Here is a 53,001-nt window from a genome sequence, read left to right on the forward strand (position 1 = left end):
CGAAACTGTTGAAGCTCGTCCGGCGCGCACTGCGCGATCAGGCCGGTTTCCCACGCGAGATAGGCGCGCGCCGCATCGAGATTGCCTTCGTGGCGGTCATGCACGAAGAACAGATAGTCGATGCGCTCGCTATCCGCCGGCGCTTGCGGTGATGCCTCGATCGCATAGCCAGCTTGCCTGAACGTATCGATACCGTCTTTCGCAATCGATACCTGACCGATGCCCGCCTCACGCAGGTCGAGCGCCGCCAGCGCGGCTAGCGACCGCGACTCCGCCAGCAACACGATCCGCTGCGACGGAGCCACCTCCGCGAGCGCCGCAAGCAATCGCGGACGGATCGACCACTGCGCCCGCTCGGGATGCCCACTGCGATAGGCGGCGCTCGAGCGCAGGTCGAGCACATGCACACCTTCGGCGCCGCGCAACTTGCGCAGTCCGTCCGCATCGATCAGTTGTTCTTCAACGGCGCCATGCGCGGCGGCTTGCGGCGCGAGACGCCGCAATGCGTGCGCATCACGGGCCGCGACCAGCGCGGTTTCAAGGCCCAGTTGCACCAGCCAGGCCGCAATGACGGGCGCGCGTGTGCCGTCGTAGTCGACCAGCAGCACGCGTGCACGGCGTACGCCGATGGTCTGGTCCGTCGCCTGAAGCAGTTGACCGCCGGGCGCGTGCACGGCGGCCGGCACGCCGTCATGCGCGAACTCGGCGGCGCTGCGGATGTCGAGCAGATAGGTGGTGCGCTCGACCGCGTCGAGCCATGCCTGCGCTGCCTGCACGTCGAGCGTGGTCACGGCGAAACGTGCGGCGAGTGCCGTTGCACGCTCACGCGCTTCGCTCGATACAGCTTCTTCGATCGTATCCGGATAGCGCCGCGTGCTGCCATGTTCGAGTTGCAGACCTGCCAGCGCCCAGCCTTGCGTGCCGTTTTCGAGCGCGACGACCGGATTCGGCACGCCCAGACTGCGCAACACCTGCGCGCCGATGATGCTGCGCGTACGGCCCGCGCAATGGATCACGACCGGCGTGCGAGCGTCTGCCGCCAACGCACCGAAGCGATAGGCCAATTCGCCGTTGGGGCAGCTCACCGCGCCCGGTATCGTCATCTTCGTGTGCTCTTCGACGGTGCGTCCGTCGAGCAGAATCAGCGGCGCGCGTTCCGCCTGCAATCGGGCGAGCTCGGCGGCCGAAATGTGCGGCGTCCCGTACGCATGCTCGACGAGTTCGCCAAAGGTCTTCGACGGCACGTTCACGCCCTTGAACAGCGTGTAACCGGCCGCGGCCCAACCGCGCGCACCGTCCTTCAGAACGGACAACCGCGTGTAGCCCAATGCATGAAGCCGCCGTGCCGCGCGCCGTGCTATTGCTTGGTCGTCCGTGCCGGCATCGAGCAGGACGATGCGTACATCACGCCGTGGCGCGAGTCGGCCGATATCGAGTTCAAGCCGGCTATACGGCAGCGGAACCGCGAAGAACGGATGGCCCTCGCCGAACTCGCCGGCTTCTCGCACGTCGAAAAGCGCGATCTCGTCGTTATCGTTCAACCATTCGCGCACGGTGGTCGCGGGGATCAGCGAAAAAATGTCTGCCATTGGAAGTCGAAGAGCACGAAGTTGAGAAGGGACGGCGCTTATTGAAGGACGTGCCGAAACGCTTGCCGCAAATCACCTATCAGGTCGACCGGATCTTCAAGTCCGACATGCAGGCGTACGACCGGCTCGCTGCCGCGCCAGTAGCTGTGCTCGCGCAAGCGCGACTGCGGCGCGACGAGCGCGAGGCTCTCATAGCCGCCCCACGAAGCACCGATGCCGAACAGCCGCAGGGCGTCGACGAATGCGCTCGCCTGCTCGCGGCTCGCTTGCCGCAAAGCAAACGATACGAGTCCATTCGCGCCCTTGAAGTCGCGACGCCACAATGCGTGTCCCGGATCTTCGGGCAGCGCCGGATAGAACACCCGCGCAACCGCACTGCACTCGCTCTGTAGATAGCGCGCGACTTCGAGCGCATTGCGCCCATGCTGGGCGAGACGCACAGCCAGCGTGCGGATGCCGCGCAGCGCGAGGGAGGCGCCGTCGGCGCCCACGCTCAGGCCGAGGGCGTCGTGTGTGTCGCGCAACGTGCGAGCGAGTTGCGGGTTCGAAGTCGACACCGCCCCTTGCATCAGATCCGAATGACCGCCCAGATATTTGGTGGTCGCCTGGACGGCAATATCGGCGCCGAGCGCGAGCGGCTGGTAGAGCAATCCCGCGCCCCATGTGTTGTCCGCCGCCAGCAGCACCGAATGCTCGCGCGCAAACGCCGCAAGCGCGGGCAGATCGATCACTTCATACAAGAACGACGATGGCGATTCCGCGTAGATCAGGCGCGTTTCAGCACGCAGGAGCGCTGCGGGCACACCGTCGCTCGCGCTGAAATAGCTGAACGACACGCCAAGCCGTGTGAGCAGAGGTTCCACGCGCTCGCGCACCGGGCCGTAGACGCCGTCCTGCACGAGCACGTGATCGCCCGGCGACAGCAGCGCGATGAAAACGAGCGAGATGGCCGACAGACCCGAAGGCGCCAGCAATACGTCGCTCGCCCCCTCCAGTTCACCGATGGCGGCCTCCAGCGCACGATGCGTCGCCATGCCATGACGCCCATACATGCTGACGGGCTCGCCCGCTTCGCGCCGGTGGTGCAGGCTCGCGCGAACCGCCTCACTCGCGAAGCGCACCGTGCTGGTACGCACGACCGGAACGTTCACGGGCGCGACGCCGTCCTCGAATGGCGGCGAGCCCGCGTGCACCACGCGCGTGTGCAGTCGATCGCCAGGCGACGCCATCAGCCGACCGCCTGGGTGGCGCGCTGCATGTGCTTCGCGTTGTAGCGCACCACGAGGCCAGTATCGGTTTCGAAGCCGAGGCGGCCCGTCAGCGTTTCGAGCGGACGGCCATAGAGATGGAAGTGAAGCGTCGGCTCCGCGCCGCCGACATGAATGCTGTGGATGTCGTCAGGGAGAAAGGCAATCGGTACACCCGGCCGCACCACCACTTCGTGCGACAGTTCGAGCGTGGCGCGCGCCGGATCACGGCCGTCGTCGGTACGTCGATAGATACGGTTCAGCTCCGCGCCGTCGATAGCCGCAATCACGGCCCATGTGTCGTGGTTGTGCGGGATCGTCGTCTTGCCGGGCAGCAGCGAGTTGAGGTACAAGGCGAGCCCATCTTCGCCGGGATTGAGCCGGTAGCGGGTCGAGGTGTCGCCACTGTCGGCCCGCGGCGGCGGAAAATCGGTGGCGTCGAACAGTGCGCGCCGCGTCGCGAGTTCGAGCAGCAGCCCGCTGATCGCATTCAGCGCTTCGCGCGTGACGCCCTTTTCAGCGATGATCCGGCGGACGTCGGCAAGCAGATCCTGCACTGCTTCGCGGCGCTGTGCGGCAATTGGGCTGCTCGCTTCGTTCGTGGTTGTCGTCATGGTCGTGTCATGGGTTGTCGTGGGGTAACGTCGCCGCGCGGCTCGCACGGTCTTCGCCGCGGGCGCGTTGCAAAAAGAGTCGAGTTCTGTCGTGGACGGGGTTGCCGAACAGCTGCTGCGCACTGCCATGTTCGACGATCACGCCGCCTTCCGTGAAAAACACTTCGTCGCTGATGTCTTCGGCAAAGCGCATTTCGTGCGTGACGAGCACGCAGGTCTGCCCTTCGTCGGCCAGTTCGCCGATCACGTTCAGCACTTCGCCCACCGTCTCGGGGTCGAGCGCCGAGGTGACTTCGTCGAACAGGATCAGATCGGGCCGCATCGCCAGCGTGCGCGCAATCGCGACCCGCTGCTGCTGCCCGCCGGACAGCGCGCCCGGATAAGCCTTTGCCTTGTCGGCGAGACGCACCTTGGCTAGCAACGCGTGAGCGTCGCTTTCCGCCTGGGCACGGCTGCGGCCCAGCACCCGCACCGGCGCGATGGTCAGATTCTCGAGCACGCTCAGATGCGGAAACAGGTTGTATTGCTGAAACACGAAACCGATCCGCTTGCGCAGCGCAACACGCTGCGCATCCGTCTTTTGCGCGCGCACGTCGATGCCGTCGACGGTGATCTCGCCGCTTTGCGGCGCGAGCAAGCCGTTGATGCAACGCAGAATCGTCGACTTGCCCGAGCCAGAAGGGCCGATGATCGAAACGGCCTGGCCACGCCTGACCGACAGATCGATGCCGTTGAGTACGGCTGTGCTGCCGTACGAAAGCCGCACGTCGCGCAATGACAGCAGTGCATCGCCAGGCGAACCGGTGGCTGCGCTTGTCTCGTTGCTCGCGCGCACCGTGGCACCCTCAGTGGATGCGAGACCGATACGTGCCGCACGAACCGAGAAAATCAATTCAGTCATTGGGTGTCCTGTCGTCAAAGCGGAGCTGCGGGCACAAAAGCACACTTCGCACTCTTCCCGCTTTACAACCAGGCATTCTAGGAATCAGCCCGCCAATTACGAACCAACGAATAAGCGAAAAGATATTCGGCGATCTGCAATGTAACCGATAACCTCGCAATGGCATGCGAGCACACGCTTTAACATCCGTGTGCTTTGCTTAGCAGATTCATTTGGTTTGCCGCGCATCGGCTTTGGCATAGGGTATGCGTCGCAGTGGCATTTTCGTCGACGCGAGACACACATCTCCCTCCTCCTATCCCATCGCTCATGAAATCAGGCAAAGCGGCATATACCAAACGACTGTCATCCTTCTCCCTGCTCACCTCGATTGCCGCCGGTGTTGGCGTCGCGGCCTTCTCACCGGCGTATGCAGACCAGACCCTCGACAAGATCAATTCACGCCATGAAATCGCGGTCGGCGTGCTGATCGGCGGCAGTCCGTTCGGGTCGCTCGATCCGCAAACCCAGCAGCCGCGCGGCATGAACGTCGACCTCGCGAACGACATCGGCAAGCGTCTCGGCGTGAAGGTTCAACTGGTGTCGGTCCAGCCGTCCACGCGCGTGCAGTTCCTGCAGCAGGGCAAGGTCGACATCCTGATCGCGAACATGGAGTACAACGCGCAGCGCGGCGAGATTCTCGACCATGTGCCGACGCCTTACTATCGCGTCGGCGGGACCGCCATTACGCCGAAATCGAGCGGCATCACGAAGTGGGAAGACCTGCGCGGCAAGCCCGTCTGCATTTCGCAAGGCAGCAGCTATATCCGGCCCGTCGTGGAGAAGTACGGCGCCGTGCCGCGCGCATTCCCGGGCGCGTCGCAATCGCTCCTGGCGCTGCGCGGCGGCAGTTGCGTCGCGGCCGTTCACGACGCCGCACCGCTGCTTTATCCGCTCCAACAGCATGATCCCGAATGGCGCGACTACCGCACGCTGCAGCCGGAGCTCGAACCGGCGCCGTCGGTGATCTGGGTACGGCAAGGCGAAAAGGACACGGCCGCGAAGCTCGATGCGATCGTGCGCGACTGGCATCGCACCGGCTGGCTGATCGATGACGAGGCGAAAAATGGCCTGACGCCGCCGTCTCCGGCGCTAGCCGAGTGGCACCGGCAATTGCCCGCGCTGCAATGAGCATGGCCGCCTCGTTCCATGCGCTGATCGACGCGGCCGCGCACGCCGGGCTCGACTATCGCTTTCTGCTCGATGCCTACGAACGCGTGCCCTTCGTACAAGGCATCGCGGTCAGCGTCGAACTGGTCGTCGCGACGATGCTCGGCAGCGCGCTCGCCGGCCTCTTGCTGCTGCTCGCGCTGCGTCACCGCAATGCGTGGATTGCCGGCGCGGCGCGCGCGTTCATTGAGCTGACACGCAATACCCCAACAATCGTGCAGCTTTACTGCGCGTTTCTCGTGCTGAACATGCTCATTACGCAATGGCTGCGCGAGACCCACCTCGACAATCCGTTCAAGCCGTTCTTCTGGGTCGTGCTGGTCCTGTCGCTGCACAAGGGCGCATTCCACGCGGAAGCGTTACGCGCGGGCTTCGACGCATTGCCCGTGCAAACGCTCGAAGGCGCGGCGTCGCTCGGCTTCGATCGTGCGACGCGCTTCTGGCGCATCGAATTGCCGCTCGCGTTTCGCACGGCCCTGCCGGCACTCGTCAACAACTTCGTCGAACTGGTGAAGGCGACCGCGCTTGCGTCCGCAATCGCGGTGGGCGACCTCACCTACCAGTCGATCATGATCTGGACGCAGCGCGACAACGTGCTTGCGCTGATGGTACTGATTCTGCTGTTCTTTGGCGTGCTGACATGGCTAGTCAGCCGTGCAGGTCGATGGCTCGAAAAACGTTTGTGGATTCCCGGCTATGGCGTATAGATCGCTCGACCCGGCTGCCTCCAAGGCTGCCTCCAACCTCGATCGTCTTCGCGACGACCCCGCTCGCACAAAAGCGCTCACGCCCGGCATAGCCGCCGCGCTTGGCGTGCTGATCGCCGGTGCACTGTTGTGGGTGTTTTCGCCCGACTCAGGCTCGCGTGGCGAAACGCTCGCGCGCTTCGTCGAGTGGACGCCCGCGCTCGCCTACGGCTTCGCGTTGAATGTCCTCATCAGCCTTGGTGCGATCGTGGCGGGCTCCGTCCTCGGTCTGCTGATTGGCGCGCTCGCACTTGCAGCTTCGTGGCCGGGACGCCTCGCGAGGATCTGGGTTCAGGTCTTTCGCAACGCGCCGTGGCTGGTTCTCGTCTATTTCACCACTTACGTCTTTCCCTTCGAATTCAGCGTATTCGGCACGACATTGCCGTTTCCCGACTGGATGAAGGTGACGCTCGCGTTGGCACTTCCGGCCAGCGCGAACATTGCCGAAGTGTTTCGCGGCGCGGTGGCATCGATTCCTACTACGCAGTGGGAGGCAGCGGGCTCACTGGCGTTTTCGCGCGCGCAGATTCTGCTGCACATCGTGCTGCCGCAGTGCGTGCGCCGCATGCTGCCGCCGTGGATGAACGTCTACGCGATCATCACGATGGGGACGGCGTTGTCGTCGCTGGTCGGCGTTCACGATCTGATCGACACCGCGCAGATCGCGAGCAGCACGGTCGCCAGGTCCAGCTTCACGGTTCTCACTTACCTGGCGACACTGTCGATCTTCTTCGCCTACTGCTATCCGATCTCGCTGGTCACGCGCTGGCTCGAACGACGGTTCGTCAACGTCTAGCGCCAGCGGTTCGGCGCGCGGGATCGCAGCGGCGGGTCAGTCTTTCGACGGGATCGGCCAGATCGCTTTCTGCGCCGCATTGAAGCGCGGATCGTATTCGACGTCGACCTTCACCTTCTTGCGGATCGCGTGTCCGTCGTAGAGGATGTCGGCGATGTTCTGTTCCTCACCGAGCAGGCCCTTGTCGAACTTGACGAAGCTGCCGCTGCGCACCTGGTACTCGAACGCGGCGCGTTCGTCGGAGATCTTCAGCGTGTCCTTGAGAATGCCGATCACCTCATCCTTGTGCGCATCGTGCCAGGACCAGTAACCCGACATGCGGGAGAAGAAATCCTGCAGCGCCGCTACCTTGACGGGGTCTTTCAGATCGGCCGACGTGGTCGTCCAGACGTTGAGCGCCGGAATCTGCGTGTCGCGGTCGCTCAGCAGAACGTGGCCCGCGCCCGACCTGATTGTCGGCAGGACCGGGCCAAGCGCGCCCGCATAAACGTCAACCTGCCCCGCGTTGAAGCCCGCCGCGGACGTCGCACCGTCCGCGAACTTGATCGGCTGCACGTCTTTCTCGTTCAAGCCGGCCTTGACCAGCGTCGCCAGATATTGCGCATGGTTGTAGCCACCGTAGTTGTAGCCGAACTTGTGTCCCTTGATGGCCTGAACGCTCGTGATGCCCGCGCTCGTGCGCAGCGCGGTGATCTCCGGCGGATAGTCCTTCGAATACGCGTTGCGCCAGCCTGCGACGATGCGCAGCGGCGTCGAGTCCTTGGTCCAATCGGTGCGCGCGTTGGCCTGCTCGATCGTGAGCGAGGTGTCACCCATATGACCGAGGTCGATCCGGCCCGCGTACAGCGCCGACAGATTGGCGGCCGGCCCGGTCAGCAGCACCCATTCGATCTGGTAAGGGGTGCCGTCGACCACGCCCGACTTGCGGATCAACGCGGGAAACGCAGGGTCCTGGTAGGCAATCACGAGCTTGGTGTTCTTCACATCGACCTGCTGATTTTGGGCTTGAGCCGTGCCCGAGGTGGCGAGCGTGAAGCTGGCGAGCAATGCGGCAACGCCTGCGTAGAGCGATTTTTTAAACGACATGGCAATCCTGGGTGATGAATGGAAAAAGTCAGGCGACACTGAGCGAGAACTGTCGGAGCAGGTCGCGCTTCAGCGCATTGAATTCGGGCGAGGTCACGTCACGCTCGCGCGGCAAATCGACCCGCGTCTCGTGGCAGATCCTGCCTTTCGAGAGAATCACGATCCGGTCGGCGAGAATCAACGCCTCGTCGAGGTCGTGCGTCACGATCACGACGCCGAACCGGTAGTGGTCCCACAGCTTCAGCACGAGGCTCTGGATGCTTCGCCGCGTGAAGGCGTCGAGCGCACTGAACGGCTCGTCGAGCAGCATCAGGTCGGGCCGCCGATACAGCGCGCGGGCCACGGCCACGCGCTGAGCCTGGCCGCCCGAGAGGCTGACGGGCCAGCTCGACAGCTTGTCTTCGAGACCAACGTCCTGCAGCGCGGCGCGCGCCCGTGCCGTCGCATCGGGCTTGTGCGCGTCGTCGAGCAGCACGTTCGCCCACACCCGCAGCGCACCGATCAGGCGTGGTTCCTGGAACACGACCGAGGTATTCGCCGACACTTCCGTGCGGCCGCTCGTCGCCGATTCGAGTCCCGCGAGTAGCCGCAGCAGCGTGGTCTTGCCGGTGCCGGACGGTCCGACGAGCGCGACTACCTCGCCCTTGCGCACCGTGAAGTCGACCTGATCGAGCACGCTGTTCTCGCCGTAGCGCTTGCCGACGCGCGACAGGCTCGCGACGACGGGCGCGGTGTCCTGTTCCGTTTCGTATGCGAGCTCAGACATGTGCACCTCGCCAGGCGAGCGCCTTTCGCTCGATATAGCGCAGCAGCGCGTCGACGCCGATACCCAGCGCCGCATAGACGAGGATGCCCGCGATGATGATGTCGGTGCGCTGGAACTGGTTGGCGTTGTTCAGGATGTAGCCGATCCCGGCGCTGGCGTTGATCTGCTCCGCCGCCACCAGCGCCAGCAGCGAGATGGCCGCCGCGTAGCGAACACCGACGAGTATGCCGGGCAATGACATCGGCAGGATGATGAGGCGAATCTGATGCGCACGCGTCAGGCGAAACGTGCGGCCAAGTTCCAGCAGCTTGGGGTCGATGCCGCGTATCGCGTGCCAGGTGCTCAGATACATCGGCGAAATGGCCGCTCCGACGATCAGCGCGACCTTCGACACTTCGCCGATGCCGAACCACACGACGAAGATCGGCACGAGCGCGATGAACGGTATGGTACGCAGCATCTGCAGCACGCTGTCGAAGCCGCGTTCGGCGGACTTGCTCAAGCCGGAGGCCACGCCCAGCAGCAGCCCCGCGCCCCCGCCGATCAGGAGGCCCAGCGCCGCACGCGCGAGCGAAATCTTCAGCGCATCCTGCAGATCGCCCGATTGCCAGAGCTCGCGATAGGCGGCGAGCACGGACGCGGGCGACGGCAGCACGAATTCGCTTGCTACACCGAGCGACGAGGCCAGTTGCCACAGCACGATCAGCAGCACCGGCACGATAGAACGCAGCAGCGGTTCGCGCAGCGTCAGGCGTCGCAGCGGCGTCGCGCCGGCAGCCGGCGCGGGGGCCACCGCAAAAGTGGATTCACGTGTAGACATACTCACTCCTTCAAGAGACCGCATCGGCCACGGCCGCGCCGATGCCCGCTTGCGCATCGGCGTAGCGGCTCGGCGGCCGTGGCAGACCATAGTGTTCACGCAGCGTCGTGCCTTCGTACTCGCGGCGGAAGATGCCCTTGCGCTGCAACAGCGGCACGACCTGATCGACGAAATCCGCGAGCCCCGACGGAAACACATCCGCATTCAGGTTGAAGCCATCCGCCGCGCGGCCGTTGAACCAGCGCTCGATGTCGTCCGCGATGGTCTCCGGCGTACCCACCAGCATCCGGTGCGCGCCGGGATTGCGATCGAGCAGATCGCGCACCGTCAGGTTCTCGCTGCGGGCGAGCAGCAAGGTCGAGCGGATGAAGCCGCCGGAGACGTCGGAACGCGCACCGCTGTCGATCAGCTCATACGGCAGCGGTTCATCGAGACGCAGGTCGGCGGGCTCGACACCGAGCGCGCCGGCGAACTTCGCGAGCTCGGCACTGCGCTCGAGCAGCGCGTCCATCTCGGCCTTGCGTTGGCGCGCTTCGGCGAGCGTGCCGCCGATCACCGGATAGAGGCCGGGCAGGACCAGCAGATGAGCCGGATCGCGGCCGTGCGCTGCGGCGCGTGCCTTGATGTCGCGGTAGAACGCCTGTGCGCCCTCGAAAGTGGTCTGCGCGGTGAACACCGCATCGGCATCGCGCGCGGCGAGCGCGACGCCCGCGTCCGAGCCGCCGGCCTGCACCAGCACCGGCCGGCCTTGCGGGCTGCGCGGCAGGTTCAGCGGCCCGCGCACCTGGAAGTGCGGGCCGTGGTGCGCGATCGCATGCACGCGGGCCGGGTCCGCATAGAGCCCGCTCGCGCGATCGGCGACGAGCGCATCGTCTTCCCAGCTATCCCACAGCTTCAGCACGACATCGACGAATTCCGCCGCGCGCGCGTACCGCGCCGGCTTGTCCGGCGCTTCGCCAAAGCTGAAATTGGCGGCCGCCTGCGGGTCGTACGTCGTCACCGCGTTCCATGCGACCCGGCCGGCGCTCAGATGGTCCACCGACGCGAAGCGGCGCGCGAGGTTGAACGGATCGTTGAACGTCGTCGACGCAGTGCCGATCAGCCCGACGTGCTGCGTGACACCCGCGAGCGCGGTGAGCAGCACCGTCGGTTCGAGCGACTGCGCGGGACCGTTTGCGTGGCCACGCAACGCCAGCGCGTCGGACAGAAACACGGCATCGAGCTTACCGCGCTCGGCGATCTGCGCGATCGCGGTGAAGAAGCCGAGGTCGATGATCGACTTCGGGTTGTCGAGCGTGCGCCAGCCCGCGGGATGACGGCCCGTGCCGGTAACGTTCGTGTTCAGATGCAGTTTGCGAGCCGCACTCATGTTCCTATCCCCTGCAACGATGAATCACGGGGCGCGCTCATACCGTGCTGCTCTGCAACGTCGCCAGCCATTCGGCGCTGCGCGCGCGGTTGGCGGTGTCGAAATCGATCACGTCGATCGACGCGATGCCGTCGCGCTCGAGCTGCGCCACCAGTTGCAGCTCCCAGGCGAGGTACGACTCCATCTGCTGCGCGGCCTGGCCTGGCGGGTACTGATACGGGCTGTACCACGCATCGTCGTCGCCGGTCAGGTTGCCGTCGTCGCCTGCGGCCTGCGGCAGGCCGAGCGCGAGCCAGCGCGCGGTGCCGCCGAGCAGCGCCGCGACGTTCGCGTGCCGACCACAAGGTCCTCGCCGGCGTCCTGCAGACGCTTGAGCGTCGGCGCATCGATATTGGGGGTGTGGAGGCGCTGCTCGATCACCTCGCCGAACGTCTTGCCGGGCACGTTGGTCCCGCTGAACACCTCGAAGCCCGCCGCCTCCCAGCCCGCGACACCGCCTTCGAGAATCGACACGTTCGTATAGCCGAAGCGCGCCAGCAACGCCGCGGCGCGCGACGTGTATTCGCCGGCTTCGTCGACGAGCACGATCGGCGTCGTGCGGCGCGGCACGAGCTGCCCGACCACGAGGCCGAGCCGACCGACCGGCGCGACGGACGAATAGAACAGCCGGCGGCGTGCGGATACGCCTTCTTCGCGCACATCGAGGATCGCCAGTTCGTTGCGAGCGGCAAGCGCCGCGCGCAACCCGGCAGGAGCAATAAGCGGTACGTTGGATTGACTCATCGTCAGGTCTCAGGGAAGTAACGGATCTCGGAACTCGTTTGTGGTCGCACGGGCCGCAAGCGGTGCTGCAATCGCTCAGAAGAAGGCGGCGCTCGGCAGCGGCACGCCGTTCAGCGCGTGGTTGCCGAGCACTCGCGCCTTGTAGAGCCCCGGGTTATGCGACGCAATCGTGCGGATGTTGCGCCAGTGGCGATCGAGTTGCGCCGCCTGCTTCGCGGCGGACGCGCCGCCCACGTCGAAGATGCGCGTCGCGCCATGCAGCGCGAGCTGATCGATCACGACCTTCGCTTTGGCGCTGCGCAGTGCCGCTTCCACGAACAGCGCATCCTCGGGCTGGCCGGCGATCGCGCTGTCGAACGCCTCGCCGAGCACGGCCGCCGCGTTCAGCACCGCGGCCTCGGCGACATACGCCGCGCTCTGCAACTCGCCGACCGTCTCCTGCAGCAGCGGATCGTCGGCCGGGCGCGGCGCGACCGCATGGTAGTAGTTGCGCTCGCGCTGCCGCACCAGTTCCACCGCATCCTTCGCGATGCGGCGCAGGATGCCCGCGATGATCGTCGTCAGGTAGAGCTGCGCGAAGGTGGCCTGGTGCGGCAGCTTCACTTCGTCGGCACAGACGAGCACGTCTTCGGCCGCGACCTCGACGTTGCTGAAGACGGTGGTGCCGCTCGCGGTCTGGCGCTGGCCGATGCCGTCCCAGTCCTCGCGCACGTCGACGCCCGGCTGCCGCACCGACACGCGCGCACCGACGAAACGTCCATCCGGAGTCTTCGCATTGACGATGATGTGATCGAAGTACAGGTTGCCGGTGCTGTAGTACTTGGTGCCCGTGAGCCGGTAGCCGCCGCCCGCCGGCTCGAGGCGCGTATTGCCGTCGCCGTCGCCGATGTTCTGCGTGCCGAGTTCGCTCGCGCCGAGACCGAATAGCTCGCCCGCGCGCACGCGTTGGATCCAGCGCTGGTATTGCGGCAGTTGACGCGCACGCAGCGCCTTTTCGACGAACGCGAAATGGTTGCGCAGGATGTGCGGGATATTCGAGTCGGCTTCCGCCAGATCGAGCACGAGCTCGAAGAGCTGCGGCAACGTGGCGCCCGCGCCGCCTTCGTGCTTCGGCAAGCGGAAGACGCCGAGACGTGCGGCGCGCACCCGCGCGATCGCGTCGCGCGCATCGCCTTCCCCGCGCTCGCGTGCGGCAGCACCGGCCGCGATCGCCGCGACGAGCTCGCGCAGCGCGTCGGATTGCGGCTGCGCGACGGCGAGACCGGGATCAGCGGCCAGATTCGAATCGATCGTTCCCATCAGCAAGACTCCGTGTGAATCAGATTCAGATGAACCCGTTTGTATTGGTTGTACCTGCGATGCCGTTACGCCTCGGACTGCACACGCACCCGCAGACCGGCCTGTTCCAGCAGCGGCAGCACCGCTTCGCCGAAGTACGCGAGATCGGGCTCGAAATCGTAGAAAGTCAGTTGCACGCCATCGATGCCTGCCGCTTTCAGGCGCAGCAGATCGTCGACCACATGCTCAGGTGAACCGATGATCTGAATGTTTCCGCCGAGCACCCGCTGCTCGCGCTGATGGCCCTTCCAGGCCTGGGCGTCGCTGCGGCGTCCGGTGAAGCCATCGACCGCGCCGAAGTCGGCATGCGAGAGGATCGCGTCGTGATACGCGCGCGCCTCGCTCTCGGTCGGCCGACAAACGATGGTCGGATTGATCAGCGTACGCACCTGCCGGCCATGCGACTGCGCCGCCGCCCGCACCTGGGCCGTGTGCGCCGGCAGCACGTCGAGCGCCGCGTCGATCTGCGCACCGGCCGAACTCGTGATGAAGATCAGGTCCGAGTGTCTCGCCGCATAGTCGATGCCGGCCGGCGAACTCGTCGCGTTCACGAGCACGGGGCGGCCATAACGCGGCTTCGGCGACACGAACGCGTTGCGCGTGCGGTACCACTTGCCGTCGAACGTCAGGTTGTCGTCGAGCGACCAGAGCCGCTCCATCAGCTCGACGAACTCGCTCGCCATCTCGTAGCGCTGGTCGTGCTCGAAATGGCCTTCGCGACCGAACATCTCGGCCTCGTCGATCGAATGGCCGGTCACCATGTTCAAGCCCCAGCGGCCGCCCGAAATATGGTCGAGCGTCGCGCCGAATTTCGCGAGATGCAGCGGATGCCAGTTGCCGTACAGGATGTGCAGCGTCGAGACCAGCAGGATGCGATGCGTGATCGACGCGAGCGACGCAATCGCCATGAACGAATCGAGCGATTCGCGGCGGTAGCGCAGCGTGCCTCCGTGGCCATCCTTGCCGAGCCATTGCGCTAGGCCGAACACGAGATCGAAGCCGAGGTCCTCGGCCTTGCGCGTGAGGCGCGCGTTGTAATCGAAACTCCAGTCGGTGGTGCGCGGCAGCGTCGACATCGACCAGCCGCCGCTCTGGATCGGCAGGAACAGGCCGAGCATCAACGGCTGGGCTAGCGCTCGGGAAAGCGGGCTGTCGGGGAATTGAGCGGGAGACGGAAGCGACATGAGATACGCGAAAGAAAATGAATGGAGCGCCGTCAGGCAGCTATCCTCATCAATGGATACAAGAGAGGGTTCGAAACAGCGGGTGGCCCCCACAGGTGGCCTGAGCACGCTGCGCCTCTCGATGCCGGGGCTATTTCACTAACTGCGGTGCCGGTACAACCATATTTCGTAAGCAAAAATCCGCTTTATTGTATGGACCGCCCCGGGGCTCACCAACCAAGCAATACATATATGCAATTCTGTCCAAGCCCCGCGCCCTTTCCCGGACGTACGGAATTCACCATCCGCGTGCGGCTCGTCTTCCTCGGGTCGTGACCGGGTGCCGGGCCTATCCACCCGGCGCGCTATGCAATCGACAATCCATTACTAGCGTTTTCGCGGCAGGCTTCGCATACTCGCTGGCGACCCCACTGCGGAGTTCGTCCGTCATGTCGCTTTCGCTCGACCACATCGTGATCCGCGTACAGGATCTCGAACAGACCATCGCCGATTTCACTACGCTAGGCTTTACCGTGCAACGCGGGGGCACGCACGCCGATGGCGCCACGCACAACGCGCTGATCGGCTTCGCGGACGGCAGCTATGTCGAGCTGATCGCTTTTCTGCGCGAGGCGCCGGAGCATCGTTGGTGGGATGCAAGTCATGGCATCGGTGATGGGTTCGTCGATTTCGCGCTTCTACCGCAATCGGTTGCAAGTACCATCGCCGCGGCTCGCGAACGAGGTCTCTCTTACGACGGTCCTTTCGCCGGTGGACGCGTGCGCCCCGACGGCGAGCGCCTCGAATGGCAGATCGGCAAACCGTCGAGCGCGGATCTGCCGTTCCTGTGCGGCGATCTGACGCCGCGCCGTCTGCGCGTGGCCGAAGGTGACGTACGCCATCACGCGAACGGTGCGCGCGGCGTTGGGAACATCACGCTGGCGGTGAACGACCTGAATGCGAGCCTCGCACGATATCGCGCTCTGCTCGGAGAACCCGGCGTGCAGCGTGCGCCGCTCCCCGGTTACGAAATAGAGTTGGCCATCCTGGCGCTCGGTACGACGACGCTCACGCTCGCCAGTCCCACCCGCCACACTCGCGAGCCGGCCGTTGGCCTTGCGGCCGACCTTCGGCGCCGCCTCGCCGCGCGCGGCGAAGGCGTTTTCGCGGTCGCGCTGGAGACGAACGTGGATAACGCAGCGCGCTCCCTGGATCGCGCACTCGCGCATGATTCCATCATCGAACTGATAGCAGGCTCGTCGACCGGCCGCGCACAATAACTTCACGCGCGGTCGGTGCAACGCGAAGCGCGACGGCATCTCTCACGACGCAGTCTGCGCCGCCAGCGATCCGCCGAGATAAGCGTCACGGATTCGCTGGTCGCCGAGCAGTTCGCTCGCGGTACCGGACAGCACCACGCGCCCCGTCTGCAACACGTAGCCGCGATGCGAGATCCGCAGCGCGAGGCTCGCGTTCTGCTCGACCATGAAAAACGTGATGCCCTGCTGGTTGATGGTCTGGATCAGCTCGAGCACCTTGTCGACGTAGAGCGGCGACAGGCCCATCGTCGGCTCGTCCATGCAGACTAGCGCGGGACGGCTCATCAACGCGCGCGCCATCGCCAGCATCTGCTGCTCACCGCCTGAAAGCGTGCCGGCCCGCTGACTCAACCGCTCTTTCACGCGCGGGAAAAGTTCGAGCATGCGTTCGTAGTCCTCGCTGATGCCTGCGCGGTCTTTGCGCGTGAACGCGCCCATCAGCAGGTTTTCGCGCACCGTCATGTCGCCGAAAAGCCGCCGAGCTTCCGGCACCGAAGCGATGCCTCGCCGCACGATCTGCGAGGTCGGCAGGCCGTTCAACGGTTTGCCGTCGAAGCTGATCGTGCCCGATCGCGGTTTGTGCAGGCCAAGAATCACCTTCATCGCCGTCGATTTGCCGCTGGCGTTGCCGCCCAACAGACTCACGATCTCGCCGCGCTTGATGCTCAGATTCACGCCGAAGTGCACCTGGATCTGTCCATAGAACGTGTCGATCTGGTCGAGTTTCAGCAACGGCTCGGTCATGGCGGCTTGTGCGGAGGGTGATGGGTTCGGCGCAACCAGATGCAGACTGGACCTGGTCATGCGGCCGCCGTTTCGTTGCGGCCATTCGCTACGCCGGCCGCGCCGACCTGACGATGTCCAAGGTACGCCTCGATCACGGCGGGATCGTCGCGCACTTCGGCAGGCAGCCCCGATGCAATCTTGCGGCCGTCTTCGAGCACGAGCACGCGGTCGGAAAGCTGCATCACGAGATCGAGCTTGTGCTCGATCAGCAGGATGGTGAGGCCGTCCCGTTTGAGTTCGAGAATGAGTTCGAGCATTTCGGCGGTCTCGGATTCGTTCATGCCGGCGGTCGGTTCGTCGAGCAGCAGAATGCGCGGACGCAGTGCCAGCGCGCGCGCAATCTCGACGCGCCGGCGGTTCGCATAGGACAGGCTGTGCGCCGGCTGATCGAGACGCGGCGAGAGGCGCGTGCCGAAGCGCGCCAACAGCGCCGTCACCTCCTCGCGCAGCGCGGCGTCTTCGCGCCGTACCGATGCGGGCCCGGCCAGCGCGCGCAGCACTTCCGCGAACGCCCCGACCACGGGCCAGCCCCGACGCGTCATCGCGAGCCGGGCATGCGCGCCGATCAGCACGTTATCGAGCACGCTCAGATTGCCGAACACCCGTCCATGCTGGAACGTGCGAGCGACGCCGCGCGCGGCCAGCTGCTCCGGCGCCATGCCAGTCACTTCTTCACCGGCGAACTTCACCACGCCGGCGTCGGGCGTGTCGATGCCGGTCAGAAGATTGAACAGCGTGGACTTGCCGGCACCGTTCGGCCCGATCACGCTCACGCATTCGCCGCGCGCGACCGACAGGTTCACTTCGTCGACAGCCACCAGACCGCCGAAACGGCGTGTGACGCGCCGCACGTCGAACAGGATTTCCGTGCCGGGTGGCAAAGAAGATGTCATGGTCGTCTCCGTCATACCGATCCGAACAGGCCTTGTGGCCGGAAGCGCACCAGCAGCAGCAACATCACGCCGTAGATCAGCATCCGGTAGTCGGCGGCAAAACGGAACAGCTCGGGCAGGCTGATCAGCGCCACCGCACCGGCCATCGCGCCGATCACGCTGCCGAGACCGCCGAGAATCACCATCGTCAGCGCGAGAATCGACACTTGCGAGTCGAAGGTCTGATAGTTGATATAGCTGTACAGATGCGCCGCGATGCCGCCGCCGATGCCGGCCGCGAGACCACCGCAGGCGAACGCGATCGCCTTGTAGCGATTGGGGCGGATGCCATACGCGCGCGCCGCCACGTCGTCCTCGCGGATCGCGCGCCACGTGCGGCCCAGGTGCGAGTTCAGGAGCCGCGCCTGCAGCAGTGCGAGCAGCATGAGCACCGCGAGTGTGAACCAGTAGACGGCGCGCACGCCCGTCAACTGCCACCCGAACAGCGACAGCGGGGCAATGCCGGTGATGCCGACCGGACCGCGCGTCAGGCTGTCCCAGTTCAGGATGACGAGACCGATGATTTCACCGATGCCGAGTGTTGCAATCGACACGTAGTGGCCGCGCAGTCTGAACGACGGATAAATCAGCACCGTGCCGATCGCCGCGGTAATGAGGCCGGCGAGCGGAATGGTCAGCGCCGGCGACCAACCCAGGTTGACGGACAGCAGCGCCGACGCATACGCGCCGATCAGGAGCAGTGCCGCATGCCCCAGCGAAATCTGCCCGACCGTGCCCGCGACGAGCGTGAGGCTCAACGCGAGCAGCCCATAGATCCAGCCGTTGGTCAGCGTCTGTAGCACGTAAGACGACGGCACGACGAACGGCAGCGCGAATGCGAGCGCAACCATCGCAACGATCGTGCGAGGTGGAATGCGCAGCGCGCGGCGGTTCGACAGAAACGTGCCGGTCAGCGGCTCGGGCGGCAACCTGCGGCTCGCGCTGAAGAGACCATTGGGCCGCCACACCAGAAACACCAGCAGCAGGACGAACGCGAACAGGTCGCGATAGCTGGTGCCGAATAGCGCCACCCCGTAGCTCTCGACGAGGCCGAGCAGCAGGCTGCCGGCAATCGCGCCCGGCACGTTCCCCAGCCCGCCGATCAGCAAGGCGACGACGCCTTTCAACGTAGCCTGAAAGCCCATCGCCGGATCGATGCTGTTGTAGTACATGCCGACCAGCAAGCCGCTTAAGCCTCCGAGTCCGCAGGCAATCGCAAACACGGCCTGATTCACGGCGTTCACGTTGACGCCCATCTGCTGCGCGGCATCGCGATCCTGCGCAGTCGCGCGCACGGCCCAGCCGAGCCGCGTGAAGCGCAGGAACACGTACAGCACGCCCGCCGCGCCGACCCCAATGGCCGCGATCAGCAGATCGAGCGAGCCGATGGTGGCCCCGCCGATCGACAGCGTCCACTCGGGCAGCGAACTCGGCACAGGACGTGGATCGGGTCCGAACACGATCTGCGCGAGCTGGTCGAGCACGAAACTGATACCGATGGTAGCGAGCAGCGGCGCGATACGGGCCGCGCCCTGCAACGGCCGCAGGCCGATTCGCTCGATCAGGATGCCGAGCAGCGCGCAGCCCGTGACGGTCGCGACGAGCGCCACGGGCAGCGGCAAGCCGAGCCGCGTCAGACAAAGCCAGCCGATGAAGCCGCCCACCATATACACGGAGCCGTGAGCGAAATTGATCAGATGCGACACGCCGAAGATCAGCGCGAGGCCGACAGCGAGCAGCGCATAGATATTTCCGACGATCAGTCCGTTGATCGTGTAGTCGAACCAGGCGGTCATGGTGTGTGCACGGCGCTCGCCCCATCCCACAGAGCGAATTTGCCGTCCTTCACGACGAGGTCGAGATTCTTCGCGCCTGCCACGCGGCGCGTCTGCGGATCGAATTTGAACTTGCCGAAGATCACGCTCGGCACGTCGTTGATTTTCGTAAAGCCGTCATGCACGGCCGCGCGATCCGCGCCGTAGCGGCGAATCAGTTCGCCCGACAGAATCATAGCGTCGTATGCGCGTGCGGCGAAGGTGTCCGGATCAGCGCCGTATCTGGCGCGGTAGCGCTGCACGAAGCTTTGTACTTCAGGACGCGGATCGCCGGGGAAGAAGTTCGATTCGGTGTAGACGCCATTCACCGCAGGGCCGCCAAGATCGAGAAACTTCGGTGAATACACCGAGCCGACCGCCGCGATTGGCGTGCTCACACCGGCCGCTCGCGCCTGGCGAACGATCTGGGCACCGTCGGAATAGTACGAGATCAGCACGATCGAATCCGGCTGTTCGCTTCGCACGCGCGTGAGCGTCGCGCGAAAATCCTTTTCGTTCGGTTGATACGCTTCCGCCGCGACGACCTGCGCGCCGTCCGCGGTCGCGGCCTTCGCGAAGATGTCCTTGCTGGTGCGGCCCCAGTCCGTGTTCAGATAGAGCACGGCGATTTTCCTGAAGCCGAGTCCTTTGGTCACATAGTGCGCGAGCAGCGGCTGTTCTTCGGCCTGGCTGATCGCCGTGCTCCACATATAGTCGCCACCCTTCGTGAAGTCAGGATGCGAGTTCGTGAAACCGAACTGCACGAGACCCGCGCGCTGGTACACCGGCGACGCGGCCATCGAGGCACCGCTCGACAGATCTCCCAATTCCAGCAGGATGCGTTTGTCGTCGGCGAACTTCTGTGCGATCGCGACGGCCTGACGCGGATCGCTACGGCTGTCCTCGAAGTCATAGCTGAGCGGATGGCCGTCGATCCCGCCATTGCCGTTGATCTGTTCGAGCGCGAGATCGAAGCCACGCTTCCATTGCTCGCCGTATTGCGCATCCTGGCCGCTGAGCGGTCCGGTCACGCCGACCCAGTACGGATCGGCCGCGTGCGCCACGGGCATCACGCCGCAGGTTGCGAGCGCCAGCGCGCCGGCGAGGTGACGCAGTGTGCTGGCCGCACCGCGCTTGTTGTTCCGCAGAATCGACATACAGGTCTCACGCCTTGGAATTGAGTGAGGCCATGTAACCATGTTGCGCGGACGCGGGCCAACGAAGATGCGCGACGAAGCTTATTCCATTGCATTTGCAAAGCTTGTGAAGGTGAATGCTGATGTTCTTTACGAGAGCGTGTTCGAGATGGCCGACTGCTGCGAAAACCCCTCATTTAAAGCACTTTTTCGCGAATCACTTTCGTAGCGAGCAGATCGCCCCGAAGCGCGCAAGCAGCCGCTCACGGTAACTTTCGTCAATTGCATAGCGGAATTTATTATAAGAATTGCGCATTCAGGCGCTCCTAAAATGCACCCATCACATGGATGAGGCATCGCATGGAGCTGCATCAACTCGAAGCATTCTCGGCGGTTATGTCGACGGGCAGCATGACCGGCGCCGCGCGCCTGCTCGGCCGCTCGCAACCCGGCGTCACGAGAACCATCCAGGATCTCGAACATGAGATCGGCTACGCCCTGTTCGAACGCAAAGGACCTCGTGTCACACCGACGAGCCGTGCGTTCCGGCTGTACGGCGAAGTCGAGCGCTCGTTGATCGGCCTCGCCGCTATCGAGGCCAGCGCGCGGGCAATCGGCCGCGACGAGGTCATGCCATTGCGCGTCGTCGCAACGCCCGCACTCGCTGCGGCACTGGCGCCACGCGCAATGGCGAAGCTCGCGCAAGCAGGCGCGCGCTTCGACACGCAGCTGCGCAGCGCGTCCGCCGAGCAGGTCGCGGAGGCGTTGCTGTCACGTTCGGCCGACATCGGCATCGCGACTTTGCCGCTCGACCATGCTGCGCTCGACGTGCACTACATCATCGAGGCGCCATGCGTCGCGGTGCTGCATCCGAACGACCCGCTCGCGCAAGATGCCGTGCTACGGCTCGCGCACCTCGCCGCCCAGCCTGTCGCCACGCTGGCAAACCGCTATCGTCTGCGCAGCCGGATCGATCGCGCATTCGACGAGGCTGGCGTCGCGCCTAACGTCGCGCTCGAAACGAATGCATCGCTGAACGCGATGATGGGCGCGCAACAACAACTGGGAGTCGCAATCGTCGATCCGGTGACTGCCTTCGGCATGCGCCTCCCGGACGTCGAAGTCCGACCGCTCGATGTGGCGATTCCGTTCCTCTATGGCGTCGTCACACTGTCCGGCCTGCCTCGCAGCGTTGAAGTGAACGCGATGATCGAATCGCTCGCGGAGGTCTCGCGGATGCTTCTGCCTGGGTCCGTGCGTCACGCGGCGTCACGGCATGGCGCACTGGTTGCTCACGATCGCACGGATAGCGCGGCCCCTACCCTGCATTCCAGTTCCTTCACTTACCGCGACATCGGAGCCCCGGCATGAGCGCAACGACTCCTCCCCACGCGGCTCCAGGACTCGCCGCGCTTGAAGCGCGGCTTCGCGAGGACCTCGGCTGGCTCGAGCTGCCCGCGCCTTCCTGGGTTCCCGCACGGACCTCCGACGGGCAGCGCGTGCTCGATGTCGCCATCATCGGCGCCGGCATGGCTGGGCTCGCGGCGAGCGCCGAATTGCGCCTGCTCGGCATCGACAATCAGCGGCTCTTCGATCAGGCGCCGGCCGGCCAGGAAGGCCCGTGGGTCACCTACGCCCGGATGCAGACACTGCGCTCTCCCAAACAACTGACCGGACCCGCGCTGCGCTTGCCCGCATTAACGTTCCGCGCCTGGTACGAAGCCCAGTTCGGCCGCGAGCAATGGAGCGCGCTCTACAAGATTCCGCGTGCGCAATGGATGGACTATCTGCGCTGGTATCGGCGCGTGCTCGATCTGCCGGTACGCAATGACACGCGCGTCGAGAAACTGCGCACGCGCAGCGATGGTCTGATCGAGCTTGCGCTGTTGCATGGCCCGGCCAACGACAGCGGCGCAGCACAGCGCGAAACCGTGCTCGCTCGCCATGTCGTGCTAGCAACCGGCCGTGAGGGCCTCGGCGGCCCGTACGTTCCCGAGGTTGCCCGCGACGTTCCGCGTCATCTGCGCGCACACTCGTCGGATCCGATCGACTTTGCCGCGTTGCGCGGCAAACGTGTCGGCGTGATCGGCGCAAGCGCAAGCGCGTTCGATAACGCCGCTAGCGCTCTCGAGGCGGGGGCTGGACGAGTCGACCTGTTCGTGCGTCGCGCGGCGCTCCCGCGCATCAACAAGCTGACCGGCATCGGCAGTCCTGGCCTCGTTCATGGCTTCGCGAATCTGCCCGACGCGTGGAAATGGCGCTTCCTGCACTATTCGACGCAAACGCAGGCCCCACCGCCGCGCGACAGCGTGCTGCGGGTCGCCGCTCACGCGCAGGCTCATCTGCACCTGGCGAGTCCGCTGACGGGTTTGCGCCACGAAGGCGACACGATCGTCGTCGACACGCCCCGAGGGCAATACACCCTCGACTACCTGATCTTCGCGACCGGCTTTCACTCGGAAATCGACACGCGCGACGAATTTGCGCCCATCGCGCCGCACGTGCGCCGCTGGCGCGACCGCTTTACACCGGCGGCGGAATTGTCGAACGAAGAACTCGCTAGCTCGCCGGACCTCGACCGCAACTTCGCCTTCCAGGAACGCGTTCCCGGGGCCTGCCCGGCGCTCGCGCGCATTCACTGCTTCAATCACGCAGCCAGTCTGACGCACGGCAAGGTCGCCGGCGACATCCCCGCGATCAGCGACGGCGCGCAGCGGCTCGCGCGCGCGATCGCCGCAATGCTGTTCGACGCCGACCGCGATACGCACTACGCGGCGCTGCGAGCTTTCGACACCGCGGAACTCGCGGGAGACGAATGGGACGACGCCGATGCCGCTGCCGGCACCGTGCCCGCCGACACCCCTGCCCTTTAATGGACCCACACCTGATGTCTTCATCCGCTGATTCTGTATCGGCCGCCGCGACCGACGACTTCGTCGCGCAACTCGCGGGACTGTCACCCGACGGTGCGACTGCGGCGCTGCGCGCGTTCCGCGGCGACGCGACGCGTTATACGCAAGGCAGTCACGATGCGCTGTTCTCGACCGAGGTCACCGATCTGACTCTTCGCGAGCGGCTCTACGCGGCCTGGGATGCCGCGTTGCTATCGAACGCTGAGCAGATGGCGCTCGCGTATCGCGAGCGGCTGCTGGCACTGGCGAGCGCTGCTGACGCACAGACCGAAACGACGAACTCGCGACTCGATGCGATCGCCGGGCAACGCGCCGTTGCGCTCGCGTCGATCGCGAAGACCGACCAGCGGCTCGCCGCGATCCTGCTTCACACGGAAGCCCTGACGCTGCGCCCCGCCGCGACCGGCAAACCGGCGCTCTCGACGTTACAAGCGGCTGGCCTCACGACACGCGCCATCGTCGCGCTTTCGCAACTCGTCGCGTTCGTGACGTACCAGGTGCGGGTCGTCGCCGCGTTGCGCGCATTGGAGGCACGAGCATGAGTTCGGATCACGGCTTTACGACGCAAACCCTCGGCTGGTCCGCATGGCTCGATACGGTCGCGCTCGAACAGGCATCGCCCGAGCAGACTGCGGTACTCGAAGCGAGCCACCCGCAAGCGAAGACTTCCGATTACTACCTGTTGCTGGTTCACGAAGCGGAAGTCCTGCGGCAACGATCAGGCGCGTTCAATAGCATCATGTATGCGCCGGGCGGATTGTCGCGAGCGGAGCGCGAGCTCGCGAGCACGGTGGTCTCGCGTGTCAACGGATGCGTGTATTGCGCGTCGGTGCATGCGCAGCGTTTCCAGCAACTTGCGAAGCGCGAGGACGTCATCCAGCAGATCTTCGTCGCTCCTGAAACGGCGGGTACGACCGAACGGGAGCGCGCGATCGTTCGATACGCGATCAATCTCACACTGCATCCGCAGGCGGTCACAGCCGAATCGCTCGATGCGTTGCGCCGCGCGGGACTCGACGATACGCAGATTCTCGATCTCAGTCACGCGATTGCGATCTTCGCCTGGGCCAACCGTTTGATGCTGACGTTGGGCGAACCAGTGTTTCCGGCCTGACCGGGGCCGCCGCGGCATCGACTTCGCAACAGTGCGGTGCCCAGCGAATGGATATGACAATCGCTTCGTTGCCGCACGATGCGATGCATTAGAGACTTGCAGTCCCACTCACTTCGAGAGAATCTGTCATGTACGCCTCGCGTTTCTCCGCGCTGCACCGGCGACTTTTCACGCTCGCCGGCGCGGTAATCGCTTTCTCTCTTTCCGCCGTTTCGTCCGCGGCACCTGCCAGCGGCGAGCCGGTTTTCTTCGGCGTCAGTGGACCGCTGACCGGTCCCAACGCGCAATACGGCGCGCAATGGAAAGCCGGCTTCGACCTCGCGCTCGACGAAATCAACCGCGACGGAGGCATCAACGGCCATCCGCTGCAGTACGTGTTTGAAGACAGTCAGAGTGATCCGCGCCAGGCGGTCGCGATCGCGCAGAAGTTCGTTGACGACAAGCGCATCCTGATCGAACTCGGCGACTTCTCGAGCCCCGCTTCGATGGCGGCCTCGCCGATCTATCAGCGCGCGGGCCTGGTCCAGCTGGGCTTCACCAACTCCCATCCGGACTTCACGAAGGGCGGCGACTTCATCTGGAGCCCGTCGGTCAGCCAGGCGGACGCGCAGCCGCTGCTCGCGGATCTGGCCGTCAAACAGGGCTTCAGGCGCGTCGCCGTGCTGTTCCAGAACACCGACTGGGGTCGCGCCAGCAAGGACGTCTTCGTGAAGGCGGCAGCCGCGCGCGGCGCGCAGGTCATCGCGGCCGAAGGCTACCAGCCCACCGACAAGGATTTTCGCGCGACGCTGCTGCGTGTGCGCGATACCAAGCCCGACGCGCTCGTGCTGATTTCGTACTACTCGGACGGCGCGCAGATCGTGCGTCAGGCGCGCACGAGCGGCATCACCCTGCCGATCGTGGCGGCGAGTTCGGTGTACTCGCCAAAATTCATGGAACTCGGCGGTGACGCCGTGAACGGCGTGACCACCAACACGAGCTTTTTCCCCGGCGACCGCAGCCCTGAAGTCCAGCGCTTCGTTCGCGACTTCGAAGCGAAGTACCATCACGAGCCCGACGCCTTCAATGCGTTCGCCTACGACGCCACGATCATTGCCGCTTATGCGTTGCGCACGGGCGGACCAGATCGACGCGGCGTGCGTGATGCGCTGCCGAAGCTGCATGACGTGCCGAGCGTCGTGTTCGGCAAGGCGACGTTCGACCCGGCGACGCGACGCGTGATCGGCGTGAAGAGCGTCAACCTCGTCGTCGAGAATGGGCAGTGGGCGCTGCTTGGCAGCAAGCCCGCGCTGGCGGCCAGGTAGCGGCCGACATATTCGCGCGGGCCGCCTGCCGATGCGGCTGCGCGCGAGCCGCCTCACGCGGAAAAGAACCGGTTTTCAGGCCTTGGCAGCCCAAGATTCTCGCGCAGCGTCTTGCCTTCGTACTCGCGCCGGAACAGCCCCCGTCTCTGCAGCTCGGGAATGACTTTGTCGACGAAATCGTCGAGGCCCGCCGGAAGATGCGAGAACATCACATTGAATCCGTCCGAACCCTCTTCCAGCAGCCACTGCTCCATCTGATCAGCAATCATCCCGGCAGTGCCGACCATCTCCAGCCCGGAGTATCCGCCGATGCGCTGCGCGAGCTGACGGATCGTCAAGCCATCGCGCTGAGCCCATTCCACCACGCGTTGCCGCGCGGTACGGCTTGCGTTGGTCTCGGGAATTTCCGGGAGTGGCCCGTCCAGATCGAGACCGGACACATCGTGTCCCAACGCGATCGACAATGAAGCGATGCCGCTCTCGTAATGCACGAAAGTATCGAGCCGCTCGCGCGTTTCGCGCGCCTCGTCGAGCGTCTCGCCCACCACGACGAAGGCCGCCGGCAGAATCTTCATGTGATCGCGGGAGCGGCCGAGTTTCTCCATGCGGCTTTTTACGTCGGCGTAGAAACGCTTTCCATCGGCCAGCGTGGTTTGCGCGGTGAACACGACTTCGGCCGTTTCCGCGGCGATCTGCCGTCCAGCTTCAGATGAACCGGCCTGCACGATCACGGGCCAGCCCTGAATCGGCCGAGCAATATTCAACGGTCCTCGCACCGAGAAGTTCGCGCTTTTGTAGTTCAGCACATGCAGCTTTTGCGGGTCGAAGAATGTTCCGCTCGCCGTGTCGCGGATAAACGCGTCATCGGCCCAGCTATCCCACAGACCCGTGACCACATCGAAGAATTCGCGGGCGCGCCGGTAGCGCTCGTCGTGTTCGACGTGCTCGTCGAGGCCGAAATTGAGCGCCGCGTCCGGATTCGATGTCGTCACGAGATTCCAGCCGGCGCGGCCACCGCTGATATGGTCGAGCGACGCGAACCGCCTCGCCACGTGATACGGCGCGTCGAAGGTCGTGGACGCGGTCGCGACGAGACCTAGCCGCTCGGTGACCGCCGCTAGCGCGGGCAACAGCGTGAGCGGCTCGAACGAGGTCACCGTGTGGCTGCGCCTGAGCGCGTCTAGCGGCATGTTGAGCACCGCGAGGTGGTCGGCCATGAAGAACGCGTCGAAGCGGCCGCGCTCGAGCGTCTGCGCAAAACGTTTGAGATGTCCGAAATTGAAGTTGGCATCGGGGTAGGCGCCAGGGTAGCGCCATGCGCCGGTGTGGATGGTCGTGGGGCGCATGAAGGCGCCAAGGCGAAGCTGACGTGACATGAACCGGTATCCATCGAGAACAGGGTCGCGCCAGTGTAATGCGGTTGCGCTGAGGCTGCCTGGCGACAGCTCGATTTCAAATTGCAGCCCGACAGCAGCGACGTTCGAAGCCCGCCGTACGCAGGCGCTTTATGCCTGATGCGCTGCGTACGGACGAATCGATTTCCTTCCTCGCGTGCTTTTCATATGCGCAAACATTGGTTGGATTTGCACCGGCGCCGACTTAACTTCCTGAGTCTGGCGCCGTGGAGCGCAATGCCAATAGCAACCTGTGAGGAAGGAAACAACAGATGAGCCTACGCCCTTTACATGATCGCGTGATCGTCAAGCGTCTTGATCAGGAGACCCGCACGGCGTCGGGAATCGTGATCCCCGACAGCGCCGCGGAAAAGCCCGACCAAGGCGAGATCCTCGCCGTCGGCCCCGGCCGCCGCGGTAACGACGGCAAGCGCGTCGAACCGGATCTGGAGGTCGGCGATCGCGTGCTGTTCGGCAAGTACGCGGGCCAGGCGGTGAAGGTCGACGGCAACGAACTGCTGGTACTGCGCGAGGAAGATATCGTCGCAGTCGTTCAAATCTGAGGAGAAAGCAAACATGGCAGCCAAAGAAGTCGCTTTCAGCGACATCGCGCGTACCAAACTGGTTGAAGGCGTTAACCTGCTCGCCAATGCGGTGAAAGTGACGCTTGGGCCGAAGGGCCGCAACGTCGTGCTCGAACGCAGTTTCGGCAGCCCTGTCGTGACGAAGGACGGTGTGTCCGTCGCGAAGGAGATCGAACTGGCCGACAAGCTGCAGAACATCGGCGCGCAGCTCGTCAAGGAAGTGGCGTCGAAGACCAGCGACGCGGCGGGCGACGGCACGACAACCGCGACCGTGCTCGCGCAGGCGATCGTCCGCGAGGGCCAGAAATACGTTGCGGCGGGCCTCAATCCGCTCGATCTGAAGCGTGGCATCGACAAGGCCGTCATCGCGGCCGTCGAGGAGCTCAGGAAGATCAGCAAGCCCACGACCACCAGCAAGGAAATCGCTCAGGTCGCGACGATCTCCGCGAACGGCGAAGAATCGATCGGCCAGCGCATCGCCGAAGCGATCGACCGGGTCGGCAAGGAAGGCGTGATCACCGTCGAAGACGGCAAGTCGCTCGCAGACGAGCTCGACGTCGTGGAAGGTCTGCAGTTCGACCGCGGGTATCTGTCGCCCTATTTCATCAACGACCAGGACCGGCAGCTCGCCGCACTCGAACAACCATTCGTGCTGTTGCACGACAAGAAGATCTCGAACATCCGCGATCTGCTGCCGATCCTCGAACAGGTCGCAAAGTCCGGCCGGCCGCTGCTGATCATCGCCGAAGACGTCGAAGGCGAAGCGCTCGCGACGCTCGTCGTCAACAATATTCGCGGCATTCTGAAGACGGTCGCGGTCAAGGCGCCCGGCTTCGGCGACCGCCGCAAGGCGCTGCTCGAAGACATCGCGATCCTCACCGGCGGCCAGGTCATCGCAGAAGAAACCGGCTTGACGCTCGAAAAAGCGACGCTCGCCGAACTCGGTCAGGCCAAACGCATCGAGGTGGGCAAAGAAAACACCACCGTTATCGACGGCGCCGGAGAGAAGGTCAGCATCGAGGCTCGCGTCAAGCAGATTCGCGCGCAGATTGCGGAAGCCACCTCGGACTACGACCGTGAAAAGCTGCAGGAACGCGTCGCCAAGCTCGCGGGCGGTGTCGCCGTGATCAAGGTGGGCGGCGCGACGGAGATCGAGGTGAAGGAGAAGAAAGACCGCGTCGACGATGCGCTGCACGCGACGCGCGCCGCTGTCGAAGAGGGTATCGTTCCGGGCGGCGGTGTCGCGCTGATTCGCGTGAAACAGGCGATCGCCGCGCTGCAAGGCGCGAATGCGGATCAGAACGCCGGCATCAACATCGTGCGTCGCGCGCTCGAAGAACCGTTGCGCCAGATCGTCGCCAATGCGGGCGAGGAAGCGAGCGTGATCGTCGCCAGGGTGGCCGAAGGCAGCGGCAACTATGGCTACAACGCGGCCACGGGCGAATACGGCGACCTCGTCGAAACCGGGGTGGTCGATCCGACCAAAGTCACGCGCACGGCCCTGCAGAATGCCGCCTCCGTGGCGAGCCTGCTGTTGACGACCGACGCCACCGTGCACGAAGCCCCGAAACATGCGGCACCGGCTGCGTCGCCGGCGGGGCCGGGAGCCGGCGGTCCCGGCTTTGACTACTAATCGAACTGCTCGAGCCTGCTGACGCCGCGAGGCGTCGGCGCAACGCGCCGCGCATCGCGACCGTCGATGCGCGGCGCGTTGTTTTGAGGGGCCAAGCCGCAACCGCTTCGTGCGCCCTGCCCCGATCCTGATTCAATCCGTCACGGCCTCACGCTGGTAGCGCGACACCGGCTGGCGTAAGCCGAGATGCTCGCGCAGCGTGCGGCCTTCGTATTCGTGGCGAAACAGACCTCTGCGCCGCAATTCCGGCAACACGAGCCGGATGAAGTCGTCGAGACTGTTGGGAAGCAACGCTGGCATCACGTTGTAGCCGTCGGCGCCGTAGTTGACGAAACGCTCCTCGAGCGCATCGGCGATCTGCTGCGGCGTACCGACCAGTTGCCAGTGCCCGCGTGCGCCAGCCACGCGCAGATAAAGCTCGCGGATCGTCAGGTTCTCGCGCCGCGCCAGTTCGAGGGTCAGCGACTGGCGGCTCTTGCTCGCGTTCGTTTCGGGTAGTTCGGGAATCGGCCCGTCGAGCGGATAGCCCGACAGATCGAAACCGCCGGTCAGCGTCGATACCAGCGAGAGACCGACCGCAGGGTCGATCAGTGCCTGCAGCGCATCGAACTTTTCGCGCGCCTCGCGCTCGGTCTCGCCGACGATCGGCATCACGCCCGGCATGATCTTCAGGTCGTCGGGCTCGCGACCGTATTGCGCGAGGCGGCCCTTGACGTCCGCGTAGAACGCGACCGCATCGTCGAGCGTCTGTTGCGCGGTAAAGATGACTTCCGCGGTGCGCGCCGCGAGCGCCTTTCCCGCTTCCGACGACCCGGCCTGCACGACGACCGGCCGGCCCTGTGGCGAGCGTTCGACGTTCAGCGGTCCTCGCACGTTGAAGAACTCGCCGCGATGATCGAGCACATGGCGTTTCGCCGGTTCGAAGTAGCGGCCCGCGGCCTTGTCGCGCACGAACGCGTCCTCGTCCCAGCTGTCCCACAGGCCGTCGACCACCTCCGCGAATTCGACCGCGCGCTCGTAGCGCCGCGCGTGCGCGAGATGTTCGTCGAAGCCGAAGTTCTTCGCCTCGTGCGCGCTCGACGACGTGACGAGATTCCATCCAGCTCGCCCTGCGCTGATGTGATCGAGCGACGCAAACTTGCGCGCGATGTGATACGGCTCGTTGAAGGTCGTCGAAGCGGTGCCAACGAGGCCGATACGTTCGGTCAACGCGGCCAGTGCCGAAAGCAGCGTGATCGGCTCGAACTGGGCCACATAGCTATGCGCGGTGCGGCTCAGGAAATCGACATTGTCGCCGCGCGTGCCCGAGCCGTCGGCGAGAAAGACCAGATCGAACTTCGCGGCTTCCGCAGCCTTGGCGAGCTGCACGTAGTGGCGGAAGTCGCGGCCGGCATCCGCATGCGCGTCCGCATGACGCCACGCGGCGATGTGATGTCCGGTCGGATAGAGAAAAGCGCCGAGGCGCAGATGTCCTTTACGTTGGCTCATGGTCTGTACAAGTCGTTGATCAGGCGGCGAGGCGGCGCAACTCTATGCGCTGGCGCGCCAGCGTTGCGGATTGTGTGGACGGCTCAGTCCGAGGTGCTCGCGCAGCGTCGTGCCTTCGTATTCGCTGCGGAAAATGCCGCGCTGCTGCAAGATCGGCACGACGCCATCGACGAAATCGCGCAATCCGCCGGGCAGCGCGTCGGGCATCAGGTTGAAACCATCGGCGGCACCGCCCTCGAACCAGCGCTGGATGTCGTCGGCGATCTGCTCGGGCGTGCCGACCATCACCCGGTGGCCGGTGCCGCCCGCCAGCGAGCGGATCAGCTCGCGCACGGTGCGGCCGTGACGGCGCGCCTCGGCGAGCGTCGCGTGAAAGAAGGTGTAGTAGTTGCCGTTGCCGGCGCCGGGCAGCGCGAGATTCGAAGTGACGGCCACGATGCGCGATCGGATGCACTTTCGACACGTCGACGAAGCGGCCACCGGACTTGTTGCCGACGAACGCGTCGTCTTCCCAGCTATCCCACAGCGCCTTCACCACTTCGGTGAATTCGGCGGCCCGCTCGTAACGCTCGGCATGGTTCGGTACCGCGTCGCGGCCGAAGTTGCGCGCCGACGGCAGATCGGCGGTGGTCACGACGTTCCAGCCGGCCCGGCCGTTGCTGACGTGATCGAGCGTCGCAAAGCGCCGGGCAATGTTGTACGGCTCGTTGTAGCTGGTCGAGGCGGTGCCGATCACGCCGATGTGAGTCGTCGCCGCGGCGATGCAGGCGAGTAGCACTGTCGGTTCGAGTGCGGTGATCGGGCGGAAGTCGATCTGATCGACGATCGCCGCGTTGTCGGCGAGGAATACCGCGTCGAGCTTGCCCGCCTCGGCGATCCGCGCGACGTGAACGTAGTGGTCCACATCGATGAACGCTCGCGGATCGGCCTCTTCGAGCCGCCACGCCGATGGCACGAAACCCGAGTGCAGGATGTTGACGTTCAGATGCAGACGGCGCGGTGCAGCGCGTGCCGGAAGCTGACTCATAGGCGATTTCCCTCGCTTTGGCTCAGTGGACTTTAGGAAAGCCGTGCCGCTCGGCGAGCAGATCGAGGATGCGGTGCGGATCGGTGATGAAGCGCCGCTCACCGAGCGACTCGGCATCGGCAGGCGCGGGCAGCTCGTCGCCAAATACGAGCGTTGGCAGCCCCTGATGCGCTTCATCGAGCGCTTCGATCACGGCCTTGCGTGGCCGCTCGAACGGCACGCGCAGCAGGTCGAGCCGCGCGACGCGCGCGGGGTCGCTCGCGAGCAGCCCCTCGATCGGCGCGCCATGCGGACATATGAAACGCTCACCCGGATGGCGGGGATCGGTGAAGCCCGGTTCCAGCAGGATCAGAAGGTCTCGACTCATTTTGTAGGTTTCCTTGCGAATTCGATCGCGAGCTTGTTGGAAGACTGGCGGCGCTATCTCGTCGCCGCAAAGATTGCGGATGGATCTGCCTGCCTCACGGCTCGTGCTAGAAAACACGCCCTTCCGTCAGGTGGGTCGTCACGCCGTTCAATTCATAGTCGCCGATCACGCGCGCCTTGTGCTGCAGCGGGTTGTGATTGAAGATCGTGCGCAGATTGCGCCAGTGCCGGTCGAAGTTGTGTACGCGCGACGTGACCGACGCGCCGCCCGCCTCGAACATCCGTTCGGCCGCGTAGAGCGCGAGCTTGCTGACGACGAGCTGCGTGCGGGCAGTCGCCATCGAGCTCTCCAGCACGAGCGCGTCGGCGTCGGCGGCGCCCTCGCGGATCGCCCGCGCCGAGCGGTCGAGCACGCGTGCGTTATCGCGCACGAGCGCGTCGATCGTATGGCTGTGCGCTGCCAGGTCGCCGATCGCCTGCTGGATGAAGGCATCCTCGTGCGCGGACGGCGCGGGGCTGTGCAGCACGGGACGGCCATGCTGCAATACGTAATGCTTCGCATCGGCGACGACGTTGCGTACGATGCCCGCCGCCACCGCCACCAGATGCAGTTGCCGCAACGCGCCGCCATGACGCCCAACCAGCGCCGTCTGCACACGTGGTGTCACTTCGTCGTCGCGAACCAGTAACTCATCGAATTCGAGGCTGCCGCTCGCCGTCATGCGTTGCCCCATGCCGTCCCAGTCGTCTAGCACGCGCAGGCCTTCGCGCTTCACCGGTACGATCGCGAGCACCGGGTCGCCGTTCTCGTCCTGCAGGTTCAGGCGCGCGAAGTCGGAGAACGCCGTTCCGGTCGCGTAGTACTTACGGCCGCTCAGGCGGTAGTGCGCACCGTCGCGGCGCAGCCGGGTCGTGATTTCGCCGGGGCGCGCGGTGCCCAGTTCCGTCGAGGCGCCGCCGAAAATCGCACCATCGGCGATGCGTTGTATCTGGGTTTCGTTGAATGGTGTGCGTGGCGACAGCATCAATGCTTCGACCTGATCGAAGTGGATGCGTAGCGCGTGTGCGAGATTGCTGTCCGCGGCCGCAAGCGTCGCGATGACCGCGAACTCGTCTTCGAGCGAACCACCGAGGCCACCCCATTCGAACGGCAGGCGCAGGCGTGCGAGACCGGAGCGGCGCAACGATGCGAAACCGTCGAACGGTAATTCGCGCCGCGCTTCCCGCGACGCGGCGTTCTCTCCGATGGTGCTCGCTAGCGCGGGCAGCGACGCGAGCGCGGCGTGAAGTCGCTCGTCAGCAGCGGTGTTCCGCTGATCGGATGCAGGCATTCGTCGTTCCTCATGCTGGACAGGCAGACCGGCAAACGTGTGCCAGACGTCGACGTTCATCGACAGGACAGCGTGCCAGTATAGGGACGCGGGTTGCCGCAGATAACAACCGATTTGCGCTTACGTTATTCGCGTGTCTGCAATGAAAATGCACTGTGCCTTCTGTGTGCGGCGCGCACCACGCGAATCTGCACAAACCCCGTGGGCAACTGAGGATACAGCGATGGCCATGTCTGCCATAACGGCCGCAAGCATGCTGACGCAGGATGCAAGCCGTGCAGGAAAACCGGCGCACTTAAAGAATCAGAAATGCCTGCCCTGCCCGCGTCGCGGGCGGCGGGAAATAAGAGTAGGCCCGACGATCGTCGGGCGAAACGGGGATGAAGTTCGAGACCGCTTCCATGTCGCTTCAGGAGGCGCGAGGCACGACGCCAGTCGGCGCCATGCCTCGCGTAAGAGAACGACTGATGCCGTGCAGAACCGTTCAGGCCCGCCGTGCGGACAGATGGCGAATCACCGACACCATCGCGTCCACTTCATCGCACGTGTTGTAGAACGCCAGCGAAGGACGCACCGTCGCTTCCAGTCCAAAACGACGCAGGATCGGTTGCGCGCAGTGATGTCCCGAGCGCACCGCGATACCTTCTTGCGACAGCGCACGCCCAACCTCTTCGGTTTCGTATCCCTTCAGCACGAAAGACAGCACGCTCGCCTTATCGCGCGCGGTACCGACGAGCCGCACCCCCGGGACGGGCGCGAGCGCATGCGTCGCGTACTCCAGCAGATCGTGCTCATAGCGCGCGATATTCTCGATGCCGACGCGCTCAACGTAGTCGAGCGCGGCGCCGAGTCCCACCGCGTCGGCAATATTGCCGGTGCCTGCCTCGAAGCGGTTCGGCGGCGGCTGGAACACCGTGCGCTCGAACGTCACGTCGGCGATCATGTTGCCGCCGCCCTGCCAGGGCGGCATGTCGTCGAGAATCGCGCGCTTGCCGTAGACCACGCCGATGCCCGTCGGACCGAAGATCTTGTGACCCGAGAACACGAAGAAGTCGGCGTCGAGCGCCTGCACGTCGACGCGCATGTGCGAGACCGACTGCGCGCCGTCCACGAGCGCCTTCGCCCCAGCCCGGTGCGCGAGTTCGACGATCTCGCGCACCGGCACCACCGTTCCGAGCGCATTGGATACCTGGGTAACCGAAACGATCTTCGTGCGGTCGTTCAGCAGCTTGCGGTATTCATCGAGCAGCACCTGCCCCGAATCGTCGACGGGAATCACGCGCAGCTTCGCGCCCGTTTGCGCCGCGAGTTGCTGCCACGGCACGATATTGGCGTGATGTTCGAGATGCGACACGACGATCTCATCGCCGGCGCCGACGTTCTGCACGCCCCACGACTTGGCGATCAGATTGATCGCCTCGGTCGTGCCGCGCACGAACACGATCTCGTCCGGCGACGACGCGCCGATGAAGCGCTGCACCGTGCTGCGGGCGTTTTCGTAGGCATCCGTCGCACGGCCCGCGAGCGTATGCGCGGCGCGATGGATGTTCGAGTTTTCGTGCGCGTAGAAATACGCGAGCCGGTCGATCACGGACTGCGGTTTTTGCGTCGTCGCCGCGTTATCGAACCAGATCAGCTGCCTGCCGTTCACGCGCTCCTGAAGAATCGGAAAATCACGGCGAATCGCGTTGACGTCGAACGGCGGGCGGCCTGCCGGTGTGCCTGCCGCGAGCGCGCGTGAATCGGCGTTGCCCTGCGTGCCCTCGACGAAGTACGGCGCGCCGCCACGCGGCAAGCCAAGCGGATCGTCAACCGGCGCGAAGCGATGAATCGACAGCAACTCGCGCAACTCGTCCTCGCGAGGAAGTCCGAATGAACCGGGTGCGGCAGCGCCGCTCGCTGGCAACGCGATCTGCTGATCGGGACGCGACCAGCCATGCGCCGGCGCCTGCATGAAATAGTAGGGCGAGGCGGACGCCACGCGATCTTGCGCGGGTGGCCGTGATGACGCGGACGGCTGCTGCGCACTGCCCGCAGCGCCTGGCGCCCCGTCCAGCACCGGCGGCACGCCGAGCGCGGTTCCGCCGGCGCGCGGCTCGAGCGCGGGCGCAATCGTCGCGACATTGTCGGGCAGGCCGTTCTGCGCGGTCGCATGCGGCACCAGTGCCGGAGCGCGGTTGACGAGCGACAGCACATGCGTGGGCGCCGAAGGCAGCAAATTCGCACCCGGCACCTTGCCTTGCGGCAATGACAGGCCTGGCACACCCGTGCCGGTGCCACCGGGACCGGCGAGCGGCGAACCCGCCGGAGCCGGATTGCCGAGCGACGACAGAATCGGCGCGGCCGCCGGCAACGCCGATGCGACTCCGCCAACCGCGCCGCTACCTGCCGACACGTCCGGTGCGGGCGCGCCGCCCGGCAACGCGCTGAAGAACTCGGTCGCGAGGAGTGCGAGCAGCGCCGGATCAGGCAGTCCCGCCGGCAACACGGACGGCGGCACCGCTGACGATGCCCCCGCGCTGAGCGGACTACCGGTAGGTGTCTGGATAGTCATGGTATTTGCCGATCTCTACGTCGTCGAGCACTGCGAGCGCATCGGGTGAATGAACGGCGAGCGAGCAATACAGCGAGATCAGATACGATGCGATCGCCTGGTTGTTGATGCCCATGAAACGCACCGACAGCCCCGGCCCCTGCTCGCCGGCGACGCCCGGCTGATAGAGACCGACCACACCCTGACGCTTGTCGCCGACACGCAGCAGCAAAATCTTCGTCTTGCCATCGGCGACCGGCACCTTGTCCGACGGAATCAGCGGAATGCCGCGCCACGTGATGAACTGCGAGCCGAACAGGCTGACCGTCGGCGGCGGTACGCCACGGCGCGTGCACTCGCGGCCGAACGCCGCGATCGCGAGCGGATGCGTGAGAAAAAACGCCGGCTCCTTCCAGACTCTCGTCAGCAGCTCGTCGAGATCGTCCGGTGTCGGTGCGCCCGTCAGCGGAAATACGCGCTGTTCTTCATCGACGTTCGCAAGCAGACCGTAGTCCGGATTGTTGATGAGCTGGCTTTCCTGTACTTCCTTGATCGTCTCGATCGTCAGACGCAGTTGTTCCTTGATCTGATCATGCGGGCTGCTGTAGAGATCGGAGATCCGCGTGTGCACGTCGAGAACCGTGCTGACCGCATTGAGGAAGTACTCGCGTGGGTTTTCCTCGTAAGGAACGTACGTCGTGGGCAGCGTGCTTTCGTCTTCGCGCGCGGTGCAGGCGGCCTGAACGGCTTCCGGATCCTTCACTCGGTTCAGACGATAGATGCCCGCCTCGACGGGCACCCATTGCAGCAGATGGGTCAGCCAGCGTGGCGTGATGGTGGAAAGCTGCGGGACTGTTTTAGTGGCGTTGGCTAATTGCCGTGCTGCGTTATCGCCGAGCGCGGTCTGGCCGCTCGCTGACGTCGACATACGAAGGCTCCAGGGTTTATAGAAGAAAAACGGGAATGCTTATGACGGCAGGGAATTATCAGGAGACTCAAATACTGGCTCAACATGCTATAGCCATCATCACGCGTGCAACGGGCCCTGCTTCCCGTCGCGACGCGGCTTACCTGTGCCCGTGAAGCACTGCGGATTCAATCCTGGAGCGCAACGATCAGGCGGGAAGCCGGGATGACGCGGCGCCCTGCTCGTACGCGGACGCCTCGGCCGTCGGCGGCGCGCACAGCAGCGTCGCGATCGGCACGTTGAGCGCGCGCGCCAGCTTGTCGGCCGTAACGATCGACGCGATCGCACTACCCCGTTCGATCTCGCCGACATACGACCGGTTTAGCCCCGCAAACTCGGCAAGCTGCTCCTGCGACCACGACAGCGCTTCGCGCAAGGACCGCACCGTCGCCCCGAAGTCGCGCACAAGTGCTGTCATCCCGGTACCTCCGCCGATATCGCGTTGGCGGCCGGCGCCGCCGCTCGCGCCGACTCACTGCGCAGTACCGCCTGGCTGACGTGCGAGCCCGGCGCGACATCGTGCGTGATCCACACGTTGCCGCCGATCGTCGCGCCACGTCCGATCGTCACACGGCCAAGAATCGTCGCGCCCGCGTAGATGACGACGTCGTCCTCGACGATCGGATGGCGCGCAAGCCCCTTCTCGGGGTGACCGTTTTCGTTGAGCGGAAAGCGCTTCGCGCCGAGCGTCACCGCCTGGTACACGCGTACCCGCTCGCCGATCACGGAGGTCTCGCCGATCACGACACCGGTGCCGTGATCGATGAAAAAGCCCGAGCCGATTCGCGCACCTGGATGGATGTCGATACCGGTTTGCGCATGCGCGAGTTCAGCGACGATCCGCGCGAGCAAGGGCAGGCCAAGGCAATAGAGTTCGTGAGCGAGCCGATGATGGATCATCGCGAGCACGCCGGGATAGCACAGCAGCACCTCGTCGACGCTGCCGGCCGCGGGATCGCCGTGGTACGCCGCGATCACATCGCTGTCGAGCAGCGAGCGAATCGCGGGCAGGCGCCGCGAGAATGCGCGGATTGCTTCGATCGCGCGGCCTTCTATCGCCTCGCCATCGATTCTTTCGCGTCGTGCCGCGTATTGCAGTTCGAGCCGCGCCTGCGCCAGAAGACCGTTCAACGCTGCATCGAGCGCGTGCGCGACGTAGAAGTTTTCACTTTCCTGTCGCAGGTCGGGCGGCCCGAGCCGCATTGGAAACAGCGCGCCCTTCAGCGCGTCGATGACGGTTGCGAGTGCGTCGCGCGACGGCAAATCGCGGCCGCCTGGCTCCAGCGCGCGACGCTGCACGTCACGCCATTGTTGCCGGACCGTTTGTAACGATCCGGCGATGTCGTCGATATCGAATGCCGCCACTGCCATGCTCCCTGTGATTGATGACCGGCACGCGGCTCGTCAGGCTGCGCCTCGTCGCGCGAAGCGCGCGCATCCCCGAAGGCGCCAACAAGCCCGCGCTAGTCCTGCACCCACGGCAGATCGTGAAAGCGCCAGCCATTCACTGCGCCGCGATGCTGGCCGTCGTTCAGATCCCCTTCGAAACCTTCCAGCACGTTGAAAACCTGCGTGAAGCCCGCCTTGGCCGCCGCTTCGGCCGCCAGCGCCGAGCGATTGCCGCTGCGGCACAAAAGCAGAACGACCGCGTCCTTGCCAGTTTTCGCTTCGAGCTCGCGCACAAAACGCGGATTGCGCGTGAGACTCGTGCCCGTCGCCCACGGCACGTGCACCGTGCCCGGCACATGGCCGACGAACTTGCGCTCCTCTGCCGTTCGCACATCCACCAGCAGCGCAGCGCCACTGGAAAAAAGCGCCCATGCGTCCTGCGGCGCGACGCCGCCGGCATAAGGGAGCCCTGCCGTTGCCGCCTTTTCGCGTGCCGTCTCGAGCTCTGCGTGGACCGGTCGTTGTTCGAGTACTGCTGTCATGTCGCCTCCTTGGTGATGGAAAGTGCCGCCACAGCGCGGCAAACCGTCTATAGCCATCAGAAGCGATCATGAGCCAGGCGGTAGGGGCAACAGAACCAATCAAATTTCATTTCTAAAGATCGGCAAATGGAATGGAGGTGTCCGAGTCCGGCCGGGGCGGCCGGTCAGCCAGCGCGCTGTTTCGTTCGCAATGTTGCCGGGCGTCGCACCAAATAAATCAGGCAAATACGCCGGCTCTCAAAGCATGTCAATCACGCGCGCGTGCCGGTCGCTCGAGGCCTCTTCGCGGTCACTCGATGAGATGCCCTGGCGACCCGCCTTGCGCACCCAAACCACGCACGTCGAATGGACTGCCGGTATAGGTTCTGCTCGATTCGGTAATCGCGCGCTTGCCCGGTATCAGCGGAAACACCAGTCCCGCGAAGCGCACGGCCTCCTCCAGATACGGGTAGCCAGACAGCACGAACCGGTCGACGCCGATCTCCATGTACTCGCGCAACCGCTCGGCGACGATCTGCGGATCGCCGACCAGCGCAGTCCCCTGGGATCGGGCGCCGCGGCCCAAACTCTGTAAACTGGTTGAACACCGGATGTTGGCACGCATCGTGGCAGACAAACTCCAGCTGGAGTGGTCGCCTCAGCGGAACGCCGGAGGGCTCAGGCGCGCATACCCGGGCAACGAGGATTTCCACGTGTCACACGAGACCATCTATCGCAGTCTCTTCATCCAGGCACGCGGTGCCCTGAAGAAGGAGCTGCTGGAACATTTGCGGCGTACTCGGGCCATGCGCCGTTCGCGCCATCACACGCAGAAGACGGATGATCACGGCAGGATTCGCGACACGGTATCGATCAGCGAACGTCCAGCGACAGTTGAAGACCGCGCGGTACCGGGACACTGGGAAGGTGATCTGCTGTGCGGTAGCGCGAACAGCCAGATTGCGACGCTCGTCGTGCGCCAGACACGCTATGTGATGCTGGTGAAGATAGCCAGTAAGGACAGCGAGACGGTCATCAATGCACTCATCAGGCATGCCGGCAAGTTGCCACAGGAACTCTATAGATCGCTAACATGGGATCGTGGAACGGAGATGGCCAACCACATGCGGTTCACCGTTGCCACAGACATTGCCGTCTACTTCTGCGACCCGCAACATCCCTGGCAGCGTGGTTCGAATGAGAACACCAATGGACTATTGAGGCAGTACTTCCCGAAAGGTACCGATCTGTCAGTGCGTTCACAGGCCAAACTCGACGCCGTGGCAGGACGCCTTAATGAGCGTCCCAGGAAGACCCTGAACTACGAAACGCCAGCCGAACGATTCCAACGGACTATTGCATCCACCGGTTGAATCCGCCCCGAATTGTGTGCGTAGCACGACCGTCAGGTTTTGGAGTAGTGCAGCAAAATCCAACAGAGGGTTTCCTCGGGGCACTGCAGCGCAGCTCGCGGCCGACTGTTCGCGTTCAACCTGACTCACCGTATGCCGCCGCCTTGTCGTACTAGTGAAGCGGCGCCTTCCTGATTGGCTAAACCGACGGGTCTAAAAAGGCCGGAAAACGGACAGAGGCAATGGCAGTATCCTGCTTTGCTCGGTATAACACACAGGGACGAAAAACAATATTGGCGTCGCATGACAAGCCGCGGCCAATGATAGATTCGGGCTCTTCATCATTCGTGCGCCGCGCGGGGGTATTTCTCGCTAGATGGACAGGCTAACGCATCGGATGTTCGAAATTTACCCTCGTCTATAATTCACGAGCCAGAACATCAATGATCGCACGGAGCCCTATTTTATGAGTCAACCCCGCGGACGACATGCGGGACCTCGGGACAGCGGCCAACGCCAACCTCGTCACATGAAAAAGTCACCGCCCAACAGGCAGGGACAAACGTACGTGAAGGCACCGCCTCGAGACTCCACTCAGACTGCGTCGATTTTCAAAACACGATCATTTCAGTTTCTCGTCGATGCCGTGGGCGCAGAGAATATCGCGCTCGGACTCGACTCGAACATGACGCGAGTGGCCGAACTGATGAAGGGCGAAAGATTCACGCCCGAGACCGCTTTTCATATGGAAACCACGCTTGGGCTTCCGCACGGTTTCTTTGACCAGCCCCATCCTGCGCTCGCGCCCGAAACCATCGCCCGTCTGAAGTCACCGCTCGACTTTGTCAAACCAGACGACGAGCCCGAGGTGGAGTCTGAAACGCCCGTACCGGCTTCCGCCCCGAACGGCGGCCAACAACCCATGCTGGAAGATAACCTGTCCGAGGAAACGGAAATGCCAAAGAAAGCAACGGGCGGGTCGCCGGTGACCGTCAAAAAGAGTCGAAGCCAGATGGCCAGACCGACTGGCACCCATGCACCAGGAAAAGATTCATCTTCGAAATCCAGAGCCTCTTCTGAAGCGACCCGGCAGCACCCGCTGGCGTTAGACGACAGCGCTACGGTCGAAAACATTCGACGGCAGAACCTCCACGTCCTTACGGGTCGCAACGGATCCAAAGCGCGACTTGGTGTAGTCCTATCCATGACCAAGTCAAACATGGCACATCGGCTATATGGCAAGAAGCGCATGGACGATGTCGAGGCGAACCGTTTCACGGAGCGACTTGGTTTGCCGACTGGCTGGTTGGACTCGCCCCGCTCGGAAGCGGAGATTCCCGAGTCGGTGTCACGGCTGCTCACTCCTGCTTCACGCGGACGTGCGTCCGCGGATCAACACGAGCCGATTGCGGCCACCGCGAACGACGATGCGTCAGGAACACCCGTGAATTCGAAGGTGCACACGCGGCGCGCGCGGACGGGCGTCCCGGTTGAGCCAGAAAGCGCCTCCCCTGCTTCAGCGGGTGTCGGAGAAGCGACAGAGGCAATCGTCGTCAGCCAGCAAGATCACATAAGCGGTGCCTCCGCCGAGGCCGCCGGTCGCTCCTCTGAAGGCAGTGATGGCAAGCTGCCGGTGGTCACACCGCCCACCGCTCAATTGCTTCCAGCCGCTGCAATCCCGCAGCAAAACCCCGTGTCGCTCCCCGCTTCCGTCACCAGCCTGGACAACCTTGTCGGTATCGCGCCAATCGCGGAAGCGTTGATCAAGACGCTGGCAGGTAAGGCACGCACGGGCCGATTGGACGAATTGAAGGCTCTGGAACTTCTGCAGCAGGCAGTCCTGCTGTGAGTCGTCGGTAGCGTACGACGATCCGCTGTCCGATGAGGCGTGAAGCGCATTGAGCCGTCCGGGCCCGGTGCGCTCCACAACGGCCTATGCGCTCGACGATCGGGAGCGCCTGCCGTCCCTGAAACAGCGCAACCCGCTTATGCACGAGTCTACGCGTTAATGGTCGAGAAATGGCCGAAGCCTGGCGGCGCGACTCGGGTCCATCAGTTTTCGCATTGCCTTGCTTTCGATCTGCCGGATGCGTTCGCGCGTCAGGTCGAACTGTTTGCCCAGTTCCTCGAGCGTATGGTCAGTCGATGTATCGATCCCGAAACGCATCCGCAACACCTTCGCTTCACGCGGCGACAATGCATCGAGCGCCTCATCGATTGCGACGCGCAGGTTCGCCTGCACGGCCGCATCTGCGGGCGATGTCGCCATCGGATCTTCGATCATATCGCCAAGTGTCGCGTCGGCATCCTCACCCACTGGCGTCTCGAGCGATACGGGTTGCCTCGCGACCTTCAACATGCCGCGAACCTTCTCTTCCGGCAGTTCCATGCGCTGCGCCAACGCGGCAGGATGAGCCTCGCGTCCGGTTTGCTGCAGGATCTCGCGGGAAATCCGGTTCAGCTTGTTGATCGACTCGATCATGTGCACCGGCACCCGGATCGTGCGGGCCTGATCCGCAAGTGAACGCGTCACTGCCTGCCGCACCCACCATGTTGCGTAGGTTGAAAACTTCCAGCCGCGTCGATATTCGAATTTGTCGACGGCTTTCATCAGGCCGATATTTCCTTCCTGGATGAGATCCAGAAAGTGCATGCCCCGGTTCACGTATTTTTTCGCAATGGAGATCACGAGCCGCATGGCACGCTCCAGACCGGTTTGAATCAGTCTAGGGCATATTCGTCATTTGTCCAGGTGCCCACAACGCCTTAGGGTTCGGACGATCCGGAGACCGGTCACGCTCTCATCATCATGAGTCAGCGCGTAAATCAGAGCGCGCGAAATCAACCTCCTTACTTTCGATGACCCCGCCCAAGCGACCCGGCGCCCTTTGATTGCTCCAGTACATATTGGTATGGCTGATCACCGCATCTGGTGACGGCGCGCCTCTTTGCGGCATGTCCTCTGTCGTATGGGCATCGCCGACCAGCGTCGCGTCATAGCCGCGCGCGAGTGCACCATGGAGCGTTGATCGAACGCACATGTCCGTCTGCGCACCGGTCACAATGAGCTGACCAACGCCGAGCCTCGACAGCACCTGCTCCAGATCGGTGTCTTCGAACGCGTCGCGATAACTCTTTTCGGCAATCGCCTCCCCTGGCGCCGGAACGAGTTCGGCAAATTGAAGAAAGAATGTATCTCAGCGGGATCTCCTGCTCAGAATGCGGCACTCACCGGACAGTCGTACCTATCGCAACAGTGTTGGCGCCGCCGCCTCGCCTTGCCGATCACAGTCGCTGCACCGTGAGACTTTCCATCACGTAAGGCGCGAACCGGAAGTCGCGGATCGCGATGATACGGTCGTCGTCGGTCCAATCCAGCAGGATGACATATGCCACGCCCGCGTCGGCCACTACCGGATCGGTAGCCAGCAGCACCGGGCGATGCTCGGCCCAGCCCAATGACAGCGAACAGCCGATCGACTCCGCATACCGCGTGAAGTAGACCGAGACGTCTTTACGGCCCGCCAGACGCGCTCGACTCACGAGGTCGAGACGGACTTCTTCGGCGAGCAGATCGCGTAACGCGTCGAAGTCGCGAGCGTTGAAACGCTCGGCGTAAGCGCGCAGCCGCTCGAGGTCGGCTTCGGCGAGGCGCGGTAGCGCGGCGTCGGATACGCCGACCAGTTCCCTGAGCCGACCGCGCCCCCGGTGCAGCGCGGCCTTGACTGATGGAACGCTGACACTCAGGATCGCTGCCGTTTCCGTTAGCGAATAGCCAAGTACATCCGCAAGGACCACGCAAGAGCGCTGAACGACGGACAGATGCAGAAACATCGCGAGACTCGCGGTCGCCGCCACTCTCGCATCGGCCTGGGCGCCGTGGTCCGTCAGATTCGCCAGCGCCTCGTCGGACTCCTGGTGGCCTTGTCGCTTGCGGCGGCGCAGTGCATCCAGCGCCGCGTGATGAGCAATGGCCAGCAACCAGCTTTCCGGGTGCAAAATCTCGCCGGCTGCCGAACAGGCCGCGACCGCATTGGACAGCGTCTCCTGAACGACGTCTTCTCCATCGAAAGCCGAGCCCATCATGCGCGTGCAATACCGATGCAGACGCGGGCGCATCGCCGCCATCAGTTGAGTGAGTTCATTCGCATCCAAAGCCGAATCCTCCGGTTGATCCCGCACCCCGATATCGAATAGACGTTCCCGCTCACCCAAAGGATGCGGTCCGGAAAAACTTTTTTGCGCGCATCCTTTAGCTTGTCGCCGTCGTCTTTACGGTTATCGGACCACACCGGCGCCGATAACCGTGAAAGGAAGAAATCATGCAACGACTGACACTGGTGCGCTACACCATCAAACCCGAACAAACCGCGGAAAACGAAGCGCTGTCGCGGGCTGTGTTCGATAGCCTCCGGGATACGGCGCCCGAACACACCGCCTATGCGCTGTTCAGAAACGGCCGTGAATTCATTCACCTCTTCGTGAATCTCGCCGCTGACGATTCGGCAGCCGTCACCGAGCTTCCTGCCTTCAAGGCATACCAGAAAGGTCTCACGGAACGCCTGGAAGCGCCCGTCGAAGTCTTGCGATTGGGCGTCGACTTACTGGACTCGTACGGTTTGCCAGACGATTCGGCGGCACGTTGAATCGGAGGATGCGCTTCGGATATTGCGGCGCTAGTCAACATCACTGGCGCCGCCGACGTACACCAGGCCCGAGGCGTCGCAACGGGGTGGTTTGCCCGATAGCCTGGAGATCCTCTATTTCGCCGGATTTCCCTGCTGATGGTTGACGGTGCCCGTCCAAGCCTGCTGGCCACCGAACGGGTCGAGTCCCGGCTACCAGTGAGCGTGAAATCTCCTCGCGCTCGGCCAACGTCAACGCCAGTCTGGAACGACGTCGTAGTGCCGGCCGTATTCCACCTGTCTGCGCCAGGATTCCCTGCACCGACGAGTGATTCCGATCGAACAGTTGCGCAATATGCTGAAGCGACTCGCCTTTCTGCCAGAGCTCACACATTAACGCTTTCTGGCTTTCGCTATCCGCTTTAGTGAACGGCCATTTCGAGTTGAACGCTCGCCACACCCCTCGGCCCGGATAGTCACGCTGCGCGGTCCGACCACGCCGAAGATGTCGGTTTGCCTGTCACAGCCTGTTGCTGTCGAATCCTGTTAGCGGCGACTGGTTGACATTGACCAACAACTGCTCAGTAACTGAGCCGGCCGTACGGCAAGAGCAGTTTGGCGGTCAGGGATACTCTGTCTAGAATATCTGGGAGCCGACGCTGCGAACTTTCGCGCGACGTGAAGTTGAAGAAGGGGGCGCCATGAAGGCGGCAATTATTGGCTTCGTTGCCCAATTTGCTTTCCTATTTGCGCTCGCGTGTCTGTCGAGAGCCGGACTAGCGCAAGTGGTTCGGACCGAGGTCATTCCGGTCCCGTCTGTCACGATGACGGATCAGGAATTCCTGAACGGTCTCGAGGACGGGCGGCCGGTCACGATCGCGGGCGAACTTCGACTTCACAAGGCTGGAGTCGAACGATTTCCGCTAGTTGTCCTGCTGCACGGTTCAGGCGGAATTGGCAGTTCGGTGACCGACTGGGAGCAGGATCTACTCGCAATGGGCGTCGCCACTTTCGTTTTGGATAGCTTCTCCGGACGCGGCATCATCAGCACAAACAACGATCAGGCTCAGTTGCCTCGTCTGGCGCAAGCCGAGGACGCCTACCGCGCGCTCGCAATTCTTTCGAAACACCTCAGGATCGACCCGGCAAGGATCATGATCATGGGATTTTCGCGAGGCGGACAAAATGCACTCCATGCAAGCTTGAAGCGGTTCCAACGATTGCATGCCTCACCCGGGACGGAGTTCGCGGCCTATGTTGCGTTCTATCCAGACTGCACCTACACGTATCGTGAAGATGACGAGCTGGTTGCGAAACCAGTAAGAATATTCCAGGGCAGCGCAGACAACTACAACCCAGTTGCTCCATGCCGTGCATACGTAGAACGACTAACGGCAAAAGGTAACGATGTTCAGTTGACCGAGTACCCAAGGGCCAATCATGTCTTCGACTCGGTTGCTCTCAGGCAGCCGGTTCAGCTTCCGCAGGCGCAAACGACTAGAAATTGCAGGACCATCGAGCTGGAGAAGGGGCTGCTGGTCAACGCCCGGACGAGGGAGCCCTTTACATACAATGACCCTTGTGTCGAGCGCGGGGTGACGACGGCTTACGACGAACAGGCGGCAAGGGAGGTGAAGCAAGCTGTTCACGAGATAGTGATGACAGTGCTAAAGCCCAGCGTTGCCGCTTCAACGGCCCACCCGTGATTATTGGGGCACGCCCCGGTCTGGGCTGCGGCGGCGGCTTCAGATAAAGGGATGACTGTTGTACCGCTCAAAGCTATCGCACAGAAAGCGCCAAGTTCTACGTCCCTAACGGTGTCCGCGTGTCCTCAGTTACAGGGGCAACTCCAAATGCGCACCCTTATCTGACAAAGCAACGTTGCCCTCCTCCACACCTAGGAACTCTCGGATCACCTGCTCGGCATCTTCGTTCGACCCGATCGACTGGAGATATTTTCTGTGCGCTGTAACGGGTTGGTCGAATCGCATCGTCGAGATCATTGCCGCGTATCGCAGCGCCTGCAGCTCCATGTGGCCATCGTTGTCACGCTTGAGCTCCACGACTACGAGCTGGGCCTGATCGTCAAGACAGAGCAGGTCAATGCGCCTGTTCGCCCCGACCCAGTCTCCAAACTCTTCCGCAAGCACCATCGTTTTGACGTTTGGCGTAATCGCGGCTATGTGCGAACGGATGGCCTTCTGAATGTTTTGACGCTCGATTATCCCGAGCTGCGCGAACGTCTGAGGCCTGATTTCTTGAAGGCTTTCGCCGGTCATCTCGTACAGCGCCATCAAATTCCCCTGTATGAACTGTGGCAGTGTTCGCCGTCAGTGTGCGAAGGTCTCGCGCCCGGCGCTAGTCATCTTTCAGGAAGGCCTCATAGTGGTAAACGCAGAGACCATTGTAATCTTCATCCCCTGGGTCCGAGATCCGTTGTAGACCACCATAACGGACGTTGATTCTCTCTCCTTTCCGTAAGCAATGGCCTGATCGATACGCTCCTGCGAGAAACCCTGCGTGGCAGGAGCAGCATGTGTCCATTCAGCGCCGGGGGAAAGGAGACTGCTCGGCAGACTCGCCCGGCGTCGACAACGATAGCGGCTGCGACGCGCATCCGACGAACGTTAATGCAAGCCCAACTGCAACAGTCAGACCGAACAGGAAGCCCTCGTGCCTGATTCGCAGCCTGCGCCTTCGGCATGGAATGATGCGCAGCCTTGTCCGATGACGCGGTCGCCAAGTTTGTTGCTGCCTGGCGCGCGAGGGCTTGCGTGCGTATCGCGGGGTTCTTCGTCCTGACGATGACACGCTGACCGTCTTGCTGATGGTCCTGACGCGCGCAACTTGCGGGTTGCCGCTGCCTTCACACATTAACAGCCAGCGCCATCACTCGGCCCGCGTCATCGCGTTATCGCCGCAGCGGATGCTCAAGAAAAAATCGCAGCATTTCCGCACTCGCATCTGGCCCCATGGGATCGGTGTAGCTGCCCCGCGCATTTCCGCCTGCCCACGCGTGTGGTGCCCCGTGAATAGTCCACAGTTCGGCGTCCATGCCGTTCGTGGAGACCAGATGGGAGACGGTACACGCACGTCGACCTGCAATTGTCCGACGCGGTTCGCGGCCGTCATGCAGTCGTGCGTCGAAACCCTGAACGAGCCGCATGGCATTCCGCATGTGAACCGTGGCGTCCGCGTCGCCGTGAAAGACGATGACCGGCCGCTTCGGTAATGAGGCGGTATCGTCCATGGCGTCTCGTGCGTGTCTGGGAGGCCTGCCGCCTTTCATGGCCGCGAGCGCCGAGGGAAGATCGTGTGCGCATCCTGCTGGAAGACCAGAATGCACACCTGCGGCCGCGTACAGCTCTGGATACGCGCCAATCATGATCGCCGCCATTGCTCCCCCCGCGGACAGACCCGCGACGTACACGCGCGCGGGATCGACGCTGTGGGCTCCAATAATTTCGCGTGTTATGCCTGCGATCAACGACGGTTCACCGCGTTCGCAACGCTGATCATCGGGTTTGAACCAGTTCCAGCACTTCGACGGATTTGCCTGCTGCGGCTGCTCGGGATAGGCGACGAGAAATCGATGCTGCTCAGCCAACGAATTCATCTGCGTGCCCGCCGCGAAATCGTCGGCGTTCTGTGTGCAGCCATGCAGCATCACGATCAATGGCAGCGGCTCGCTGTGATTGCCTGCCGGCACATACAGTCGATATTGCCGGCGGCCCACGGCATTCGAATACATATGCGTGCTGAAATGTCCCCGGTTCTCGACGTCAACGCGGACTTCTCGCGGTTTGAGCGTTTCGGCGTTCCTTTTCGCCGGCGCCTCGAATACAACGGTAGCGGCTTCCGGGGTCACCTCGCGTGGCACCGCCCCGTTCACGACACCTCCGGTCTCCCCGCGCAGGGCACGTTGTATCGCCTGCGTAGCTTCGGCGGGGCCGCGGGTGCGCAGCAAAGTCATTGCTTCGCGCATCGAGTTCAGAAAACCTTGTTCGAGTTTCATAGTGTTGGTCCGTTAAGGATTGAGCGTCGGACGCGCTGCTAGCGGATTCTGTCGGCGAGCGCTGTCTTGACGGCAGTCGATGCGTGAAAGGCACCCAACACCACGACGCTTTCGATGGTCGCGAGTGCGAGTTCCGGGGTGACGTCGCCAGCGATGCTGGCGAGTCCCAGCACCTGGATGGTGAGGCGCTGATGAGCGGCACGAACCGCTTCCAGATCCTGCCGCGAAAAATGCTGTAGGCCGAGCACAAGCGCACGGCGTGTCACCGTTTCGTGAACGACCTGTGCATGCAGCGCCAACTGATTGCGAATGGCGGTTCTGATCAGGTCCGTCCGGTTCGAATAAAAGCCTTCTTCCACCAGCAGATCGATCTGGCCGAGGTCGACAGGGCCGAGGTTGATCGTGATTTTTTCCGACTCGCCGCCCTTCGGGCGACTCGTGCCGCGGGACGCGGGGTTTTCCATTTTTCCATCCGGAGGACATCCATGTGGATGGTTATAGGCGTATTTTCGCTGCACCGCAACATAATTTTCGCTTCAGGCGACTGCAACAGAGGGGCTCGTCCTTTCCTGGTTCCAAGCTGCTTTGCCGCCGGCACGGTATGCGAATTGCGGTCACGAACCTACGGATTAACGCCGTCCGGTGTTGACCGGTTCGTACTTGAGGAGACTGCCATGCGAGTTGCGACGATAGGGGTTTTGATTTCGGCGCTTTTAGTTGGAACATCGGGCAGCGTTTTCGCCCAAGGCGCGGGCGGCGGTGCCGCTGGAGGACAAGGCGGTACTGGAATGAGCAAGCCAAACTCTAGCGGGTCGACCAATACGGTCTCAGGCGCGTCAGGGGCTAACACCATGGCACCGGCGACGACCAGTTCTCACAACAAGATGCATAAGAAGGCCGGACCCGCCACGCCTTCGTCAGCTACCAACCCTGCCTCGGGTGGAAGCTGATGATAGAAATTGAGTCGTAGGCGGACCTCAGGTCCAAGGAGTCCTCAGGCCCAGGAGGCCGGGCCTGAGGATAAGCGGTGTTACGCCCGGTGGGCTTTATGTCGACTATTGGGACGCAGCCCCTGTCCGATGGTACCGACGCTTTTAGATGTCGCAACGGTTATTGAGTCGCTGCCTCTTCGACGCTGGTTCCTTGTCCCAACACCGTCAGCTTTTCATCGGCGGACTTCGCTTCCTCCAGCGTATCGAGCAGGAGCTTCTGAGCGGCAGATTCACCCAGCTATTCAGCCAGCGCAGCGAGCGTTCCGTACGTCGCGATCTCATTCAACCTTTTGAGCGGCCCCGATAAGGGCGAGGTCGAGGACGGGCCCCTTCTCAATTTCCCAATCTGCTCGCCGCCCTCCTCGACAAGTTCTTCCATCGCGGCGCATTTGATTCGCTTCAGTTTGATACCGCGGGATTCGACTCATCCAGATGTGCTCATGTTGTGATCCGCCTCCTTGCCGCGCATCGGCACGGCCCAATTCGCACGTTGCCCGCCGGCTGCGTCACCGATCTGAGTAGGGGAAGTCAAAGCATTCCGGAAGCCGGTCGGCAGGTAGCGCAATACATTGATGGAGACGAGCATGATCGGCAGGGACAATGTCTCGAGAGAGACCGACGTGGGCGCAGAGATGCGAAGATCGACAGCTCCCACCTTACTTCGCTTGAGCTTGTACTTTTTGCGCAGCGCACGCGTTTTTACTATGCAAGTCCCTCCTTCCGAAGCAATGTATACACCCCAGGCCGAGTTGTGCGGATCAGCCGCCGATATTTTCAGTTGGCGCGGGCCCACACGGCCGTCTTCGCGACGATGTTCGAGCGGACAGCCTCACGCGTCTCAGCGACGCGAGCGAGCAAATTAAGGGGGATGCAAACCAGCTGGCAGCAGAAGCACAGAAGCTTTACTCCGATTTCGCCGAACTGTTGCGGAAGGCGACGCTGGAACGGCCGCTTGCCACGCTCGCCATTGCCGCTGGCGTCGGCTTTGTGTTGGGGCGCGCTGCGCGGAGCGAGCCGTCGTGTCAGAAAACTTCGCAGGCGTGACTCGAGAAATTTGGACTAAAGCGTTGCCGCCCGCACAACGTCGGCAGGAGGACCGAATGTCGATCCATGCGAAGGTCACAACGTGGCGCAACAATGGCCGATTCTGCGTCGAGCGCGTCACGGACTACAGCGAGCTGATCACGTTGGAAATCGAGGAAACCCGAAAGCGCCTGGTGCGCGAGCTGAGCGCCCTCGTGGCGTTGGCCGTCGCGGGACTCTTCACGCTGCCGTTCCTTTGCATCGCGATCATTGCCACCGCATGGCCGACGCCTTACTTTCTTGCGGTAGTCTGGGGCGTTGCTGCGGCGTGGCTGCTGATCTGCATCGTTTCCTTCCTCGTCTTGCGCCTGCAGAAACCGGCGCAATCGCTTTACGTTCTCCAGACCGAGATACATCGCGATCTCGACGCTCTCAGCGATTCGCTCAAATGAACCCGCGACATCATGCACATGAGCTTGCCCGGCCAATCGTTCTGGAACGCATGGAGGTGTCACGGACCGCATTGGTCGTGGCGAACCGGACTGTCGCGTTGCCGGCAGCGCCTACGGGGCCGCGGTCAACCTCCAGCAATGTGCTCGCTGCGCTCGCCGAGGCGCCGCGTGTGGCCCTGCTGCTCGCTCTGGTGGTCGGCGGCCATTGCGCTTAGGTCACGACGCAAGCTGACGATCGCTGGCCGGGCCGGTGCCACCGCCTGGATCGCCCGCAATGTGCGAAGGTCAGTCGGCTCCTGACGAATAGCGTGCCGTCGCTCTTAACCGCCGCTGGCCCGACATGCGTTATCACTCTCTTTCGAAGCCTTTATCCGCTAGGCGGTAGACGTCATCTGACGCGGCACAATAAATGCGGCGAACGAGGCGGCCACGTCCCGCATGGCGGCCGTGCCCGGCGTAGCGGATAAGCGCTTATTTCAGCGTAGACAAGTTCAGGGAGGCGGCATATGGAACCAGTGAATAACCCGACGGAATACAGCTTTGCAGCAAACGATGCCGGCGCCCTAAAGCATCGAAACGAAAGCGCAGTTTCATGGGGTGCGATATTCGCTGGCGGCGTCGGCGCAGCAGCATTCGCACTGATTCTGTTGACGCTGGGCACGGGCCTCGGTTTGACGTCCCTCTCGCCATGGTCGTCGGGCACCGCTAACGCGAAGGCGTTCGGGTTTGCTGCGGTGATCTGGGTCTGCGTCACGTCCGTTCTCACGTCCGGGATTGGCGGCTATCTCGCCGGACGGCTGCGCCGACGATGGCTCGACGTCCACGTCGACGAGATGCACTTTCGCGACACTGCGCATGGCTTCCTTAGCTGGGCCATAGCGACGCTCGTCATCGCGGCCATCCTGACTTCGGCTGTCTCGGGCATCGCACGAACCGGCGTACAAACTGCTGCGCCGGTAGCGTCCGGAAGCTCCGCGCTCGCGACCGAGACGATGCAGCGTGGGAACGCGGCCGCCGCCATAAATACGTGGCCGCTCGGCTACCTGATCGACTCCTTGTTCCGTATGCCTGCCGGAGCGCAGGCCACGCCAGCTGAGGGAGCCTCGTCACGCGGCGAAATACCGCGCGCGGAAACGGCGCGCATTTTTCTCAATAGCGCCGCGACAGGTGATCCGTTGTCGCCGGATGACACCGCATACCTGAGCCGCCTGGTCGCGCAACAAACAGGAATGGCGCCGGAAGCGGCACAAGCGAGAGTCACGACGACCTACGCAAGGCTATTGCAGAAAATCAGCGCATTCGATGCCGCTGCGAAACAAGGCGCCGACAGGGCTCGCAAGGCCGCTATCGGAGCTTCGTTGTGGCTCTTCGTATCGTTGCTGATGGGTGCATTCTCGGCCAGTCTCGCGGCAACCTATGGTGGCCGTGTGCGCCAGCTCTAAGGCATTGCTGATCAAGTCCACCGCATAGCTACTCGGAGCGTTATAGAGCGGAGTGGATAAGGAAGGCAGAACAGGATGAAGCAGCAGACGCTGGCGATGGCAGCTGACGAAGGTGCGGGTTTC

At 63.6% G+C, this 53,001-nt stretch carries 46 protein-coding genes and 7 pseudogenes (1 of these 53 running past the window's edge); 17 read left to right on the forward strand and 36 right to left on the reverse strand.

What is annotated here, in order from left to right:
* The 4 genes in view from AB3X94_RS21875 to AB3X94_RS21890 are tightly spaced (at most 38 nt apart) and all read right to left on the reverse strand, a layout consistent with a single transcriptional unit that may run on beyond the window.
* Nucleotides 1-1,589, reverse strand: partial view of a rhodanese-like domain-containing protein gene (locus AB3X94_RS21875; protein WP_176111027.1) — the 5' portion only. It extends 55 nt beyond the left edge of the window; only the first 1,589 of its 1,644 coding nucleotides appear in the window; its start codon is at nt 1,587-1,589; its stop codon lies beyond the left edge, outside the window.
* Between the two features lie 38 nt (nt 1,590-1,627).
* Nucleotides 1,628-2,818, reverse strand: coding sequence for a PLP-dependent aspartate aminotransferase family protein (locus tag AB3X94_RS21880; RefSeq protein WP_368612671.1), 1,191 nt, complete (start codon nt 2,816-2,818; stop codon nt 1,628-1,630).
* Nucleotides 2,818-3,450, reverse strand: a complete 633-nt coding sequence (locus tag AB3X94_RS21885; RefSeq protein ID WP_368612672.1) for a cysteine dioxygenase — start codon at nt 3,448-3,450, stop codon at nt 2,818-2,820. Before AB3X94_RS21885 ends, AB3X94_RS21880 begins: the two co-directional genes overlap by 1 nt.
* 7 nt (nt 3,451-3,457) lie before the next feature.
* Nucleotides 3,458-4,351 (reverse strand): amino acid ABC transporter ATP-binding protein, encoded by an 894-nt coding sequence (locus tag AB3X94_RS21890; protein WP_368612673.1) that lies wholly within the window; start codon nt 4,349-4,351, stop codon nt 3,458-3,460.
* A 309-nt stretch (nt 4,352-4,660) separates the two neighbouring features.
* Between AB3X94_RS21890 and AB3X94_RS21895 the strand changes: the two genes are divergently transcribed.
* From AB3X94_RS21895 to AB3X94_RS21905, 3 genes are read left to right on the forward strand one after another with little or no spacing between them, the layout of a single operon-like run.
* Nucleotides 4,661-5,521 carry a transporter substrate-binding domain-containing protein gene (locus AB3X94_RS21895; protein WP_176111030.1) on the forward strand — a complete coding sequence of 287 codons (861 nt, stop codon included), beginning with the start codon at nt 4,661-4,663 and terminating at the stop codon, nt 5,519-5,521.
* Nucleotides 5,522-5,523: 2 nt separating this feature from the next.
* A complete protein-coding gene (locus AB3X94_RS21900; RefSeq protein ID WP_176111951.1) occupies nt 5,524-6,267 on the forward strand; it encodes an amino acid ABC transporter permease in 744 nt (247 codons plus the stop codon).
* On the forward strand, nt 6,257-7,102 hold the full coding sequence (locus AB3X94_RS21905) for an amino acid ABC transporter permease (RefSeq protein WP_368612674.1): 846 nt from the start codon (nt 6,257-6,259) through the stop codon (nt 7,100-7,102). The genes AB3X94_RS21900 and AB3X94_RS21905 overlap by 11 nt, the downstream gene beginning before the upstream one ends.
* A 36-nt stretch (nt 7,103-7,138) precedes the next feature.
* On the opposite strand, the gene AB3X94_RS21910 is transcribed toward AB3X94_RS21905, so the two are convergent.
* The 8 genes from AB3X94_RS21910 to AB3X94_RS21945 form a co-directional block, all read right to left on the reverse strand.
* Complete coding sequence (locus AB3X94_RS21910) at nt 7,139-8,188, reverse strand: ABC transporter substrate-binding protein (protein WP_368612675.1); 1,050 nt, start codon at nt 8,186-8,188, stop codon at nt 7,139-7,141.
* 28 nt (nt 8,189-8,216) lie between these two features.
* The gene (locus tag AB3X94_RS21915; RefSeq protein ID WP_176111033.1) at nt 8,217-8,954 is read right to left on the reverse strand and encodes an ABC transporter ATP-binding protein; all 738 of its coding nucleotides are present in this window, start codon (nt 8,952-8,954) and stop codon (nt 8,217-8,219) included.
* Entirely contained in the window at nt 8,947-9,774 is an 828-nt protein-coding gene (locus tag AB3X94_RS21920; RefSeq protein ID WP_368612676.1) for an ABC transporter permease, read from the reverse strand. The genes AB3X94_RS21915 and AB3X94_RS21920 overlap by 8 nt, the downstream gene beginning before the upstream one ends.
* A gap of 10 nt (nt 9,775-9,784) precedes the next feature.
* Complete coding sequence (locus tag AB3X94_RS21925) at nt 9,785-11,143, reverse strand: LLM class flavin-dependent oxidoreductase (protein ID WP_368612677.1); 1,359 nt, start codon at nt 11,141-11,143, stop codon at nt 9,785-9,787.
* 37 nt (nt 11,144-11,180) lie between these two features.
* Complete coding sequence (locus AB3X94_RS21930) at nt 11,181-11,327, reverse strand: hypothetical protein (RefSeq protein WP_368612678.1); 147 nt, start codon at nt 11,325-11,327, stop codon at nt 11,181-11,183.
* Nucleotides 11,328-11,389: 62 nt separating this feature from the next.
* Nucleotides 11,390-11,926: a rhodanese-like domain-containing protein gene (locus tag AB3X94_RS21935; protein ID WP_368612679.1), complete on the reverse strand. Its 537-nt coding sequence runs from the start codon at nt 11,924-11,926 to the stop codon at nt 11,390-11,392.
* 75 nt (nt 11,927-12,001) lie between these two features.
* Nucleotides 12,002-13,225, reverse strand: a complete 1,224-nt coding sequence (locus tag AB3X94_RS21940) for an acyl-CoA dehydrogenase (protein ID WP_368612680.1) — start codon at nt 13,223-13,225, stop codon at nt 12,002-12,004.
* A gap of 65 nt (nt 13,226-13,290) precedes the next feature.
* Nucleotides 13,291-14,448, reverse strand: coding sequence for an LLM class flavin-dependent oxidoreductase (locus AB3X94_RS21945; protein WP_176111038.1), 1,158 nt, complete (start codon nt 14,446-14,448; stop codon nt 13,291-13,293).
* Nucleotides 14,449-14,876: 428 nt separating this feature from the next.
* Here AB3X94_RS21945 and AB3X94_RS21950 point away from each other — a divergent pair, with 428 nt between their 5' ends.
* Nucleotides 14,877-15,707 carry a VOC family protein gene (locus tag AB3X94_RS21950; protein ID WP_368612681.1) on the forward strand — a complete coding sequence of 277 codons (831 nt, stop codon included), beginning with the start codon at nt 14,877-14,879 and terminating at the stop codon, nt 15,705-15,707.
* Between the two features lie 42 nt (nt 15,708-15,749).
* On the opposite strand, the gene AB3X94_RS21955 is transcribed toward AB3X94_RS21950, so the two are convergent.
* Genes AB3X94_RS21955 through AB3X94_RS21970 form a run of 4 tightly spaced genes read right to left on the reverse strand, consistent with a single transcriptional unit; the run spans nt 15,750 to nt 20,435 of the window.
* Nucleotides 15,750-16,550 carry an ABC transporter ATP-binding protein gene (locus AB3X94_RS21955; protein WP_176111040.1) on the reverse strand — a complete coding sequence of 267 codons (801 nt, stop codon included), beginning with the start codon at nt 16,548-16,550 and terminating at the stop codon, nt 15,750-15,752.
* Entirely contained in the window at nt 16,547-17,425 is an 879-nt protein-coding gene (locus AB3X94_RS21960; RefSeq protein WP_176111041.1) for an ABC transporter ATP-binding protein, read from the reverse strand. Before AB3X94_RS21960 ends, AB3X94_RS21955 begins: the two co-directional genes overlap by 4 nt.
* An 11-nt stretch (nt 17,426-17,436) precedes the next feature.
* Nucleotides 17,437-19,260, reverse strand: coding sequence for an ABC transporter permease (locus AB3X94_RS21965; RefSeq protein ID WP_368612682.1), 1,824 nt, complete (start codon nt 19,258-19,260; stop codon nt 17,437-17,439).
* Complete coding sequence (locus AB3X94_RS21970) at nt 19,257-20,435, reverse strand: ABC transporter substrate-binding protein (protein ID WP_368612683.1); 1,179 nt, start codon at nt 20,433-20,435, stop codon at nt 19,257-19,259. The genes AB3X94_RS21965 and AB3X94_RS21970 overlap by 4 nt, the downstream gene beginning before the upstream one ends.
* A 339-nt stretch (nt 20,436-20,774) precedes the next feature.
* Here AB3X94_RS21970 and AB3X94_RS21975 point away from each other — a divergent pair, with 339 nt between their 5' ends.
* The 5 genes from AB3X94_RS21975 (at nt 20,775) to AB3X94_RS21995 (ending at nt 25,744) form a co-directional block, all read left to right on the forward strand.
* Nucleotides 20,775-21,785: a LysR family transcriptional regulator gene (locus tag AB3X94_RS21975; protein ID WP_368612684.1), complete on the forward strand. Its 1,011-nt coding sequence runs from the start codon at nt 20,775-20,777 to the stop codon at nt 21,783-21,785.
* Nucleotides 21,782-23,287, forward strand: coding sequence for an NAD(P)-binding domain-containing protein (locus AB3X94_RS21980; protein WP_368612685.1), 1,506 nt, complete (start codon nt 21,782-21,784; stop codon nt 23,285-23,287). The genes AB3X94_RS21975 and AB3X94_RS21980 overlap by 4 nt, the downstream gene beginning before the upstream one ends.
* A 14-nt stretch (nt 23,288-23,301) precedes the next feature.
* Complete coding sequence (locus AB3X94_RS21985; protein ID WP_368612686.1) at nt 23,302-23,868, forward strand: CMD domain-containing protein; 567 nt, start codon at nt 23,302-23,304, stop codon at nt 23,866-23,868.
* On the forward strand, nt 23,865-24,440 hold the full coding sequence (locus tag AB3X94_RS21990; protein WP_368612687.1) for a peroxidase-related enzyme: 576 nt from the start codon (nt 23,865-23,867) through the stop codon (nt 24,438-24,440). The genes AB3X94_RS21985 and AB3X94_RS21990 overlap by 4 nt, the downstream gene beginning before the upstream one ends.
* Nucleotides 24,441-24,568: 128 nt before the next feature.
* Complete coding sequence (locus AB3X94_RS21995) at nt 24,569-25,744, forward strand: ABC transporter substrate-binding protein (RefSeq protein ID WP_368612688.1); 1,176 nt, start codon at nt 24,569-24,571, stop codon at nt 25,742-25,744.
* A gap of 53 nt (nt 25,745-25,797) precedes the next feature.
* Here AB3X94_RS21995 and AB3X94_RS22000 read toward each other — a convergent pair whose 3' ends face one another.
* Nucleotides 25,798-27,120 (reverse strand): LLM class flavin-dependent oxidoreductase, encoded by a 1,323-nt coding sequence (locus AB3X94_RS22000; protein WP_368612689.1) that lies wholly within the window; start codon nt 27,118-27,120, stop codon nt 25,798-25,800.
* Nucleotides 27,121-27,410: 290 nt separating this feature from the next.
* Here AB3X94_RS22000 and AB3X94_RS22005 point away from each other — a divergent pair, with 290 nt between their 5' ends.
* A complete protein-coding gene (locus tag AB3X94_RS22005; protein ID WP_368612690.1) occupies nt 27,411-27,701 on the forward strand; it encodes a co-chaperone GroES in 291 nt (96 codons plus the stop codon).
* Nucleotides 27,702-27,714: 13 nt separating this feature from the next.
* Entirely contained in the window at nt 27,715-29,355 is a 1,641-nt protein-coding gene (groL, locus tag AB3X94_RS22010; RefSeq protein WP_368612691.1) for a chaperonin GroEL, read from the forward strand.
* Nucleotides 29,356-29,487: 132 nt separating this feature from the next.
* Here the strand turns inward: groL and AB3X94_RS22015 are convergent, their stop codons facing one another.
* From AB3X94_RS22015 to AB3X94_RS22060, 10 genes and pseudogenes are all read right to left on the reverse strand, one after another.
* Nucleotides 29,488-30,843 (reverse strand): LLM class flavin-dependent oxidoreductase, encoded by a 1,356-nt coding sequence (locus AB3X94_RS22015; RefSeq protein WP_368612692.1) that lies wholly within the window; start codon nt 30,841-30,843, stop codon nt 29,488-29,490.
* A 42-nt stretch (nt 30,844-30,885) separates the two neighbouring features.
* A pseudogene (locus AB3X94_RS22020) lies at nt 30,886-31,870 on the reverse strand (LLM class flavin-dependent oxidoreductase).
* A gap of 22 nt (nt 31,871-31,892) precedes the next feature.
* Entirely contained in the window at nt 31,893-32,237 is a 345-nt protein-coding gene (locus tag AB3X94_RS22025) for a DUF3088 domain-containing protein (RefSeq protein WP_368612693.1), read from the reverse strand.
* 106 nt (nt 32,238-32,343) lie between these two features.
* Complete coding sequence (locus AB3X94_RS22030) at nt 32,344-33,567, reverse strand: acyl-CoA dehydrogenase family protein (RefSeq protein ID WP_368612694.1); 1,224 nt, start codon at nt 33,565-33,567, stop codon at nt 32,344-32,346.
* A gap of 484 nt (nt 33,568-34,051) precedes the next feature.
* Nucleotides 34,052-36,121 (reverse strand): family 2A encapsulin nanocompartment cargo protein cysteine desulfurase, encoded by a 2,070-nt coding sequence (locus AB3X94_RS22035; RefSeq protein WP_368612695.1) that lies wholly within the window; start codon nt 36,119-36,121, stop codon nt 34,052-34,054.
* Nucleotides 36,096-37,028, reverse strand: coding sequence for a family 2A encapsulin nanocompartment shell protein (locus AB3X94_RS22040; protein ID WP_176111056.1), 933 nt, complete (start codon nt 37,026-37,028; stop codon nt 36,096-36,098). The genes AB3X94_RS22035 and AB3X94_RS22040 overlap by 26 nt, the downstream gene beginning before the upstream one ends.
* Nucleotides 37,029-37,215: 187 nt before the next feature.
* The gene (locus AB3X94_RS22045) at nt 37,216-37,485 is read right to left on the reverse strand and encodes a helix-turn-helix domain-containing protein (RefSeq protein WP_368612696.1); all 270 of its coding nucleotides are present in this window, start codon (nt 37,483-37,485) and stop codon (nt 37,216-37,218) included.
* Entirely contained in the window at nt 37,482-38,432 is a 951-nt protein-coding gene (gene epsC / locus AB3X94_RS22050) for a serine O-acetyltransferase EpsC (RefSeq protein WP_176111057.1), read from the reverse strand. Before epsC ends, AB3X94_RS22045 begins: the two co-directional genes overlap by 4 nt.
* Nucleotides 38,433-38,530: 98 nt before the next feature.
* Complete coding sequence (locus AB3X94_RS22055; RefSeq protein WP_176111058.1) at nt 38,531-38,998, reverse strand: rhodanese-like domain-containing protein; 468 nt, start codon at nt 38,996-38,998, stop codon at nt 38,531-38,533.
* A gap of 289 nt (nt 38,999-39,287) precedes the next feature.
* Nucleotides 39,288-39,539: pseudogene (locus AB3X94_RS22060) on the reverse strand (alkanesulfonate monooxygenase); the annotation flags it as partial.
* A 1-nt stretch (nt 39,540) separates the two neighbouring features.
* Between AB3X94_RS22060 and AB3X94_RS22065 the strand changes: the two are divergent.
* Nucleotides 39,541-40,350: pseudogene (locus AB3X94_RS22065) on the forward strand (IS30 family transposase); the annotation flags it as partial.
* A gap of 445 nt (nt 40,351-40,795) precedes the next feature.
* Nucleotides 40,796-42,178, forward strand: coding sequence for a hypothetical protein (locus tag AB3X94_RS22070; RefSeq protein WP_368612697.1), 1,383 nt, complete (start codon nt 40,796-40,798; stop codon nt 42,176-42,178).
* 156 nt (nt 42,179-42,334) lie between these two features.
* On the opposite strand, the pseudogene AB3X94_RS22075 reads toward AB3X94_RS22070, so the two are convergent.
* The 3 genes and pseudogenes from AB3X94_RS22075 to AB3X94_RS22085 form a co-directional block, all read right to left on the reverse strand.
* Nucleotides 42,335-43,027, reverse strand: a pseudogene (locus AB3X94_RS22075) (sigma-70 family RNA polymerase sigma factor); the annotation flags it as partial.
* Nucleotides 43,028-43,136: 109 nt separating this feature from the next.
* Nucleotides 43,137-43,490, reverse strand: a pseudogene (locus AB3X94_RS22080) (isochorismatase family protein); the annotation flags it as partial.
* Between the two features lie 124 nt (nt 43,491-43,614).
* Nucleotides 43,615-44,484 carry an RNA polymerase sigma factor gene (locus AB3X94_RS22085; RefSeq protein ID WP_246392246.1) on the reverse strand — a complete coding sequence of 290 codons (870 nt, stop codon included), beginning with the start codon at nt 44,482-44,484 and terminating at the stop codon, nt 43,615-43,617.
* Nucleotides 44,485-44,669: 185 nt separating this feature from the next.
* On the opposite strand from AB3X94_RS22085, the gene AB3X94_RS22090 reads away from it, so the two are divergent.
* Entirely contained in the window at nt 44,670-44,975 is a 306-nt protein-coding gene (locus tag AB3X94_RS22090; protein WP_368612698.1) for a hypothetical protein, read from the forward strand.
* Between the two features lie 92 nt (nt 44,976-45,067).
* Here AB3X94_RS22090 and AB3X94_RS22095 read toward each other — a convergent pair.
* A pseudogene (locus tag AB3X94_RS22095) lies at nt 45,068-45,348 on the reverse strand (helix-turn-helix domain-containing protein); the annotation flags it as partial.
* 307 nt (nt 45,349-45,655) lie between these two features.
* On the opposite strand from AB3X94_RS22095, the gene AB3X94_RS22100 reads away from it, so the two are divergent.
* On the forward strand, nt 45,656-46,660 hold the full coding sequence (locus tag AB3X94_RS22100) for a dienelactone hydrolase family protein (RefSeq protein ID WP_368612699.1): 1,005 nt from the start codon (nt 45,656-45,658) through the stop codon (nt 46,658-46,660).
* A gap of 129 nt (nt 46,661-46,789) precedes the next feature.
* Here AB3X94_RS22100 and AB3X94_RS22105 read toward each other — a convergent pair whose 3' ends face one another.
* The 5 genes and pseudogenes from AB3X94_RS22105 to AB3X94_RS22125 form a co-directional block, all read right to left on the reverse strand.
* On the reverse strand, nt 46,790-47,248 hold the full coding sequence (locus tag AB3X94_RS22105) for a hypothetical protein (protein ID WP_368612700.1): 459 nt from the start codon (nt 47,246-47,248) through the stop codon (nt 46,790-46,792).
* 617 nt (nt 47,249-47,865) lie between these two features.
* Complete coding sequence (locus AB3X94_RS22110) at nt 47,866-48,969, reverse strand: PHB depolymerase family esterase (protein ID WP_368612701.1); 1,104 nt, start codon at nt 48,967-48,969, stop codon at nt 47,866-47,868.
* Between the two features lie 38 nt (nt 48,970-49,007).
* Nucleotides 49,008-49,433: a CopG family transcriptional regulator gene (locus AB3X94_RS22115; RefSeq protein WP_368612702.1), complete on the reverse strand. Its 426-nt coding sequence runs from the start codon at nt 49,431-49,433 to the stop codon at nt 49,008-49,010.
* A gap of 646 nt (nt 49,434-50,079) precedes the next feature.
* Nucleotides 50,080-50,385: pseudogene (locus AB3X94_RS22120) on the reverse strand (ferritin-like domain-containing protein); the annotation flags it as partial.
* Nucleotides 50,386-50,754 carry a hypothetical protein gene (locus AB3X94_RS22125; RefSeq protein WP_368612703.1) on the reverse strand — a complete coding sequence of 123 codons (369 nt, stop codon included), beginning with the start codon at nt 50,752-50,754 and terminating at the stop codon, nt 50,386-50,388. It abuts the pseudogene before it with no gap.
* A 307-nt stretch (nt 50,755-51,061) separates the two neighbouring features.
* Between AB3X94_RS22125 and AB3X94_RS22130 the strand changes: the two genes are divergently transcribed.
* Both AB3X94_RS22130 and AB3X94_RS22135 read left to right on the forward strand, forming a co-directional pair.
* Nucleotides 51,062-51,436, forward strand: coding sequence for a phage holin family protein (locus AB3X94_RS22130; protein WP_368612714.1), 375 nt, complete (start codon nt 51,062-51,064; stop codon nt 51,434-51,436).
* A gap of 506 nt (nt 51,437-51,942) precedes the next feature.
* On the forward strand, nt 51,943-52,878 hold the full coding sequence (locus AB3X94_RS22135) for a hypothetical protein (protein WP_368612704.1): 936 nt from the start codon (nt 51,943-51,945) through the stop codon (nt 52,876-52,878).
* The last annotated feature ends 123 nt before the right edge of the window (nt 52,879-53,001 follow it).

The organism is Paraburkholderia sp. BR10923, from assembly GCF_040948765.1.
Taxonomy (GTDB): domain Bacteria; phylum Pseudomonadota; class Gammaproteobacteria; order Burkholderiales; family Burkholderiaceae; genus Paraburkholderia; species Paraburkholderia youngii.

Coding starts and splice junctions, on each gene's coding strand:
- AB3X94_RS21930 (WP_368612678.1), bottom strand. CDS start 11,327: ATGGAGTCGTACCTCGCCTGGGAGCTGCAACTGGTGGCGCAGCTCGAG.
- AB3X94_RS22135 (WP_368612704.1), top strand. CDS start 51,943: ATGGAACCAGTGAATAACCCGACGGAATACAGCTTTGCAGCAAACGAT.
- AB3X94_RS21995 (WP_368612688.1), top strand. CDS start 24,569: ATGTACGCCTCGCGTTTCTCCGCGCTGCACCGGCGACTTTTCACGCTC.
- AB3X94_RS21925 (WP_368612677.1), bottom strand. CDS start 11,143: ATGAGTGCGGCTCGCAAACTGCATCTGAACACGAACGTTACCGGCACG.
- AB3X94_RS22070 (WP_368612697.1), top strand. CDS start 40,796: ATGAGTCAACCCCGCGGACGACATGCGGGACCTCGGGACAGCGGCCAA.
- AB3X94_RS22025 (WP_368612693.1), bottom strand. CDS start 32,237: ATGAGTCGAGACCTTCTGATCCTGCTGGAACCGGGCTTCACCGATCCC.
- AB3X94_RS21950 (WP_368612681.1), top strand. CDS start 14,877: ATGTCGCTTTCGCTCGACCACATCGTGATCCGCGTACAGGATCTCGAA.
- AB3X94_RS21980 (WP_368612685.1), top strand. CDS start 21,782: ATGAGCGCAACGACTCCTCCCCACGCGGCTCCAGGACTCGCCGCGCTT.
- AB3X94_RS21915 (WP_176111033.1), bottom strand. CDS start 8,954: ATGTCTGAGCTCGCATACGAAACGGAACAGGACACCGCGCCCGTCGTC.
- AB3X94_RS21920 (WP_368612676.1), bottom strand. CDS start 9,774: ATGTCTACACGTGAATCCACTTTTGCGGTGGCCCCCGCGCCGGCTGCC.
- AB3X94_RS21880 (WP_368612671.1), bottom strand. CDS start 2,818: ATGGCGTCGCCTGGCGATCGACTGCACACGCGCGTGGTGCACGCGGGC.
- AB3X94_RS22045 (WP_368612696.1), bottom strand. CDS start 37,485: ATGACAGCACTTGTGCGCGACTTCGGGGCGACGGTGCGGTCCTTGCGC.
- AB3X94_RS22015 (WP_368612692.1), bottom strand. CDS start 30,843: ATGAGCCAACGTAAAGGACATCTGCGCCTCGGCGCTTTTCTCTATCCG.
- AB3X94_RS22105 (WP_368612700.1), bottom strand. CDS start 47,248: ATGGCGCTGTACGAGATGACCGGCGAAAGCCTTCAAGAAATCAGGCCT.
- AB3X94_RS21940 (WP_368612680.1), bottom strand. CDS start 13,225: ATGGGAACGATCGATTCGAATCTGGCCGCTGATCCCGGTCTCGCCGTC.
- AB3X94_RS22100 (WP_368612699.1), top strand. CDS start 45,656: ATGAAGGCGGCAATTATTGGCTTCGTTGCCCAATTTGCTTTCCTATTT.
- AB3X94_RS22115 (WP_368612702.1), bottom strand. CDS start 49,433: ATGGAAAACCCCGCGTCCCGCGGCACGAGTCGCCCGAAGGGCGGCGAG.
- AB3X94_RS21890 (WP_368612673.1), bottom strand. CDS start 4,351: ATGACTGAATTGATTTTCTCGGTTCGTGCGGCACGTATCGGTCTCGCA.
- AB3X94_RS21895 (WP_176111030.1), top strand. CDS start 4,661: ATGAAATCAGGCAAAGCGGCATATACCAAACGACTGTCATCCTTCTCC.
- AB3X94_RS22130 (WP_368612714.1), top strand. CDS start 51,062: ATGTCGATCCATGCGAAGGTCACAACGTGGCGCAACAATGGCCGATTC.
- AB3X94_RS22030 (WP_368612694.1), bottom strand. CDS start 33,567: ATGCCTGCATCCGATCAGCGGAACACCGCTGCTGACGAGCGACTTCAC.
- AB3X94_RS21900 (WP_176111951.1), top strand. CDS start 5,524: ATGGCCGCCTCGTTCCATGCGCTGATCGACGCGGCCGCGCACGCCGGG.
- AB3X94_RS22035 (WP_368612695.1), bottom strand. CDS start 36,121: ATGACTATCCAGACACCTACCGGTAGTCCGCTCAGCGCGGGGGCATCG.
- AB3X94_RS21990 (WP_368612687.1), top strand. CDS start 23,865: ATGAGTTCGGATCACGGCTTTACGACGCAAACCCTCGGCTGGTCCGCA.
- AB3X94_RS21970 (WP_368612683.1), bottom strand. CDS start 20,435: ATGTCGATTCTGCGGAACAACAAGCGCGGTGCGGCCAGCACACTGCGT.
- AB3X94_RS21975 (WP_368612684.1), top strand. CDS start 20,775: ATGGAGCTGCATCAACTCGAAGCATTCTCGGCGGTTATGTCGACGGGC.
- AB3X94_RS21910 (WP_368612675.1), bottom strand. CDS start 8,188: ATGTCGTTTAAAAAATCGCTCTACGCAGGCGTTGCCGCATTGCTCGCC.
- AB3X94_RS21955 (WP_176111040.1), bottom strand. CDS start 16,550: ATGACCAGGTCCAGTCTGCATCTGGTTGCGCCGAACCCATCACCCTCC.
- AB3X94_RS21885 (WP_368612672.1), bottom strand. CDS start 3,450: ATGACGACAACCACGAACGAAGCGAGCAGCCCAATTGCCGCACAGCGC.
- AB3X94_RS21965 (WP_368612682.1), bottom strand. CDS start 19,260: ATGACCGCCTGGTTCGACTACACGATCAACGGACTGATCGTCGGAAAT.
- AB3X94_RS22055 (WP_176111058.1), bottom strand. CDS start 38,998: ATGACAGCAGTACTCGAACAACGACCGGTCCACGCAGAGCTCGAGACG.
- AB3X94_RS22040 (WP_176111056.1), bottom strand. CDS start 37,028: ATGTCGACGTCAGCGAGCGGCCAGACCGCGCTCGGCGATAACGCAGCA.
- AB3X94_RS21905 (WP_368612674.1), top strand. CDS start 6,257: ATGGCGTATAGATCGCTCGACCCGGCTGCCTCCAAGGCTGCCTCCAAC.
- AB3X94_RS22000 (WP_368612689.1), bottom strand. CDS start 27,120: ATGTCACGTCAGCTTCGCCTTGGCGCCTTCATGCGCCCCACGACCATC.
- AB3X94_RS21935 (WP_368612679.1), bottom strand. CDS start 11,926: ATGAGTCAATCCAACGTACCGCTTATTGCTCCTGCCGGGTTGCGCGCG.
- AB3X94_RS21985 (WP_368612686.1), top strand. CDS start 23,302: ATGTCTTCATCCGCTGATTCTGTATCGGCCGCCGCGACCGACGACTTC.
- AB3X94_RS22110 (WP_368612701.1), bottom strand. CDS start 48,969: ATGAAACTCGAACAAGGTTTTCTGAACTCGATGCGCGAAGCAATGACT.
- AB3X94_RS22005 (WP_368612690.1), top strand. CDS start 27,411: ATGAGCCTACGCCCTTTACATGATCGCGTGATCGTCAAGCGTCTTGAT.
- AB3X94_RS21960 (WP_176111041.1), bottom strand. CDS start 17,425: ATGACATCTTCTTTGCCACCCGGCACGGAAATCCTGTTCGACGTGCGG.
- AB3X94_RS21945 (WP_176111038.1), bottom strand. CDS start 14,448: ATGTCGCTTCCGTCTCCCGCTCAATTCCCCGACAGCCCGCTTTCCCGA.
- groL (WP_368612691.1), top strand. CDS start 27,715: ATGGCAGCCAAAGAAGTCGCTTTCAGCGACATCGCGCGTACCAAACTG.